General features: G+C 63.4%; 44 protein-coding genes and 2 pseudogenes (2 of these 46 running past the window's edge). 17 read left to right on the top strand and 29 right to left on the bottom strand.

The window, feature by feature from the left end:
- Together ACX80N_RS09655 and ACX80N_RS09650 are read right to left on the bottom strand one after the other, a co-directional pair.
- Positions 1-186, bottom strand: the start of a protein-coding gene (locus ACX80N_RS09655; protein ID WP_459339205.1) for a helix-turn-helix transcriptional regulator. Its footprint begins 666 nt before the window's first position; the window shows 186 of its 852 coding nt (coding positions 1-186); the start codon lies at positions 184-186; the stop codon falls past the left edge of the window.
- A gap of 150 nt (positions 187-336) precedes the next feature.
- Positions 337-1638: a GmrSD restriction endonuclease domain-containing protein gene (locus ACX80N_RS09650; RefSeq protein ID WP_459339204.1), complete on the bottom strand. Its 1302-nt coding sequence runs from the start codon at positions 1636-1638 to the stop codon at positions 337-339.
- Between the two features lie 348 nt (positions 1639-1986).
- Here ACX80N_RS09650 and ACX80N_RS09645 point away from each other — a divergent pair, with 348 nt between their 5' ends.
- Both ACX80N_RS09645 and ACX80N_RS09640 read left to right on the top strand, forming a co-directional pair.
- Positions 1987-3261 carry a thermonuclease family protein gene (locus tag ACX80N_RS09645; protein WP_459339203.1) on the top strand — a complete coding sequence of 425 codons (1275 nt, stop codon included), beginning with the start codon at positions 1987-1989 and terminating at the stop codon, positions 3259-3261.
- Positions 3262-3359: 98 nt separating this feature from the next.
- Positions 3360-4373 (top strand): EcsC family protein, encoded by a 1014-nt coding sequence (locus ACX80N_RS09640; RefSeq protein WP_459339202.1) that lies wholly within the window; start codon positions 3360-3362, stop codon positions 4371-4373.
- A gap of 251 nt (positions 4374-4624) precedes the next feature.
- Here ACX80N_RS09640 and ACX80N_RS09635 read toward each other — a convergent pair whose 3' ends face one another.
- Positions 4625-5050: a hypothetical protein gene (locus ACX80N_RS09635; RefSeq protein WP_459339201.1), complete on the bottom strand. Its 426-nt coding sequence runs from the start codon at positions 5048-5050 to the stop codon at positions 4625-4627.
- Positions 5051-5237: 187 nt separating this feature from the next.
- Here ACX80N_RS09635 and ACX80N_RS09630 point away from each other — a divergent pair, with 187 nt between their 5' ends.
- Both ACX80N_RS09630 and ACX80N_RS09625 read left to right on the top strand, forming a co-directional pair.
- The gene (locus ACX80N_RS09630) at positions 5238-5963 is read left to right on the top strand and encodes a hemerythrin domain-containing protein (RefSeq protein ID WP_459339200.1); all 726 of its coding nucleotides are present in this window, start codon (positions 5238-5240) and stop codon (positions 5961-5963) included.
- A gap of 164 nt (positions 5964-6127) precedes the next feature.
- Positions 6128-6859: a phosphoribosyltransferase gene (locus tag ACX80N_RS09625; RefSeq protein ID WP_459339199.1), complete on the top strand. Its 732-nt coding sequence runs from the start codon at positions 6128-6130 to the stop codon at positions 6857-6859.
- 104 nt (positions 6860-6963) lie between these two features.
- Here ACX80N_RS09625 and ACX80N_RS09620 read toward each other — a convergent pair whose 3' ends face one another.
- The 5 genes from ACX80N_RS09620 to ACX80N_RS09600 all read right to left on the bottom strand — a co-directional run bounded on the left by ACX80N_RS09620 (position 6964) and on the right by ACX80N_RS09600 (position 11058).
- Positions 6964-7545, bottom strand: a complete 582-nt coding sequence (locus ACX80N_RS09620) for a hypothetical protein (protein ID WP_459339198.1) — start codon at positions 7543-7545, stop codon at positions 6964-6966.
- Positions 7546-7714: 169 nt separating this feature from the next.
- The gene (dhaK, locus tag ACX80N_RS09615; RefSeq protein WP_459339197.1) at positions 7715-8710 is read right to left on the bottom strand and encodes a dihydroxyacetone kinase subunit DhaK; all 996 of its coding nucleotides are present in this window, start codon (positions 8708-8710) and stop codon (positions 7715-7717) included.
- A gap of 49 nt (positions 8711-8759) precedes the next feature.
- The gene (dhaL, locus tag ACX80N_RS09610; RefSeq protein ID WP_459339196.1) at positions 8760-9392 is read right to left on the bottom strand and encodes a dihydroxyacetone kinase subunit DhaL; all 633 of its coding nucleotides are present in this window, start codon (positions 9390-9392) and stop codon (positions 8760-8762) included.
- The gene (locus tag ACX80N_RS09605; protein WP_459339195.1) at positions 9389-10192 is read right to left on the bottom strand and encodes an HAD-IA family hydrolase; all 804 of its coding nucleotides are present in this window, start codon (positions 10190-10192) and stop codon (positions 9389-9391) included. The genes dhaL and ACX80N_RS09605 overlap by 4 nt, the downstream gene beginning before the upstream one ends.
- A gap of 2 nt (positions 10193-10194) precedes the next feature.
- The gene (locus ACX80N_RS09600; protein ID WP_459339194.1) at positions 10195-11058 is read right to left on the bottom strand and encodes a class II fructose-bisphosphate aldolase; all 864 of its coding nucleotides are present in this window, start codon (positions 11056-11058) and stop codon (positions 10195-10197) included.
- A gap of 173 nt (positions 11059-11231) precedes the next feature.
- Here ACX80N_RS09600 and ACX80N_RS09595 point away from each other — a divergent pair, with 173 nt between their 5' ends.
- Positions 11232-11651, top strand: a complete 420-nt coding sequence (locus ACX80N_RS09595) for a GlcG/HbpS family heme-binding protein (protein WP_459339193.1) — start codon at positions 11232-11234, stop codon at positions 11649-11651.
- A gap of 34 nt (positions 11652-11685) precedes the next feature.
- On the opposite strand, the gene ACX80N_RS09590 is transcribed toward ACX80N_RS09595, so the two are convergent.
- Entirely contained in the window at positions 11686-12165 is a 480-nt protein-coding gene (locus tag ACX80N_RS09590) for an SRPBCC family protein (RefSeq protein WP_459339192.1), read from the bottom strand.
- A gap of 103 nt (positions 12166-12268) precedes the next feature.
- Between ACX80N_RS09590 and ACX80N_RS09585 the strand changes: the two genes are divergently transcribed.
- Entirely contained in the window at positions 12269-13060 is a 792-nt protein-coding gene (locus ACX80N_RS09585; RefSeq protein WP_459339191.1) for an alpha/beta fold hydrolase, read from the top strand.
- A 75-nt stretch (positions 13061-13135) separates the two neighbouring features.
- Here ACX80N_RS09585 and ACX80N_RS09580 read toward each other — a convergent pair whose 3' ends face one another.
- Positions 13136-14965, bottom strand: coding sequence for a GAF domain-containing protein (locus tag ACX80N_RS09580; protein WP_459339190.1), 1830 nt, complete (start codon positions 14963-14965; stop codon positions 13136-13138).
- A 372-nt stretch (positions 14966-15337) separates the two neighbouring features.
- Between ACX80N_RS09580 and ACX80N_RS09575 the strand changes: the two genes are divergently transcribed.
- The gene (locus ACX80N_RS09575) at positions 15338-16246 is read left to right on the top strand and encodes a hypothetical protein (protein WP_459339189.1); all 909 of its coding nucleotides are present in this window, start codon (positions 15338-15340) and stop codon (positions 16244-16246) included.
- A 97-nt stretch (positions 16247-16343) separates the two neighbouring features.
- Here ACX80N_RS09575 and ACX80N_RS09570 read toward each other — a convergent pair whose 3' ends face one another.
- From ACX80N_RS09570 to ACX80N_RS09550, 5 genes are all read right to left on the bottom strand, one after another.
- Positions 16344-19460, bottom strand: a complete 3117-nt coding sequence (locus ACX80N_RS09570) for a DUF3427 domain-containing protein (RefSeq protein WP_459339277.1) — start codon at positions 19458-19460, stop codon at positions 16344-16346.
- 1099 nt (positions 19461-20559) lie between these two features.
- Entirely contained in the window at positions 20560-21717 is a 1158-nt protein-coding gene (locus ACX80N_RS09565) for a hypothetical protein (RefSeq protein ID WP_459339188.1), read from the bottom strand.
- A 28-nt stretch (positions 21718-21745) separates the two neighbouring features.
- Complete coding sequence (locus ACX80N_RS09560; protein WP_459339187.1) at positions 21746-24385, bottom strand: NACHT domain-containing protein; 2640 nt, start codon at positions 24383-24385, stop codon at positions 21746-21748.
- A gap of 83 nt (positions 24386-24468) precedes the next feature.
- Positions 24469-25047, bottom strand: coding sequence for a hypothetical protein (locus tag ACX80N_RS09555; protein ID WP_459339186.1), 579 nt, complete (start codon positions 25045-25047; stop codon positions 24469-24471).
- On the bottom strand, positions 25017-26126 hold the full coding sequence (locus tag ACX80N_RS09550; protein ID WP_459339185.1) for a hypothetical protein: 1110 nt from the start codon (positions 26124-26126) through the stop codon (positions 25017-25019). Before ACX80N_RS09550 ends, ACX80N_RS09555 begins: the two co-directional genes overlap by 31 nt.
- Before the next feature lie 616 nt (positions 26127-26742).
- Here ACX80N_RS09550 and ACX80N_RS09545 point away from each other — a divergent pair.
- Both ACX80N_RS09545 and ACX80N_RS09540 read left to right on the top strand, forming a co-directional pair.
- Positions 26743-28608, top strand: a complete 1866-nt coding sequence (locus ACX80N_RS09545) for a hypothetical protein (protein WP_459339184.1) — start codon at positions 26743-26745, stop codon at positions 28606-28608.
- 602 nt (positions 28609-29210) lie between these two features.
- On the top strand, positions 29211-29846 hold the full coding sequence (locus ACX80N_RS09540) for an SHOCT domain-containing protein (RefSeq protein ID WP_459339183.1): 636 nt from the start codon (positions 29211-29213) through the stop codon (positions 29844-29846).
- 59 nt (positions 29847-29905) lie between these two features.
- On the opposite strand, the gene ACX80N_RS09535 is transcribed toward ACX80N_RS09540, so the two are convergent.
- Together ACX80N_RS09535 and ACX80N_RS09530 are read right to left on the bottom strand one after the other, a co-directional pair.
- Positions 29906-30019 carry a helix-turn-helix domain-containing protein gene (locus ACX80N_RS09535; RefSeq protein ID WP_459339182.1) on the bottom strand — a complete coding sequence of 38 codons (114 nt, stop codon included), beginning with the start codon at positions 30017-30019 and terminating at the stop codon, positions 29906-29908.
- Positions 30016-30437: pseudogene (locus ACX80N_RS09530) on the bottom strand (recombinase family protein). The gene ACX80N_RS09535 and the pseudogene ACX80N_RS09530 overlap by 4 nt, the downstream one beginning before the upstream one ends.
- A gap of 190 nt (positions 30438-30627) precedes the next feature.
- Here ACX80N_RS09530 and ACX80N_RS09525 point away from each other — a divergent pair.
- Both ACX80N_RS09525 and ACX80N_RS09520 read left to right on the top strand, forming a co-directional pair.
- Positions 30628-36072 carry a DUF4011 domain-containing protein gene (locus ACX80N_RS09525; protein WP_459339181.1) on the top strand — a complete coding sequence of 1815 codons (5445 nt, stop codon included), beginning with the start codon at positions 30628-30630 and terminating at the stop codon, positions 36070-36072.
- A 28-nt stretch (positions 36073-36100) separates the two neighbouring features.
- Positions 36101-36280: a transposase gene (locus ACX80N_RS09520; RefSeq protein WP_459339180.1), complete on the top strand. Its 180-nt coding sequence runs from the start codon at positions 36101-36103 to the stop codon at positions 36278-36280.
- 546 nt (positions 36281-36826) lie between these two features.
- On the opposite strand, the gene ACX80N_RS09515 is transcribed toward ACX80N_RS09520, so the two are convergent.
- From ACX80N_RS09515 to ACX80N_RS09505, 3 genes are all read right to left on the bottom strand, one after another.
- Positions 36827-37405 (bottom strand): hypothetical protein, encoded by a 579-nt coding sequence (locus tag ACX80N_RS09515; protein WP_459339179.1) that lies wholly within the window; start codon positions 37403-37405, stop codon positions 36827-36829.
- Positions 37406-37607: 202 nt separating this feature from the next.
- Positions 37608-37841, bottom strand: coding sequence for a helix-turn-helix domain-containing protein (locus ACX80N_RS09510; RefSeq protein ID WP_459339178.1), 234 nt, complete (start codon positions 37839-37841; stop codon positions 37608-37610).
- 433 nt (positions 37842-38274) lie between these two features.
- A complete protein-coding gene (locus tag ACX80N_RS09505; RefSeq protein ID WP_459339177.1) occupies positions 38275-38829 on the bottom strand; it encodes an amino acid synthesis family protein in 555 nt (184 codons plus the stop codon).
- A 245-nt stretch (positions 38830-39074) separates the two neighbouring features.
- Here ACX80N_RS09505 and ACX80N_RS09500 point away from each other — a divergent pair.
- From ACX80N_RS09500 to ACX80N_RS09485, 4 genes and pseudogenes are all read left to right on the top strand, one after another.
- A pseudogene (locus tag ACX80N_RS09500) lies at positions 39075-39401 on the top strand (recombinase family protein); the annotation flags it as partial.
- Positions 39402-39736: 335 nt separating this feature from the next.
- Positions 39737-42424, top strand: a complete 2688-nt coding sequence (locus ACX80N_RS09495; protein ID WP_459339176.1) for a DNA methyltransferase — start codon at positions 39737-39739, stop codon at positions 42422-42424.
- Positions 42421-44397, top strand: coding sequence for a DEAD/DEAH box helicase (locus ACX80N_RS09490; protein WP_459339175.1), 1977 nt, complete (start codon positions 42421-42423; stop codon positions 44395-44397). The genes ACX80N_RS09495 and ACX80N_RS09490 overlap by 4 nt, the downstream gene beginning before the upstream one ends.
- Positions 44394-45587 (top strand): GIY-YIG nuclease family protein, encoded by a 1194-nt coding sequence (locus ACX80N_RS09485; protein WP_459339174.1) that lies wholly within the window; start codon positions 44394-44396, stop codon positions 45585-45587. The genes ACX80N_RS09490 and ACX80N_RS09485 overlap by 4 nt, the downstream gene beginning before the upstream one ends.
- Before the next feature lie 164 nt (positions 45588-45751).
- On the opposite strand, the gene ACX80N_RS09480 is transcribed toward ACX80N_RS09485, so the two are convergent.
- The 3 genes from ACX80N_RS09480 to ACX80N_RS09470 form a co-directional block, all read right to left on the bottom strand.
- Positions 45752-47443 (bottom strand): DUF262 domain-containing protein, encoded by a 1692-nt coding sequence (locus ACX80N_RS09480; RefSeq protein ID WP_459339173.1) that lies wholly within the window; start codon positions 47441-47443, stop codon positions 45752-45754.
- 1000 nt (positions 47444-48443) lie between these two features.
- The gene (locus ACX80N_RS09475; protein ID WP_459339172.1) at positions 48444-49274 is read right to left on the bottom strand and encodes a glycosyltransferase family 8 protein; all 831 of its coding nucleotides are present in this window, start codon (positions 49272-49274) and stop codon (positions 48444-48446) included.
- A gap of 45 nt (positions 49275-49319) precedes the next feature.
- Entirely contained in the window at positions 49320-50702 is a 1383-nt protein-coding gene (locus ACX80N_RS09470; RefSeq protein ID WP_459339171.1) for a D-arabinono-1,4-lactone oxidase, read from the bottom strand.
- Between the two features lie 168 nt (positions 50703-50870).
- On the opposite strand from ACX80N_RS09470, the gene ACX80N_RS09465 reads away from it, so the two are divergent.
- Positions 50871-51785, top strand: a complete 915-nt coding sequence (locus ACX80N_RS09465; RefSeq protein ID WP_459339170.1) for a 2-hydroxyacid dehydrogenase — start codon at positions 50871-50873, stop codon at positions 51783-51785.
- Between the two features lie 4 nt (positions 51786-51789).
- On the opposite strand, the gene ACX80N_RS09460 is transcribed toward ACX80N_RS09465, so the two are convergent.
- The 3 genes from ACX80N_RS09460 to ACX80N_RS09450 form a co-directional block, all read right to left on the bottom strand.
- Positions 51790-52815, bottom strand: coding sequence for a glycosyltransferase (locus ACX80N_RS09460; protein ID WP_459339169.1), 1026 nt, complete (start codon positions 52813-52815; stop codon positions 51790-51792).
- Positions 52809-53621, bottom strand: coding sequence for a glycosyltransferase family protein (locus ACX80N_RS09455; RefSeq protein WP_459339168.1), 813 nt, complete (start codon positions 53619-53621; stop codon positions 52809-52811). Before ACX80N_RS09455 ends, ACX80N_RS09460 begins: the two co-directional genes overlap by 7 nt.
- 465 nt (positions 53622-54086) lie before the next feature.
- Positions 54087-54284 (bottom strand): hypothetical protein, encoded by a 198-nt coding sequence (locus tag ACX80N_RS09450; RefSeq protein WP_459339167.1) that lies wholly within the window; start codon positions 54282-54284, stop codon positions 54087-54089.
- Between the two features lie 243 nt (positions 54285-54527).
- Here ACX80N_RS09450 and ACX80N_RS09445 point away from each other — a divergent pair, with 243 nt between their 5' ends.
- A complete protein-coding gene (locus ACX80N_RS09445; protein WP_459339166.1) occupies positions 54528-54662 on the top strand; it encodes a hypothetical protein in 135 nt (44 codons plus the stop codon).
- A gap of 128 nt (positions 54663-54790) precedes the next feature.
- Here the strand turns inward: ACX80N_RS09445 and ACX80N_RS09440 are convergent, their stop codons facing one another.
- From ACX80N_RS09440 to ACX80N_RS09430, 3 genes are all read right to left on the bottom strand, one after another.
- Positions 54791-55423 carry a TetR/AcrR family transcriptional regulator gene (locus tag ACX80N_RS09440; protein WP_459339165.1) on the bottom strand — a complete coding sequence of 211 codons (633 nt, stop codon included), beginning with the start codon at positions 55421-55423 and terminating at the stop codon, positions 54791-54793.
- 61 nt (positions 55424-55484) lie between these two features.
- Positions 55485-56585 carry an alcohol dehydrogenase catalytic domain-containing protein gene (locus ACX80N_RS09435; protein WP_459339164.1) on the bottom strand — a complete coding sequence of 367 codons (1101 nt, stop codon included), beginning with the start codon at positions 56583-56585 and terminating at the stop codon, positions 55485-55487.
- Positions 56582-57671, bottom strand: the 3' portion of a protein-coding gene (locus tag ACX80N_RS09430) for a purine-cytosine permease family protein (protein ID WP_459339163.1). 368 nt of this gene lie beyond the right edge of the window; the window shows 1090 of its 1458 coding nt (coding positions 369-1458); the start codon falls outside the window, past its right edge; the stop codon is at positions 56582-56584. Before ACX80N_RS09430 ends, ACX80N_RS09435 begins: the two co-directional genes overlap by 4 nt.

Here is a 57671-nt window from a genome sequence, read left to right as displayed (position 1 = left end):
GCCGCCGCGGCCCTGCTCGATGCGCATGTAGTAGTCGGGGCTCATGCCCGCGAGCCGCGCCACCTCCTCCCGGCGGAGACCGGGCACGCGGCGCACCCTACCGTCGAACGGCGCACCGAGGTCGGCGGGTGAAAGCCGTGCGCGTCGCGAGCGCAGGAATGCTGAGATCTCTGCCGCCCGGTCCATGGTTCCCATTCTGCCGTACCTGATCGCGCTCTACGGGGCGGCCCTCGGGTGGACGCCGGCGGGATCAAGTTCAGCCACTGCTGGCGTTCAGGAGTGGTCGACGTCCTTCACCCGCTTCGCGCACAGCACCTCCGTGTCGTGTGCGCTCCGTCAGCCTTCGCAGCCCACTCCGTCGCCGTCGCCGTCGAACTTCGCCTGGAAGCCGGGTGTGCCCGCGTAGATCGGTGCTGCTCCTGCAGCACGTACTGCTGCGCAGTTCGCGTAGGACGCCGCAGGAGCTACTGGCGCCACAGGAGCCGGTGCGACCGGAGCTGGTGCTGGTGCTGGTGCAACTGGAGCGGGAGCAACGACGGGCGGTGCGACCGGTTCCGGCACGACAGGAGCCGGAGCAGGCGGGGCAGGAGACGGCGGGGCAGGAGCGACAGGCACGACCGGCGCCGCCTCCTCGACTGGTTCAGCCGGCGCCGCGACGGAGGGTGCCATCTGGTTGGTCGGGGCGAGGATGCCGTCGCAGTCGGACAGGATGGTCGCCATGGCGTCGTGCTCGGCCTGCGTGACCCACAGCGCGTAGGTGGCCTTGACCGAGACCTGCCGCGCAACGTACTCACAGCGGTAACCCTTGTTCGGCGGCAACCAGGTTGCGGCGTCGCCGTCACCCTTCTGCTGGTTGGTCGGCCCGTCGGTGGACTGCAGGTTCAACGGATCATTGGCGAATGCGATGCGCTGATCGCGGGTCAACTGCTGGGCGCCCTTCTGCCACGCGTCGGACAGCGCGACGACATGATCGATCTGCACATCACTGCTCGTGGCCTGACCGCGCAGGAACGGGATGACCGTGCCGGTGTACGGGTCGTCGAGCACGCCCGACTGCACCTTGCAGGGCACAGAGTTGGCGTGGACGATCTCCGTCAGGTCGCGGTTCAGCATGTCGTTGCGGGTATCGCACCCGTTGCTGTCGACGTCCGCCCAGGCCTGCCCGAACTGCTCGCGGTCATACCCGGTCTTCGGCGCACGTCCCTTGATGGGCAGCGTCTCCAGCACGGCGAGCGCCGTGGTGTCGAAGGCCGGCTGGTCCGACGGCACGCGGGGCGTGCCCTCCACCTCGGTGGGGGTCTCGGAGTCGAGCGGCGCGACGTCCGACGGCGTGGGACTCGGGGTCGGCGTCAGCGTCGGTGTCGGTATCGGCGTCGGCTTGGCCGACTCCGTGGTCTGCTCGGTGGTCTGCTCGGCGACCGCTGTCGGCACCGTGTCCGATGCCGGTGCGATCGCGCATCCGGCAAGCATGGCGACGACGGCGGCACCTACGGTGATCGCGCCGGCCCTGCGGCCTCCAAAGCGTGCCCATGACGGTCTGTTGGTCAGGACCGTGTAGAGACCCGTTAAGAGCGCGAACGTGGCGGCCATAATGAGCCCACCGCCGATACCGCTGGTGATGAGGCCGATAACGACCAAGAACAGGGCAAATCCGGCGACGATGGCCGTCGAGGTGCGTACGTTCGGTTTGATCGGCGATGACGTGTTTCGGCCAGGCGGGCCAAATGTTGAATTGATGAAGAGTTCCCAGTGTCGATGCAGTGTCATTGGCAGCGTACTCGCGCAGACCACCGGTCACCCAACCGGATGGGAATGCCACCAACTGTCCACCCTCGACACTATGCAAGCTCAGCGTTCGATCAGGTTTCGCGGAGCCGAATAAGCGCGTGAAGCTATTCGTGCTAAACCTGTGATGTCACGCGCGATGCTCATTCTTGGTCTCATGAAAGCCGCATCCGGTGACCCTCCGAGCTGGCGTGCAGATGAGTGGATCTCGTCGTCCTGGCCTGTTGGATCGCCCTCACACATATCTGCAGAAGAAGATCGATGAATCATGCTCGTCTCCGCCGGTCCGCACCGGCGACTCTCCTGACCGTCGCGGTTCTCACCTCGACACTCACCGCTTGCACCGGCTCCAATGCTTCTGGTGAGACGGCGGTCGACTTCCAGCCCGGCACTGTAGTGCGAGTGATCGACGGCGACACCCTTGTCATCAACTTCGATGGCGACGACCAGACCGTACGCTTGCTGAACGTGGACACACCGGAGACGAAGCATCCGGACAAGCCCGTCGAGTGTCTTGGCCCTGAGGCCACGCAAAAGCTCGAGTCGCTGACCCCGCCCGGAACGAAGGTCGCCTTGGACTTCGACGTCGAGCGGACCGACAGGTACGACCGCGTGCTGGCCGCCGTATTCATCGAGGACCAGACCCTGGTCAATGCCGAGCTGGCACGCGTGGGTCTCGGTGTTCCTGTGCTGATCGAGCCGAACAGGAAGTACTACGACGAGGTGCAGGCGGCATACAACGAGGCGACCGAACAGGCCGTCGGCCTGCTGGACGTCGCTGCAGGCTGCACCCTCCCGGCGGAAGTGACCGACGCCGTGAACGCCCTTACCGAGGTAACTGAGGCTCCAGTCGGCGAGACAGGAGCAGCTGTTGCTGCAACCGCCGCAGGTATCCTCGCCGCCCTCACGACGGCGAAGGCTGTCCGGGAAACGTTGAACGCGGGCAAGGACACTGTTCGCGTGCTCGCTGTCGGAACTGACCGTGCTGCGGCGATCACGCGCGACCTCGACGCTCGAATCAGCAAAGGTGAGCAGTCTTTGGCCGCAGCTGACACCAGGGCCGCCGCTCTCAAGCAAGCAGAGGAAGCAGCCCGAGTCGCCGCCGCTGAAGCAGAAGCAGCCAGGGTGGCAGAAGCTGCGCGGGTCGAGGCGGAACGGGTCCAGGCAGAAGCCGCTGAGGCCGCACGCGTCGAAGCCGAACGAATTCAAGCGGAAGCCGCGGAGGCAGCTCGCGTCGAGGCCGAACGACTTCAGGCAGAAGCCAATGCTCGGGCTGAAGCTAACAGACTGGCTGCCGAAGCGGCAGCCGCCGCGGAGCGGGAGCGAATCCGGAACCTCCCGCCTGCACCTGCGCCGTACGTTCCACCCGCTCAGCAAAATGTCCCTCCCGCTCCCCCTGCGGCCGGGAATCCCTACCCGGGCTACAACGGGCCCCGTTGCTATGCGCCGGGTGGGAGGACCTGGCGTCCCTGCTGAGTAGGGACAGTCATACCCACCGCCACGCCGCGCCCTTTTCGGAGTCCGAGCGCTAGCATCGTCGCGCAATCCGCAGTCCCAGCAAATAAGGAGTCTCAATGAGCAATGGCACCAACCCACTTCTTGACGATGCAACTTCGATGAGTGCGTATGAAAGGCAAGTGTGGGACACACTGAACGGGCATTGGCAGCGCCGCGATAACCGCCGTGGCCTGCCAAACTGGGCGAGCTCTGCGCTTAATCGCACCGGTGAGGAGGCAGGAAACGCGGTTAGCTTGGTTGCGGGCGCCCTACCGGAGGCTGTCACGCGGCAAGCTCAGCGCGCGGGTGAAGTTGTAGCCAGCAAGGCAGGGCGACCGGCGCTTGAAGCTGCAACAGCACTTCTCGAGTTGGTGAACGACTGGGCGACCGAGCTTAACGACCCGAGAACCGTAGAAAACCTTGCGCGTAAGCGCGGCGTTGATCTCGACACGTTCACTGCGTTGAGGCAGCAGGACCTAAAGGTCTGTGATCGGCTACTAACCCTCAATACGCTTCGATGGCGAACCGCAGGCGCGGTGGAGGGCGGCGCCATGGGCCTGCTAGCTCTTGTCCCGGTTGCTGGCATTCCCATTGCGATGACAGCGGACATGCTCGTCATCCAAGTTCTAAGCGTCTCCATCGCAACGCGTATTGCGTACTCCTACGGCTACGACGCCAAGGACCCGGAGGAGCAAGTTTTTATCCAGCGCCTCGTTCGACGATCTTTCATGACGCAGGCCGCGAAAGTCGAGCCGCTGCGTGACGTGGCACAGGCCGCAGCGGCCGTCAAGGGACGCGTCAATTGGTCGCCCAAGCTTCGGGCCGACCACCGCCTCCTGACAGCTCTTGAAAAGTTGATGCAGCAGTTGGGCCCGGCCGGTGCAAGAGTCCCACTGAAGAACGTTGCCAAGGTCGTTCCGTTCGTGGGTGTACTGATCGGTGCGGGTATGAATTCTGCAATTCTGGGCAATGTGGCCGCTGATGCTCAGCGGTACTGCCAAACGCGATTCCTCTGCGATAAGTACGGGCTGCCGCTGCCGGTTGCGCTGACGACTGATCCCGACCCCGATTACGAGACAGAAGCCGTGTAAGCAACTGCCGCAACGCTTGCATCGTAGAGAAGCGCTTTGGCAAAGCGGAATCAGCCGACGGCCCTCGCTCCTTCTATAGATGCCCGCATGCCGATCATGTCGAGGGACGTGCAATACACCCTCCCATAGCTGCGGCGAACGCTGATGTTCTGGTTGGATGCGGGGATTGAGCGGCAAATGGTCAGGGCGTCTCGTCCCGCGACGGCCCAGGCGGAGCAGGAACCGCGAAACAAAGCCGCGGGCCTCGACGCTCAAACCGCCGCCGACAGTCGCCTCACCTCACGCCGACCTAGCACGGTCATCACTACCGCCAGGGTGGTGGCGGCCGCCGTCATCGGCATCATCGCGGCATCCGAGGACTCCCCGCGCCATGCTTCACGGACGGACTTCTCAGCCGGATAACCGCCGCTCATGATCGCACCCAGAATGGCGAGGGTTCTGGCCGCGATGCGGCGTCTCCGACGGCTCAGCAGCCCCGCCGTCGCGATGCCCTGGAGAATCAGCATCACGCCAGGTGCGGACAGGTTGGTCCCCATACTCCACTGGTCGCGCTCGAGGTTCGCGGGGTCACCCTTGAGCCTCCACACGTCATAGCTTGTCCGGTCCCGCATCGCCTTCCGGAGACCGGCGACACCGAGTGCGAGCTGTACAGCCGAAGCGGCCAACAACGTCTTCATCAGTAGATCCCTTCCGTCTCCAGCGCTGAGACACCACCACGGCGACATGATAGAACTGCCCATTCCGCTCCTCAAGACCGTCGGAGTCGGACATCGCCGTGGCCATTGTGTGGAGTGGGGCCAGTTCCTATAATTTCTGTGCCGGAGGCGGATCCTGGTCTCGATCGATCACATCGGGGGCGATCCCATGACTGACTTCTTCACTATGAAGGCTGGCGAAAGCGCACCGCCCGTGCCCGCGGGGCCCATCCTCTGCACCGGGACGGCGAGCATGCGGCGCGTCCACCGCTTCTTCCTATGGGCGTACGAGGAGGCGCCCGGCCTGGTGCGGTCCGTCGAGCCGGGCGATACCGCCCGCGCCGCTTACATAGGAGAAGTGCTGGGCAACTTCGACAATGTGCTCCATGTCCATCACGAGGGCGAGGATCTCCTCATGTATCCGCGCCTGGCGGAAAGGGCACCCGTATGTGCGCTGCATGTCGAGCAGATGCTCGCACACCATCGGCAGGTAACGCAGCGGCTTGAAAGCATCGAGCCGGTTCGCCTGCGCTGGATGGAGACGGCGGACGCAGACATCGGAAAGGACCTCGCTGAACGTTATGAGGACCTCTCGATCCTCCTGCAGGTGCACCTGCGCCGGGAGGTCACGGAGGTGATGCCCGTCGTCGACAGGGTGATGACCGAGAAGGAGATGGACGCCGTCGGCCAGCACGGAATCGACCAGTTCGACAAGAAGTTCCTGGTCGGCTACCTCGGGATGGTGCTCGCAACGAATCCTCCGGGCGACAGGGAGGAACTCTTCAAGGAAATTCCCCTGCCGGTCCGCCTCGCCTACCGTCTGATCGGACGCAATCTGTACCGGAAGCAGTACGCGACGCTCTTCCCAGGACGCGCCATTCCCGACACGCTCTGAGTCGCTGTGGAAGGGGACGGCAGCGCCGGCGAGACGAGGGACGAAAGCCTCTGAACAGCAGCCTTGGACTCGGGTGAAGATCGAACCCCTACGCGGGCGCGCTGGCGCCGCCTTCGCATAGGACGAAGTCCTGGCGCCACCGCTTTCACCTCGAGGAGAGGATCGTGCGGAGGAAACAGTCCACGATCTTCCTGCACAGGACCGACGCCGGCCGGCAGTTGGGGCAGAGGCTCGCTGGGTTACGGGGTCTGGACGTGGTAGTGCTGGGGCTGCCCCGGGGCGGTGTTCCCGTTGCCTTCGAGGTGGCGAAAGCCCTTGACGCGCCCTTGGACGTGATCGTGGTGCGGAAGCTGGGGGTTCCATCCCAGCCGGAACTTGCCATGGGCGCCATCGGGGAGGACGGCGCCCGGGTCCTCGATGCGCATATCGTCTCGCTGGCCGAGGTCACGGAGGAGGACCTGCGAACGGTCGAGGAGAAGGAAGGCCAGCTCCTGGAGGGGCGCCGGACGCGGTACCGGCAGGGAAGGAGCCGGGCGGATATCCACGGGCGCATCGTCGTCATCGTGGACGACGGCATGGCCACCGGCGCCACCGCGCGGGTGGCATGTCAGGTGGCCAGGCAGCTCGGCGCGGCACGGGTGATCGTAGCCGTGCCTGTCGCGCCGGCCAGCGCTATGGCCTCGTTCAAGGAAGCGGACGAGATCGTGAGCCTGATCTCACCGCTGAAGTTCCAGGCCGTGGGCTGCTACTACCAGGATTTTTCATCCACCGAGGACGACGAGGTCGTGAAGCTGCTCGACGCCGCCCGCTCGCTGCATCGTTCCGACGACATGATTGTCCCTGCTCCCAGCAGTGGCAGCAGCAGACCGAACCCACCGGCTTCCAAGCCGGCCTGATGACAGGAGCAGACCCAGTGCTCCGGGGCTTGAGACTCTGCCGACAATGCCTATGGGCTCGGGCTCTAGAACGCCGGCAAAAATCGCAGTGGGCTACCACCGATTCAGCCTCCGGGCGTCAACCGCGGCCCCACACCGGTGACCGCATGCGCCCCGGACGGTGCCGTAATGGGATACCCGGCGGCGATCTGACGCTTGATCTGCTCGAGCTCGTCCTTGAGCGAATCGACAGTGGCAAAGTACTTCCTGAACTCAGCCTTCCGGCGTCGAGCATTGATGAAGCTGACAACCGCGGCGACGATGGCCACCGGGACCGCCACCAGCAAGGCCCACCCGGACGTAGCGAGGAAGTCCAGCGTGACAGGGAGGGCCTGCTGGAATGCCCGGAAATCGTTCACCCCGCCCACGACCCCTTCCATCGCGGAGTCGAGGGGCACCAAAAATTCCCCCACCAAGGGCGTATCGGAGAGCGACGGGGCGCTCAGCTGCTTCATTCCCTCGGGGGACCATCGCGTATCACTGAAGTGGTTCAGGACGTACATCCCGGCAGCGGCGTTCAGGGCTGCGAAGAGGAGAACGGCACCCAGCGCGATCCAGTGAAGACTGCGCCGAAACAGGACGCCGGCCACCAGCGCGACGACGGCGGGTACAACCCACGTGAAGATGCGAAGTACGTCAAGGCTCACGCCGCCCAGTAGATCCAAGGAATGCCCCCAAAGGAGATGAAATCGATGCTTGCTCCGGCACTCAGGCTATCTGTCCTCGCCAACCGGGGCGGGCAGCAGCACCGTGGACGCCAAGAAAAGGCGGGCCGGCCACCAAAAGGTGACCGGCCCGCCGTCGTACGCGGTGGTGTTAGAACACGCGGATAGGGATCTCCGCCGGGTCCATGAGCAGCGACTCGATCTCGTCATCGAGCTTCACCAGCGTGATGGATGCGCCCGCCATGTCCAGGGACGTGCAGTACTCCCCCACATAGCTGCGGCCCACGCTGATGCCCTGCTCCGCGAGACGCTTGTGCGCCTGCCCGTACAGCAGGTACAGCTCGCTGATCGGGGTGCCGCCGAGGCCGTTGACCATGAGGGCCACGCGGTCGCCGTCGCCGAACGGCAGGTCCTTCACCACCGGGCCGAGGAGCTCCTCGACGATCTCGTTGGCCGGCATCATCTTCGCCCGACGGCGTCCCGGCTCACCGTGGATGCCGACGCCCATCTCGATCTCGTCCTCACCGAGCTCGAACAGCGGGCTGCCTTTCGCCGGCGGAGTACACGCGGTCAGAGCGACGCCCATCGTCCGGGTCACCGAATTGACCTTCTCGCCGATGCGGATGACCTCGTCGAGGTCGGCCCCGCGCTCGGCGGCAGCGGCCACGGCCTTGATGACGAAGAAGTTGCCCGCCACACCGCGCCGGCCGATCGTGTAGGTCGAGTCCTCCACCGAGACGTCGTCATTGATGAAGAGCGTCTTCACCTCGATGCCCTCGGCGGAGGACATCTCCTGGGCCATCTCGAACACCATCTTGTCGCCCGTGTAATTGTTGACCAGCAGCAGCACGCCCTTGGGCGAGGCCATGAGCTTGGTCGTCTCGTACACGTAGTCGAAGGGAGGCGCGGCGAAGACGTCGCCCGGGCAGGCGGCGTCGAGCATGCCCTTGCCGACAATCATCACGTGCGCCGGCTCGTGTCCCGATCCGGAGCCCTGGACGATCGACACCTTGTTCTGGTCCGGGCCGTCGGCGCGCATGATCAGGTTGTACTCGGGCACGTACTTCAGGGTGTCCGGGTTGGCGAGCGCCAGGCCCTCGAGCATCTCCGGGACGAACTGCTGCGGGTCGTTGACGAACTTCTTCATGAGGGCTCCACGTCGTTGTGAGTAGGGATGAGTTGAAGGAGGAGAAGGGTCAGGGCCAGTCGGCCACGATGCGCTCGACGATGATCGCGACCGCCACCGCCCCGGCGTCGGGCGAACCGATGCTGCGTTCCCCGCTGTAGCTGGCGCGGCCGCGCTTGGCCTCGAGGGCCGACGTCGCATCGGCGCACTCGCGGATCTTCGCCGCGAAAGCAGTACGGCACTCCTCGGGCGATGCACCGGCCGCGAGCTGCCGCTCGAGCTCGTCGGTCGCCGGGATCAGCGCGTCCAGGAGGGTCTTGTCCCCGAGGTCGGCATTGCCGCGCTTCTTGATGCCGTCGGTGGCCCCGCGCAGCATGGCGACGACGGCGGCACCGTCGATCGTATCCACCGCCTTCGCTGCGGCTGAGGCCCGCAGGAACGCTGTCCCCCACAGCGGACCGGAGGTCCCGCCGATCCTGCTGGAGATGGCGAGCGCGATCTGTTGCAGGAAGGTGGCGACGTCATCGCGCTTGAAGGAGTCCCAGTCCGCGAGGACCTTCTCGAAGCCGCGGGCGAGGGAGTAGCCGAGGTCGCCGTCGCCGACCACAGCGTCGAGGTCGCCGAACTCCTTCTCCTTGTCGACGGCGGTCTGCGCCAGGGAGTGGACTGCGTATTCGACGTCGGCGAGGTCGGTGGCGCTCATGGGGTCTCCGTTTCACGGGTCGCGGTAGGGGCGGGTGCGGACAGCAGCGTCTGCAGGGTCGCGAGGGTGACGACGCCGGGAACGTCCGTCCCGTGCGGGTTCTCGAGGACCTCCGCCTGTTCGCCGTCGGGGTCTCCGAGGGAACTGACCACGAGGGACGCGCCGGTGAAGTCCTCCTCGCAGGTGAAGCCGCTGACGGTCACCACGGTCCGGAGCCCGGCTCCGACGGCGGCGCGCAGCCCGTTGCCGCTGTCCTCGACGACGATCGCGTCATCGGCGGACAGTCCGAGTTCCGACAGGGCCAGCAGGTAGATGTCCGGGGCGGGTTTCTTCGCGGGCACCACGTCCCCGGCGAACACGGAGAAGTCCGCCGCGAGCGACTCCCCGACGGCGTGCGTCAGGACGGCGCGCACTGCGGGTTCCGCGGAGGTGGACGCGACGGCGAGTGTCCAACCGGCGTCGTGCGCTTCCTGCACGATGCGTGCGATGCCCGGACGTGCCGGCATGACCCCGCTTTCCACGAGCCCTTTGTAGACCTCGGTCTTCCGCTTGTGCCAGGAGAGGATCGCGGCGTTGACGGCGTCGTCGTCCTGCAGGCCGAGCGAGGCGGTTAGCGAGGGCGTGAGGATGCTCCGCATGCGCTCCTTGCCGCCGCCTATCTTGACCTTCTCGGCGTACTCCTCGACGCTCCACTGCACGGGCACGTCGAAGTCGGTGAAGGTCTGGTTGAACGCGGGGAGGTGGCCGTACTGTTCGGTGTCGGCGAGCACGCCGTCACAGTCGAAGATCAGGGCCGGCATGGTCAGCGGCCGCCCTTGCCCGCGCTGCCGAACTGGCCGCAGAGGTCCGTGACCATCGCGACGATGTCGGCCCGCGTGTGCTTGAACAGCGACGGCGGATCCCACTTGCTGTTCTGTTCGGCCTGCTTGAGGAACGCCAGGCTGGACTGCATGTACGTCTCCTTGAGGGCCGTGGAGATATTGACCTTCGCGCAGCCGCGGGCGATGAGGTCGGCGAACTGCTCGGCGCTGAGGCCGCTGCCGCCGTGCAGTGCGATGGGGACGTTCCGTGCCTCGACGATCTGCGTGACGCGTTCGACGTCGAGCACCGGTGCGGCCTTGTAGCTGCCGTGGGCGTTGCCGATCGAGGGGGCGAACACGTCGATCCCGGTGGCGTCGATGAACGCGAGCGCCACCTCGAGGCTCTGCTGCTTGGACACCTCGTCGGACCCGTGGTCGTCCTCGACGCCGGTGATGGCCTCGATCTCGCCCTCCACCTGGGCGCCGTAGCTGCGGGCCTCTTTGACGACGTCGACGGTCTGGCGCTGGTTCTCCTCGACCGGGAGGTTGGAGGCGTCGAAGAGCACCGAGTTCCAGCCGGCCTTCAGGCACTCGGTGACCACGTCGCGGTTCGGGCAGTGGTCCAGGTGCAGGGTGACGGGCACCTCGATACCGCGCGTCATCGACTGCCACATGTCGAACAGCACGCGGGAGCCGATACTGCGCACGGTCTTCACGGAGGTCTGCAGGATCACCGGGGAGTTGGCCTCCACGGCGCCGGCGAGCACGCCCTCCATGGTCAGGTCGTTGAAGATGTTTATGGCGGGCACCCCGTAGCGTGCCTCAAATGCCGGGTCGACGATGTCCTTCAGCGGTACAACGGCCATGGTGATTCCTCCTGGTCAGGCTGACCCCCACGCTAGGTGGGTGAGGCCGCGCTGGGTATGGGGGTTCTCCCGCCCTCCCTCTGGGGGTAATCACCACCTCGTCAGCGGCAGATGCGCGTGGTTGAGTGGGTCGCGGCCAGCCGGCCAGCCACTTCGACGACGAAGGACACCCCATGCCCCAGGGATCAGTGCTCGAGACCATCACCGCCGAGGAAGCCCGCCGTGTCATCGACGCCGCCGCGGCGAAGGCCACGGAGATCGGCCAGCCGATGGACATCGCCGTCGTGGACGCCGGCGGAAATCTGAAGGCGCATGTGCGGATGGATGGTGCGAACATCGGCAGCATCACCATCTCGATCAACAAGGCCTACACGTCCATCGCGTTCCAGTGCGAGACCGGCGACCTGCAGGGTGTCACCCGGCAGGATGGCCCCATCTACGGGCTGAGCGACGCCCACGGCGGCCGCCTGGCGGTGTTCCCGGGCGGCATCCCGTTGGTGCGCGACGGCAGCATCATAGGAGCCATCGGCGTCTCCACCGGCACCATCGAGGAGGACCAGGAGGTCGCCACAGCGGGCGCCGCCGCCTACTGATACGCCTACCGGGAAGGCACGACGACGACGGCGGCTACGTGCCGGACTCGGCGATCCGCTTGATGGCGGCGAGCGTCTTCGGGATGCCGTCGAGCGCCTGCCGGGTCCGATCGAGAATCTGCGCGGGCGCATCATCGCCGAACTTTTCTTCGAACAGGGCGATGCCACCCGGCAGGAAATCCCACGATTCGGTCAGAGTGGTTCCGGTGCCGGCCGGCGTCAGCGTATAGCCCCAACGCACCCTGTCGCCGCCGACCACCCAGGCAAACTTAGCGCCTCGCTCCGCGGCCATGACCTGCGACCGGGTCTCCCAGGTGCGGTGCGGAAGCTCATTGCGCCCTGTGAACCAGGAACCTACCTGACCGGCAGCGGCGTTGTCGTCCCACCAGCACCGCGTGCACACCGGACTCCACGCGCCGGTGCGGGTGATGTCTGAGACGAGCTCATAAACGGTCTCGGCTGACGCCTGGACGATGACGGACTCCTGATGGTGGCGAATCTCTGTCTCACTCATGCGCCCATTCTCACAGAAGAATCCCCTCGTCCTGCAGGGATCGGCTGCAGCAATGTGTGCCCGCATAGACTGGATTCCCGCGCCGGCTACGAAAGGCCCCTCCATGTTGAACACCGAACGAACCGGCACCGGAAAGCCACTCGTGCTCGTACATGGGCTGGGCTCGAGCGTCCGCACCTGGGACCCCGTTCTCCCTCTGCTGCAGGAACAGCGCGAGGTCATCGCTATCGACCTCCCCGGGTTCGGCAGCAGCAAGCCGCTCGCGGGCGAGGTGACCGTCGCGACCCTCACGGACGCCGTCGAGCAGTTCCTCGAGCAGGAGAACCTGCGCAACGCGGATATCGTCGGAAGCTCGATGGGTGCGCGGATCGTGGTCGAGCTGGCGCGGCGGGGTCACGCCGGCAACGTCGTCGCCCTCGATCCCGGAGGATTTTGGAACGACACCCAGGTGCGCATCTTCAACGGCAGCATCACCGCGTCCATCGCGCTGGTACGGCGCCTCCAGCCCATCCTGCCGTCACTCGTCCAGCAGGCCGCAGGCCGGACGGCGCTGCTCGCACAGTTCTCCGCGGCCCCCTGGAAGCTCGACCCGGACCTCGTCCTGACGGAGCTCCGCGGATTCGCCACCTCGCCCAGTCTCGACGAAGCGCGTAAGTCCCTCGCCCACGGGCCGCGCCAGGCAGGCGCGCCGAAGGGGACGATCAAGGGCACGCTGGCGTTCGGCTGGGGCCAATCGGACAGGGTCACCCCCCTCAGTGAGGCCGCCGTCGCCATGTCTCTCTATCCGGACGCCACCCTGCACGTCTTCGAGGACTGCGGGCACTTCCCGCACTGGGACCAGCCGCAGGAGACAGCCCGGTTCATCCTCGACGCCACTGCCGGTGGGTCGTCGTAACCATCCTCCGAGCCGCACACCTGGTAAGCGTGCTGGTAGCGCCTCAGTACGAAGGCTGAGGACGGGCGCGGGTGCCTACCTGGAGTTCGCGATCGCCTGACCCTGGTGCTGCAGGCCCACCAGCATGGTGCGGTTGCGTGCCCCGGTCTTCCGAAGCATGGCGCTCACGTGCTTCTCGACGGTCTTCACCGAAATGGCGAGCCGCGTGGCGATCTGCTTGTCCGCCAGCCCCTTGGCCAGGAGGTCTCGCACCTCGAGTTCGCGGGCCGTCAGCGATATCGCCTCGCCGGCGTCCGTCCCGCGATTCTCCGTGAGGCGCGTAAACATGGCCCCGTCCAGCAAGGCATCGCCGCGGGCGGCGGCGACGATGACGCGCGCTACCTCCGCGGGCGTCGACGACAACGAGAGGAAGCCCCGCACGCCCGACGACGCCGCGGCCGCGAGCAGTTCGTCCGCGAAATGGTCGACGACGGCGACCACCGGCCGCTCGACGGTGTCCGTTTCCGTCGCCCGGGCTTCGGCATACCGAGAAAGCAGGTGCTCGTCGAGGACGATCATGTCCGGCTGCAGGAGAGACACCGACTCCGTGAGGTCATCGAGCGTCCCGAATTCGCCGAGGACCTGCACTGACGGCTCGGACGTCTCGAGCAGCCGGACGAGTCCGGCGCGGAGCAGGGGCTGGGTGCAGGCGACGAGGACCTTCCACCGCTCCCGAGAGCTGTCCCCGTTCGAGGAGTACGGCACCTGCGCCCGGATGCTCGTCCCCCAGCCCAGCGTCGACTCCACGTGGAGTTCGCCCCGCAGGTAGTGGGCCCGGGCTGCCATGCCGTGCAGACCGAGCCTGCTGCCCTTCAGATCCGTGCTCTCCCGGCCCTCGAACCCACGGCCGTTGTCCTCGACGACGGCCGTGATGCCGGCGGTGTCGTAGAAGATGCCCACCCGGCACGCGCTGGCGCAGGCATGCACCACCGCGTTGGCCACGGCCTCCTGGATGATCATGAAGAGCTGGTGGGCGACGACGGGCGCCAGTTCGTGGAGATCGCCGGTCACGAGGAGCGTCACGTCCATCGGGTCGTCCGCGGTGACCCGGTCGAGTTCCTGGCGGACCGCTTCCTCGAGCGAGCGGTCGGCCAGGCTGGAGGGACCGAGTCCCAGCACTGTGCGGCGGGTCTCGAAGAGCGCCTCGTGGGCGAGCACCCGGGCGGAGTCGATGTGCTGGGTCGAGGGCGATCCGCCGGCGGTCGCCTTGTCCGCGCGGTCGAGGTGCAGGAGGAGCGAGCCGAGGGACCGGCCGATGGTCTCGTGGACTTCCTGCACGGCACGCTCGCGTTCGCTCGCGACGGCGGCCTCACGTTCCTTCGCTGAAGCGGCTTGGTGGAGCCGGGAGTTCATGATGGCGATGGCGGCGTGGTTGGCGAAGAGTTCCACGAGGGATGCGTCGGCAGGGCTGAAAACTCGTCCGGGACCGTCGCTGAAGATGGCGAACGTACCGATGATCGTGCCGGCCCAGGTGATGGGAACACCGATGACGGCGCTCCCCCACCGAGGGTCCGCTGAGTCGATGTGACCCTTCGACACGGACGCGTAGCGATCGAGGATGATGGTGCCTCGCGTCTTGACGATTTGCCCGGTCAGGCCCTCGGTCAACGGGAAGGTTTGGCCTTCGCGGCACCCGACGCCCTGGTCCACTTCCTTGCGGTAGTAGCCCTCGGCCTCGTGAACGATCGAGATGGAGCCGCTGTCGCAACCGAGGAGGGCGGCGGCGTGCCCGAGGACGCGTTCGAGGAGCGGCACCAGCTCGAACTGGCCGGCGAGGTCCCCGGCGAGTTCGGTGATGCGGTCGAGCTGGGAGGGCGGCGGGTTCTGCTCGTTCTGAGTGATGCTGGGCGTGGGAAGCTGCTGCATGTACGGCACCTGTCTCCTGCAACCGGGCGCGACGCTGCGCACGGGGTTTCAGGATAGCGGGCCGTGCCCCAGCTTCAGCCGCCCTACACAACGCGTGCGAGGCTCGCGGCCCGTTGTTATGCCCCAACAGGGCATGAGTTCGACATTCCGTGAATAGATGTCAGCTTCGCGAGGTGTGAGCGTTCTATTTATCGGCATGATGCCAGCTGCAGCACTGCCGCGCCTCCCCGTGCCAGCCTCACCAACTGGAAGACTGGGCGGAACAGACAGGGTCAACGAAAACGTAGCTCAGAGCCGTGAAGCTAGAGGGCACGTTAACCACTGCACGATGGTACCGACACCGAACTGTTAACAACCCAAGGGAGCAATGGATTGACTAACTACTGGTGGGCAAATCAATCCGACAACTTCGACCGAGTGAAAGGAACTTTGTGGACTAACTTTGTCAACAAAGGCGGAGCTCGGCGGCCCGGCGCCGCAGCCTTGGGCAACACAAGGCCGGGCGACGTGGTGTTCCACTGCGATAAGCAGCTCATCAAGACTGTCAGCATCATCGTCAGTGATCCCGTCATCGCATATCGTCCACCTGCCTACCAAACCAGGCAAAGCGGGAGCGACACCGACGAGGGGTGGCTCGTACAGGTCAAACCGCTTGTCACCGACTTGAGGATAGATCGGCGTGAAGACCTGTCATCCATCGAGTTGGGTGGCACGGGCCCACTCAACAAGCTTGGAGGGCTGAAGCGAGGCGTGTACTTGTCTCTGATACCAGAAGGCAGCGCTGAAAAGCTTCTCGCGCTATCTGGCGTTAAGGCCGCAAAGATCCCAGAGACTGCTTCCAGAGAGTACGCAGAGCCGTTTTCAGGTGCGGATCTATCGGAAACGGACAGGCTCGTTCTGACGAAGCGGAGAGTGGAACAGCAGTACCTACGATCCATCCTGCTCGAGAAATCAGAGCCGCGATGCTCGATGTGCCACCGCGAAATGCTGGAGCGTCTGCTGGTCGCTGGGCATATAAAGCCGCGATGGGCGTGTAGCGAAGAGGAACGCAAAGATTTTTCCTCAGTGGCGATGCTGATCTGTTCGCTGGGCTGCGACAGTCTGTATGAACGGGGACTAATCTCTATCGGTTCCAACGGCAACGTTGTCCGTTCGTCCCAGTCCGTGACACCCGACGTCGATCAATTGCTGGACGCACTTGCTGGCAATGAGTGCCTCCCTCATAACGGCTCGACAGCTAACTTCTTCCGATGGCATCGCGAAAACACCTTCGTCGGCTAAGTCCATTCTGCGACCTGCTTCGGCTAGGGAAGCTGCTGTAGCGTGAGCTTGAGCATGGTGAGCTCCACTGACGACTCCCTCTGCAAGTGCTGATCGACTACTGCGCCACCGCTGCCGCCTCCACAAAGACGTCGGCCGGCATTGGCCTCTGCAGCTTCCAGGTAATCGCGATGGGCTTCTCCCCCGAGTGCTGCACGTAGTCGACCGCGCCTAGGCACGTGTACGGCACCGTAAGTCCGGTCTCGTCCTCCGCGGTGGGCCGTGTGAAGATCAGGACGTAAGAACCGTGGCTCTTCCGATCCAAGTACCGCTGCCCAGTCGGGCTTGAGGGCGACGTCGCGTTCTGGGATTCCCAGTGGAACAACTCCGGACTGATTGCATAGTCCTTGTACATCGTCGACGCTGGATGATTCTTGTCGTCCTTGTTGAGCGTTACGAAGAAGGCGTCCGTCGAGGTTTGAGGACACCAGGCAACGCCCTCGCGGTGCTGCACGTTCTTACCTAATTCCAGCGAGCCATAACCGAGAGCTGCAAGTATCTCCTCCCGACGGTATGTCGCGTGCGACAGGAGTGGGATGTGCTGCAAACCCAAGCCAAGGCCCTTGCCCGCGTGACGCGACGTAGCCACTCCAAGCTCAATCAACTGTTGAATCTCGCTGCACACGAAGCGGTACCGGCGAAGGTGGCTAAGACCCGCGTCGTAAGTGCTGAATCCTCCGCCGTCGTTCCACAGCGTGTAGAACAGCATCCGCGCGTAGGTCTGCTCGCGCGGACCGAGTTCGGCGTAGGGCGGGCACGCCGGATCAACGAGTTTTGTATAGGCCTCTCCGCGCTCGGGATCGTCGACGTGGAGGAAGCGCACCATCCGACCGAAAAGCTTTTGCTCGTCTGGACTGGAGAGTTCGAGGATCTGCTGACCCGTGCCCGCTTCCGCGAGAGAACCGATCAAGCCGGCCTGGCGGAGGTAGCCGGTCCAGGAGTCCTTTGTGTTCCGATACAGCTGCTTAAGGTCACTGCCGGACTTCTCGAGATATGCAGCCAAATTCGTCTCGCCGTAGGAGGCGATGTCCTGAACGAGTTGCGACCGGTTGAACCGCAGCTGAGACCTGATGTTGTCGAGGACGACCTTCTGAGCGACACGATCGAGGATGATCTGCGATCCCGACGGAAGGTATGGGAACTCGTCCTCCACAGCTTTCTCAAGTTGCTTCCGCCCGTAACCGGTGAGGGCTCTGTACCGGAGGTCGAACCGGAACTCCCGGCGTTGTTGGCCGATGAAGTCCAACACTGTGAGTACGGACTTCCCTTCAGCTCTCCTGAGTCCACGGCCGAGTTGCTGGAGGAAAACGGTCGAGCTCTGGGTGGGACGCAGGAGGAGCACCGTGTCGACCTGCGGTAGATCGAGGCCTTCGTTGAAGAGATCGACGGTGAAGACGCAGTTGACAGTCAAATCTCGCAATTGCGCGAGGGCGAGCGCCCGTGCAGCGTCGTCGGTACCGCCATCGACGGCGAGCGATCGTATACCCGCACGGTTGAACACCCCCGCCATGTAGTGCGCGTGTTGAACGGACACGCAGAACCCGAGCGCGCGCATGTCATCGGTATTGGTGACCTTGTCACGCAGTTCTCGAATCACCTTCGTTGCGCGGGCGTCGTTACCCGTGTAGAGGCGATTGAGTTGTGCAACGTCGTAGTTGCCGCGCTTCCATTCCAGCTGGCTGAGGTCGACGTCGTCTGACACGCCGAAGTAATGAAACGGCACCAGGAGATCAGCATCCAAAGCATCCCAGAGGCGAAGTTCGCTTGCAGTCCGACCATTGAAGAACTGTTGGGCCACGTCCACGCCGTCACCCCGTTCAGGAGTGGCCGTCAACCCAAGCAACTGCTGAGGGCGGAGATGGTCGATGAGGCGGCGATAGCTCGGAGCCATCGCATGATGGAATTCGTCAATGACGACGACGTCGAATGATCTTGGGTCCAGCGTCTCAATTCCGCGCGAAGCGAGCGATTGCACCGATGCGAAGACGTGGTTCCACTGTGTTGGCTTGTTGTCTCCCACGTAGAGCTCGCCAAACGCGCCGTCCTGCATCACGGTGCGATATGTACTCAGCGCTTGCTTCAGAATCTCCTGTCGGTGCGCCACGAAGAGCAGCTTGAGGCGCCGGCCTGCTGCTTCGCAGAGACGCTGATAATCAAGAGCGGCGATGACGGTCTTGCCGGTGCCGGTTGCCGCGACCATGAGGTTCCGCGTGTGGCCCTTGAGTCGTTCAGACTCGAGATCCTCGAGCATCTCGACTTGGTGCAGGTACGGCTCTACCTCAAGCCCGGTTTCGGCCTTCGGCGCACCGGTGCGGCGACCACCGTTGCGTTCGAGCGCCGCATCAAGTTTGTCGCCGTCCCGCTCAGGGTCGTAGGCCTGGAAGGCGCGCTGTGCCCAGTAACTATCGAAGGTCACCTCGAACTTCTTGAGGAGGTCTGGCGTGGCGACGGAGCTGAGACGCACGTTCCATTCCAGCCCGTCGACTAGAGCTGCCTTGCTTAAATTCGAGCTGCCCACGTAAGCCGTGTCGAAACCGGTGTTGCGACGGAACAGCCACGCCTTTGCATGCAACCGTGTCGCTTGCGATTCGTAACTGATCTTCACCTCGGCGCCGTATCGATTCACCAACTCGTCAATCGCTCGGCGTTCAGTAGCGCCCATGTAGGTGGTCGTTATGACGCGAAGCTTTACCCCACGCTCGGTCAATCGCTCGAGAGCCGGGTGGAGAAGCCTGAGCCCGGTCCATCGCACGAAGGCACAGAGAAGATCAACGGTGTTGGCGGACTCAATCTCAGCGCGCAGCTCCGCCGCCAAGTTCGGTTCATCTCTACCGTTCGTCAAGAGCGCTGAGTCGGAGAGTGCCGTTGCGGGCCGCCGCAGGTCGCGCCGCTTCACTGACTCGGGCTTATGTAGCGATAGGAGTTGTGACGGTCCCTGATCTATTGCATCCTTCGCTGACAGCACCACTAGAAGCTGGTTTGCTAGGGCGAGCCGCTTCTCGGGCTCGGTCTTAGTCAACGCTACATTTATAACTCTGGCGAGGTGCCGAGAAACGGCGGCAAGAGCGTCGCTTTCGCCTAGTGGTTGAACTCTTACTTCGAGTTCGGCTACACCCGCGAGGCGCTCAGCGAGTAAGCGGGTAACAAGCGTTTCATAGAGACCCTCGGACAGCATCTGCCCAGCCACTCCCCCATCGGTTACGTTCACCGTCTCAGAGTAGGTCCGTGGCGCGACATATTCCTGCACGCCGACCCGACAAGTACTCACATGATGCTTTCCAAGGCTCAGAGAGCACCACGGGCTTCCCTAGTAGACAGCTGCTAGCGCGATACTGTGCTGATGCCGCCCAACGGGCGAGCGAGGATGGTTGCCATTGCTAATCCTCAGGATCGGTAACCTCATCGTCATCCTGGGCCGTGAGCCCAAGGTCGATTCCGTGCATCCACAGCACGATGTCCATTAATCTCAGATGCTGTCCGGCCGGCCGAGGTGATCGGGACACCGATCACGGCGCTCACTACCGCGGATTAGTTAGGTCGACGTGGCCGACGGGCACGCGAGCGTCACGATGGAGGATGACCGTACCGTGCGTTTTGACGATTTACCCCGTATGGCCTTGGGGCAGCGGGAAGGTCTAGCCCTTGCGGCAGCCGACACCTTGGTCTACTTCCCTACGGTAGTAGTCCTCGGCTTCGTGAAAAATCGAGATGAAACCGCTCTCGCATCCGAGGAGGGCGGCCGCATGCCCGACCGCGCGTTCACATACTGAAACTAGGTCGAACTGGCTGGCACTGTCCCACCCAGTTCCGTGATGAAGTGCAGCTGTGAGGGCGGGGTGCGTTGCTGGTCCTGAGTGTTGCTGGGAGTGGGAAGTTGCTGCATCTACGGCACCTGCTTTTTACGACCGGGCGCGACGCTGAGCTCCGGGTTCAGAATACCGGGCGGCCGACGAGAAACCAGTAGAGAACCTAAGTGGTTCTTGCAAAAGGGGCACTTCAGCTCCGTTTTAGTTAAAGCCATTCAAGATTGACCGATATCCTAAGAGGTTGAAGCGGAACTCCACCACGTTCCGTAGCCAAATCACCTTAGGTGGTATGTGGGTGAGATCTGATGCTACGGAGCTGCGCAGACGCTCGGATCTGCCGATCTCCGTATGCTTTGTGCCGTCACCCCTAGCGCAAGGCGAATCGCCTCAGCGGGGATGTGCAGCAACCTTTCATGACGGCGGGCGTTGAATTCCGCCAGGTGCATCCGCGCGCTCGAGCGTGTTCGGCTACTGCGGGTCGTCTTTGCTCAGTATGTGAATAGTCGGCGCGGGCCACGCCTCGCCGGTCTTGAGAAGAACACGCGCTTCAAAGTGATCCTGCATGCCTTCGACCTGGTCCATTTTCATCGTGTGCGACTCGATCCTGACCGCATCCGCAACTGCTTCAGTCGTAATCCAAATAATCTGACCGGCGGTCAGGAATGGTCCGATTGGTCTCATCTCGAATCCGACGATGGGTTCTCCGGGCGTCGGAGTCTCGACATTGAATACCGGGACCCGCCATGGTTCGCCAAACAGGACCAGCTCCCCAAATATGTCGCCAATAGTAAGGCCTAACAGCCGATCCACCTCGCCGAATGCATCGGCGTAGACACGCGCCGGGCCTGAAAGCGATTCGACGACCTCTTTGATGGTGTGTGAGCGGTACTCGGCACGCGGTAGAGCGAGATTCGGCTCGTGGTCATCCAGGGCCTCGGCTGACAGGCGCACCTTAAGCTCGCGCCGAGCCGCTCGCAACGCCTCCTTCGTGTCGTCGTCCAAGGCACACAATGCACTGTTAAAGTCGACCCACGCCTGGGACTTCGTCAGCGCCTGACTCACGTCGCGGGCAGCCTGGTCAAGTTGCGACGCACCCGTCGCGTCCGCGCCGAGCAGGTCCGGCACTGAAGGTGGCGCAACCCGCTGGTTGAGACCGGAAGCGAACTCCTCCTTGAGCCAAACGTAGCGCGGCGTCATCTCCCTGGTCGTTAATGGGGTGTTGGGCGCCAACTGCGGTGCACGAAGAAGCGGGTACCCCGCCAGTGAAGAGCGTAACCAACCTAAGGTGATTTGGTGCGCGCCCTCCAACCTCGCAGTCATCTGTAACCACTTGCCCAACTCATCCTGGTCGACCGCGGGCATCCCGAACCCAGCGACGAAATTCTGATTAAGCAGCGCCGGGATACGGCTGGCGTACATCAGAGGCTTCATCATCATCCCGGCGCGAACTTCGAGGTGCTGCACGAGCGCTGGGATGCCGACCGCTTTCTCTCCTCGTTCGTTCAACGGACGGTTCCGGGGCAGCGTTGCCGCGATCTCCTGGACCACAGGAGTTTGCGACCAGGCTTCGGCCAACTTCCAGATGGCGGACCACAGTTCAGGGGAGGTGTCTTCGCCAGAGGTCACGTGATACGCCTTCCGCGAGTCGTTTGCTTCACAGCCAGTGGTTTCGTGTCAATTTGCTAACTGCCTCACCGACAGCCTTAGCAGCGGTGGCTTCCGGTGACGTGGAGACGCGGGACACCACGTCGGTCCACGCGGAGTACTCACCGGTTCGCGGCTCCGGCGGCGGGGAGGAGTCAGACGCAGCGGCTAAATCGACGGCTTGTGTGTGCCGATACCGGACCGGCCACCTGTCTGGACCAAAGCCGCGGCCCTGACGTTCGTAGACCACGCCGGTCATGCCGAGTGGGCCGACGGTCTCCTGCAATCGGTTGATCGTGCCGGGTGGTGCGATTTCAGCTAGGACTGTTGTCAGTGCAGCGATCACCTCGCGGCAGTGTGCGCTCAGCTGGTCGCAGGCTTCCTGACGTGACCGAGGGTCTCGTGACCGCAACTGGCGATCGCGACGTAGCCGCTGCCTGAGGATAAGTCGCCACAGTCGCACCGCGACCGCGGTAGGCCCATCGCTGTCTTCGGCCACCACCGTCGGGCCCGCGAAGACGGCCGGGGCCTGCGCCGAGTCGACCCACGTTGTGGCTCTAGTTCCGGCCTGAGCCATCGTCTTCCCGTTCGCCGTTCGCCACATTGTCACGTCAACGTCGGTGTCGTCGGGAAGGACAGCATTCAGTAAAGCGGCCACAATTCCGGGCGTCTGCTCGCTGATGGGGTTGTGGTCCGACTCACTGACCCGCACCAAGGAAAAAGGCAACTGGTTGGCCACTGCCAGTACCTCTGACTCGTTGAGCATCCGCATCTGGGAGGAAAACCACAAACGGTTCTCGTCATTTTCGAGCAGGGTCTCTGGTAGGAGGACCAGCCCGTCTGCGTGTGCACGAGCGGCGAAGTAGTCGGCAAAGGAGTCGTGAACAGGCACTCGGAGCGTTGTGTACCCAATCCCGGTGATCACGGCGTTGATCAGGCCGCTTCGAGCGACCGCCTCGCGAATGGCGGTGACATCGGTCGCAACGCCGCGCTGCTCAAGGAACACTGCAGCTCCGGCGATCATGCGTTCCCACTCCAACGGGTTTGCGAACCGCCGCCCCTCATTCAGGAGCTCAGCAAACACGACGCCGAGCACAGCAACCGCCAGGCGTATGTCGCCGCCATTGGCACGGTAAGACATTCGCGAGACAGTCAACTCGTACACTGAAGCCCGGTCGGTGAACAAGACTCCACCCACCACCAGTTGCAGCGTTAGCTCGAGCAGCATCGGATTGCCGGCGGCATCGCCCAATGCATGTTCAACCTGCGCCAACGCCTCATAGCAGCGAGGAGAAAAGTCCGCTATATTGCCTCCACTGAATCCAGATAGAGCGGCTGGCTCCCCACCGTCGACGGTAACAGGCCTAGAAACGCCGCTCTCAGGTTCACCCAGCACTTTCGCGGTCAACATGAGCCTCTCCGGACGATCGAACGCGCGCGGGTATAACCGTTGAACCGTCACTGAGGCCGGGAAAACGGTAGAGCCCACCCCCTCGTCGCGCCCAACCCCGACCACCCGTGACCCGTGGGCCTCTGCAAGGTGTGTACGAAGATCTGCGGCGAGCTCGGATCTTACCCGCTGCGGAAGCTCAGAAACACCATCCAGGATCACGGTCACACTGGGATCCGCTAGTACTTGGCGGCCCACCCTGCGCGACAACGTTCGACCCACCGCGGTACCTACGGCATCGGCCACCAATCGGTCTAACCGTTGCGCCAGATACGCCTCGGCGTGACACACGACAACCTTCCCACCGGCACATGCAGCACCGCGACGCCACAAACGCGACAAAGTGGACTTGCCCGAACCGGTCCTTCCCGTCATCAGGAGTGGACCACTAACAAGATCGAGGTCCTCCAGCCGAATGGGTGGGCTCTGCCAGCTGGCGTTCAACGTCGGCACGACGAGGTTGTCGATCTGCTCCGACGCCACCGCAGTTAGGTACTCCGCGGCCAGGGAGCCAGCCCAGCGGTCGGCTTCGGCAAGTCGAGCGATGTCGCCGACAATGGCGACAATTTCGTCCCTCGAGATGAAGCGGTTGTCCAAGTCCGGCAAACCCGAGCGAGTAGAGATGACACGGAACAGCTCATTGACCCGGTCTGCAGCGTCCTTCTCGGCGTCTGGATGAGTGGGACCAGTTTCAAGCAGGGCCTTGACTTCCATCTCAGCTGAGAGGAGCAGCGCCTCGACGGAGCCCGGTTCCGAAACAATTCGCGCACGCCCCATGATTGCGCACAAGGGGTCTTCGACATCTACTCCGAGAAGCTCTGCGACAACGTCGTACTTGCCGTCGCGAGCTTCGTCCAACGCAGCAGCAACCGCATACCCGGAAGGCCCAAGAGCGCCGTCTGTGAGCAAAGAAAAATTTGAGCCCGCACTCAACGGCAGTTCAGCCCACCGGTGAACGATGGCGAGCAACTCGGCTCGCGCCCACGTGTGGGGCTGCAGACGAGACTTCATCTGCAATCCGCGAACCACGAACGGTCCGGCCCCGCCAGGTGCATCCGCGATGACTTCCAGATCCAGGGCGTCTACGGCTCCCTCGACGCGGATTCCGAGCACCGAGTCGTCAGCGGCTACGTCTAGAGCGATGAGAATCGCCTGGCAATGCTGGTAGTTGATGCCGCGAACGGTATCGACGCCGCTCATTGGCAATACCCCCCCTGGCAGTCGATAGTTGCGTTTTCCTGATCGGGGCGGGAGCCCGCCCCGATCCTAGACGTAAATCGCACTTAACATGAGTCATTCGGCGGGTACTGTGATGAATTCTGTTCAGCTATGTCCTGTTCTTCGCGTTCGAAGGCGTCCCAAAGGAGGTTCGCGACGATGATCAGCGAGAGCGCGACATAGGCAAAGCATGCCGCGCTGGTGGCACTCAGGATCCAAGCAATTAGGTGTACATACAGGGAGACGCAGGTCAAGTTCAGGTTGGCGAGCACGAATACCGCCGCTGTCACCACTACGGACATGACCAGTGAGACAAGCACGTGTGCTCCCGCCTCATTCAGCGCGCGAACCTTTACACGCTCAACCTCCCGATTCCTCCTCAGAATCCGTTCCCGCCAGGTCACGATCTGAGCAAATGCTCCGATCAGCGCAGCTGAGAGTAGGGCAGCACCGGCCAAGAGCTGGTCAGCATGTGTCAATTCGACGCGAAAGGCGACCATCAGTACGAGGATCAGCGCTGGGATTCCGAAGAGGACGATCCGCGACCACACATCGGGGACTTCCATTTCAGCATCCGCACGTCGATTCCGCAGCCCGTCGCTCAGCCCTCGAATCAGTGGCCGGAGGTCGAAGCGCTCAGACATTCCTGCACCTCAGAAGGATCAATCTTGCTGAGATGGAGCCCGTCCTGCATCGCAATCGTGTGCAGTCTCGACGAGACGTGCTCGTAGTAGAAGTAAGCACTTGGAGAGCCGTCAGAGACGGAGTATGTGAAGACATCACGAAGAGTATCGACCGCGATTGTCGTAGTCTCGTTGGAGGCACCGCGGATGCTAAGCGACACTTCGTCATACCGCTCTCCCTCATGCTCGTCCAACAGATGTTCTGACTCAAGCAAAGCAGAGACCTCCGACACTCCCTCGCGCTGAGTGGTCGATGCTCCGTCACGGCGACGCCCCACCCACCTTCGACCGACCCGCGGGGCGATCTGCCTTTGTTGATCGTCGATGAGGCTGATCTTGAGGGTCCTGGCTACTCGGTCCGCGTTCCCACCCCGGTTGGAACTGATGCGGCTCGTAAACGTGGCCGCTGCCGACTTGGCCCCCTGAAGGATCTCGTCGAGATATGCGTTATCGGCCGCCTGCTTCGCTTCGAAGAGAAGCCGCGCTTCTGGGCGCATCGTAGGTAAGGAAGCGCCAGCTTCTCTCGCCGCGGCCCGCGTCGTTTCCTGGGCGGAAATGCGCTCCTTTTTCCAAGCGATACCCTCCCGAGTGAGCATCGACAGAAATCTACTGACGGCGTCACGCCGGTATGCGGTCTGGGCGACGATGATGAAGCGGGTAGCGGTCTGCGGTGAGAATACGAGCGTGATCATGTGCGGCCGCTCAGCTGAACGGTTCGCGATGTTCATAGCGGCCTCGACTGGATGAGTCGCGAAACCGTGGCTGCCCGTCTCGCCGGTGGCAATCTCCAAATGAATCACTTCTTGGTTGATTACGGTTGGCGCTGATAAGGTCGCCGTCAGCGTCGGGCGCTCAGGTTCACCATCGACCGAAGGCTTCGGCGCAAACCGCCAAGTCCCTTGAGCGTGGATTCTCTCCAAGAGCATGAGGATCTGATCGCGGACACTGGAGGTTGACGAGCTGTCTAAAGGTGTCTGACCTTTCTTGCGGTTCATGAAGGCTTCAACCGTGTAGACACGAAAACCGTAGGCGCGAGGCATACTCCCACTGTATCGACAACAATGAAGAAGCAGTTCACCGACTGACGGTGCGGTCACGAACTATAAAGCCGATACGCCTTGCGGTGCACCCAAGAAAACGGTGAAGATGCCAGCGCGCGGGCGCCCGCAACGGGAAGTAATGAGCTTGTCAATTTGACGGCCGATTCCCAAGTGCGCGAAGAAAATTTGGTGGAGGTTTGCCTTGCTCCCGCGGTCGCCGGCGTGCGGGTGCGGACCGGCCTCCTATCCCTTGTTCCTTCCCAGGTTGATGCTGACCGCCCCGTGGTGTGCCTGTTTCACTCTGCCGACGGTCCATCATGGCAAGGAGAACCAGCGAGAAGTAGTTCACCAGGGCAACTCCCACCCTCTCTTGGAGAGAGCATCCCGCTTACGACCAAACTTATTCCAATTTTGAGTGTGTGCAGCACGCATCGGTCGGCCAACCCTAGGACGGTGAGCGATCGAAGTTAGATTCAAAGTGTGACAACGAACTGGTCGGGTGCTCGGCGAAAAATCCCAGCTAAGCTGTCGTCCCAATCATCACTAAGCCAGCCTTGTGGAGGTGGCCTCCGTCGTCCGCACATGGTGGCTGGAATCCCACCGTTGGAGGACCCCTTTGATCACCGCGTCTCAATCAGTCACCGAGTACCAAACCGTCGATACCGGCAAGGGCGCTATCGAGCTCGCGGCCCTCCTGTGCCATCCCGAGCGTGACTACCCAGTGGTAGTGATTTCCTCTCTCAGAGAGGGAACCCGGATCGATGCTGCCGCTGTCGCCCGACGGCTCGGCACGAGCGCCTCGGTTTACGTTCTGGCCGCCCACGTTGCGAACACGTTCGAGGACGCCATGCCCCCTGAGACGGCGGTATATGGCGGTCCTTCCCGTACCTACCCCACCGGGAATGCATGGCATGCCAGCCAGCGCTTATCAGTCATACGCCTGGCGTTCTCCGACGCCGAGGCGCGCGACGCCGTGGACCTCATCGCCAAGGACGTTGAAGCCTTGGACCCGTACTCGCCGCCAAAGACCACCTCGAGCAGCCCGGTGCGCGCAAAGGAACCCGAGACAGTAGAGTGCGTGGTCTCTTGGGTGCTGCCACCTGACAGTGTGATGGTGCAACTCGCCGAGGGAGTAGCCCGCATCGACGTTTCCGCCCTAGCACCGGGGGTTGAGCCGGACCGATTGTTCACGCCGGGCCAGAAGCTTGTTGGCACCGTGCGTGACGGGCTGCTGACCGTCACCTCCGGCATCCACACCGTAGCCGAGGCCGTCGCCCACGCCCGCGTCGGCAGCATCCTCCCGGCCCTGGTCCTGAACGAGAAGCGCGTGGCCCTGTTTCCTGGCCTGGTCGTCCGCCATGCCTCCCAAATGGAGCCTGGTAGCGTCATCGTGATCCGCATTGAGCTTTCCGGCCGAGCCGACGGTAAGGCCTGGAAGTTCTCTGCTGAGGACAACCCCAACCCTGAGTCGATTACTCCGGCCCTGCCGTTCTGCGTCGGCGCCGAGCCATGGATTGTCTGGACCCCGGGAACCGCACCGCCGCCCCTGGATCTTGCTGAGCCCATCAAGCCTGCGGAGCCGCAACCAGATTCAGGAGAGGAAAGACCCGCCCCAACTGAAGACGACACGCGGGCCGCGGTCGATGAGGATGGTGCCCCGCCAGCTCCTGTGGCACACGGTGCCGTACACACCGACATTGGCTCCGCGCTGGAGCTGATCCGGACGACGCTGCACAATCTCGACGAAACGAACCGCCGACTCGAAGCCGAGACCACAGAGCTGCGTCGTGCAGCGTCGAACCAGAAGCCGGTCTACCCCCTACCCTCCCCAGGCGCAGGTGGGGCTGCTCTAGATCAGGCCCAGCGGCAAGTTGCCCTGTTGACGCGGGAGCGGATCGAACTCGTCGGTGACCTGACCCGGGCGCTCAGTGATGCTGACACGTTGGCCGTAGAGAATACCGCGTTAGTCCACGAGAACGAACGCCTGCGCGAGAGCGTCCGCACCGAACAGGCCCGCGCTGCCCGTGCCCGCCAACTCTCCCGAGAGATCACCGCAGCCACAGACATCGGCCTAATGTTCACCGACCCCGCCGAGCAGTTCCGCCATGAGATCTACGTGGAGTGGGCTACCCGCATCCCGGCCCCTTCGAAGACTGAGATGTCGCTGGCGGAGTACGGCTTCACCGACAACTTTCTGCCCAGTGTCGAGACGATCCAGGGTGTTGACCGATCCAAGATCGTCGCGGTCGCCGTGGAGGTGCTCACCGGCATCGCCGATACCTCCCCTGGGCGGGACATGCACCGGCTCCGCAGCGGACACAGGGGTGACGCTGGCTTCATCGAACACGTCGAGTACGGCACTGCCTGGCGGGTGGCGCTGCAGAGCGGTGTGGCCGCGGCACGCAGAATGCATTTCTGGCGGGGGACAGAAGGCAGAGTCATGTTCGCCTCGGTGGGGGTCCATGACGACATGGGCATTTGACCGAAAGGGCGTTTCAACGCCAGTTCACGGCAACTAAATGCAGCGTCTAAAGAAACCGCTCCTCTCGCACCTCGCCAGAGCATGCAACAGAACCGCTTTCCGATGGTCGCGGCGATTTTGCTCCTGCCCGGCTGCGTTTAGGAGTCCGGTCGGCCACCTACGCTCGCCCAGTACGGACACTCGTCATCGTGGTTCCCCCAGTCGCACGCGTGGGGGCCTCGGTGATGATGCCACCCGCCGAAGCGACCAAGCTCTTCAGACCAGTGCTCGCATCGGATTACCTGAGGAGAGCTGTCCCTGCTGTCCGTGGCCACAGGCTCATTATCCCACCTAGGGCATGCGCTGTTTAGGGAGGTAGCTCTCTGCCGACGAAAGAAAGTAGATAGTGCCTGAGCTGCTCTCAAGCGCGGCGGTATCGGGAGTGGCTCACATACAGCTAGCCGCGTTCCACGATTGCCTACCACCGGCTAGCGTCATCGGCCATAGACCTCCGGCCGGCGGCTAGGTGTATAACTCGTGCGAAGCGAATAAATCAAACCACTCACTCCTCCACCAAGTTCACACTTAGCATCCACATCGTCTGGCGCGGATATGGTTCTCGTATGTTGACTTATGGGCGCGTTGTCGGAGGCCACTACCTAAACGCCGCAGTTCAGCCGGCGACCATTGGAAGTGACCTGGTCGTTCAGGCCGGCCTCAAACGGCGGAAGCTCAACGAGACGCAAGTTGCCGAGTGGGAAGAAGTCCATTCGGATCAAAAAAGCGGGGCAGCCAGCGCAGTCGGCCAAGCCATCACCGGCGCCCTCCTGCCTCGCCTTATCAGTAAAAACGCGTCCACCGCAGTTGGGGCCGCCATTGACTCCGCAGTGCGTCCGCCTCGGACCGTCCGCGTCACATGGGTGGATGGAAAGCAGTCACTCATCAAACTGCCTGACAAGCTCTTCACCCATCTGGCCCTCGTTCTCGCTGACCGCCAGGTGGAGACACCTGCCCTGGACTTAGAGCCGGTGCCTGGAACCCCGGGCGTCACCGAGCAAGCGCTCACGCTTCTCTCCGGTTTTGTCAAAGACCGCTCATCCCCGCGAAACACTGATGGAAACGAAACAGCGGCGCCAACGGCGACGCCCGAACCCGACATTGCGGATCATTTGGTGAAACTTGCGAGCCTGAGGGATGCCGGAATTCTTACCGAGGAGGAGTTCACGTCGAAAAAGACCGAGCTGCTCAATCGTCTCTGACACCACGCCGTTCCAACGAGCGGAATCCGCGGCTGACGCGGAACTGCTCTCACGACCACCTAGGTACTCGTGATCGCCAGGTAGCGGTACACCGTGGCCCGGCTGACCCCGATGATCTTCCCGATATCAGCAGGAGCCAAACCCTGCGCCTTCGAGTCCCGTGCACGCTTCACCTTCGCATGTCGGCGGTGACTTCCCGCCGGCCCGCCTTCCGCCCGTGCTCGGCGGCCGCGGCCACGCCGGCCTTAGTCCGCTCCGCTAGCTGGTCGCTCTCGAGCTGAGCCAAAGCAGACAGAACGGTGAGCATCGCCCGACCCCTGGACCGGTCGTGCTGATGCCCTCGGTGACGTTGAGGAAGTGCACGCCCCGGTGTTCGAGGACATCAATGAGCGCGAGCAGGTTGTGAGTGTTCCGCCCCAGCTGGTCCAGCTTCCCGACCACCATCTCATCCCCCGCCCGGAGATGATTCAGGAGCTTGTCCAACTCAGGCCGACTCGCCCTCGTCCCGCACACCCCGTGATCGATGAAGATCCGATTGCAGACGGCCGCGGTGAGCGCTGCGTGCCGCAGATCCGCGCTTTGCTCCAGCATGCTGACTCTGGCGTACCCGATTCGTCCCACCCCGAGACTCCTTGAAATCTTCCGCGCCAAAACTGGCCAGTTCCTTGCTTAGTTTAGGATCGGGTCCGCTAGCGTGGACACGCGGTATGTGTTTGACCACTTTCCTCCCATTTCGTGCTCGGCAGGCGCGGCCGATGAGGAAGATTCGAGAAGAGGGACAATGACCCAGATTCAGCGGGGCGAGCATCGGGCAGCGCTCAAGGCATGGCGTGACGGGCTGGTCGGGCTGACTGGGCAAAGCGCGCTTATCAAGTTCCGTGCCCCCAAGGGTTCCTCGCTTCCCATCGACGCACCATCCCCGGACGAGGTCCTGACCCGCCTCCAATCGGGCAAACCGCAGGCATTCCGCGGCGAGACCAGCCCGGAGGACCCAGAAGTGCCGAAGCCGCTCGCGCCGGACACCTTCTTCCACTCGCCCCGGCCCGATCGCGAGGTCGGCCCGGTCGTCCGCAACCTCATGCGCAAGGCATCGGCAGAGTTCCTCGACCGGGGCCTGGCGGTGCTGTACGTGGCATTCGGCCTACTCGACTGGCGCGACGTCGACGACACCCCAATGACCTCGCCGATCCTGCTGGTGCCCGTCCAGCTGCTGCCCGAGGGCCCGAAGGGCACACCCCGGATCACGGTGGGGGAAGACGACCCGGTGCTCAATCCCGCACTCGCCCTCCGACTGAAGGAATTCGGCATCGAGCTGCCGGTTGCCGAGGACATCGAAGGGCTCACGGTCTCCGAAACGCTCTCAGCGATCCGGGGAGCGCTCGACAAGAATAAGGCCTTCACCGGCTGGACCCTGCGCGCGACCGCCTACCTGGCAACTTTCTCGTTCGCCAAGGAAGCCATGTTCAAGGACCTTCTCGACAACGAATCGAGAATCCTCGAGCACCCCATCGTGCGCGCGATTGCCACGTCGGACCCGACACAACAGTCACCGGAGTTCCAGTTCGACCCGGTCGACCCCTCCGACGTCGACACGGTCGCCCCGCCGGAGATCACCCCGCTGGTGCTCGACGCGGATTCCTCGCAGCGGGCAGCGGTCGCCGCCGCCCTGGCAGGGAAGACATTCGTCATGGACGGCCCTCCCGGCACCGGCAAGTCGCAGACCATTGCGAACATGATCGGTGCGCTGCTCCACGCCGGCAGGACAGTCCTGTTCGTATCAGAGAAGATCGCGGCACTCGACGTCGTGCGCAACCGTCTCGCTGCCGCCGGACTCGGCTCGTACGTCCTCGAACTCCACTCGCACAAGGCGAGCCGGAAGGAAGTCGCGGCCGAGCTGCTCAAGACGCTGGACAATGTCGTCAAGCCCCCGACAGCGATGCCGACGATGGCGCGGCAGAGCGTGAAGGCGCAACGAGAGCAGCTCAACGGCTACGCAGCCGCCATGAACGAAGTGCGCGAGCCGCTGAACGTGTCCCTGCATCAGGTCCTGGGTATGTACGCGAACCTCTCGACGGCACCGATCGCGCCTGTCCCCGAGAAGGCTCCGAACGCCATGACCGAGGCCGACTACCTGGCAATCCAGGAGACCCTGTCGAAACTGGCCCGCGCTTGGCGGCCGGCGGCGCAGGGTAGGTCGTTCCTGTGGCGCGATGTTGTCGACAATAAGTCGCTCGAAGTCCGGCTCTACCAGGCCGAGTCCGCGCTGGAGGAGCTGCGGGGCAACGTGGCACTCAACGCCGGGCTCGCGGAGGCGTTCCGTCTCGCGAAGCCGTCCGACACCCCACGCCTGACGGCGCTCATCGAGCACCAGCACCGGCCGCATCCCACCAGCAGCGTGATGGAGCAATGGCTCACCGACGACTCCACACAACCGCTGGTGTCTGCCCGGGCGGACGTCGGCCGGCAACTGGCCCGCATCAAGGAGGCCGAGGCGAAAGCCGTGCAGGTAGCCGGCGTCCCCTGGACCGCGCTGCCACAGCCGCAGGCCGTGCCCCCTGGTCCCTCACCGGTCGAGGCATCGCCGTTCCCCGTGGACCTGCAGGCCGCGCCGGCCTCGGAGTTGTCAGCGGCTGCCGATCGCTTTGAGGCGCAGGCGCGCATGCTGGGCGAACGGAACTCCTCCCTGTCCTCGCTCGCGCTCAGCTTGGGCCTTCCACCGGTCGCGGTGTTCGCCGATGTCGACCGCCTGGCCCGGATCATCGACCTGCGCGCTCAGGGCACCAAGCCTGATCGGCGCTGGTTCGCTCCCCTGGGACTGGCCGAGGCCCGTGCTGCCGCGGCGAGGCTCCGGGAGCTCATCGCGGCCCTGGACGACGCTGAGATTAAGGCGTCCTCCGTATTCAGCCCCGAAGCATTGAAGGCGCCGCTGGCCGAGTTGCAGGACCGGTTCACGAATCTGCACAGAGGCCTGAAGAAGCTCTCCAGCAGTTACCGCACGGACAAGAAGACTGTGGCCGGGTTGCTGACCAATGCCATCGATGTTAAGCAGGGCATCGGCCACCTCGCCGAGGCCATCGTGTGGGGCGAGGCCAGCAGGGACTTCGATGCCTTCGCCGCCGCATACGGGGAGACTTTCGGGGTGCATTGGTCAGGGCGGGAAACCGACTTCAGGTCACTCAATGCCGCCTTCGACACTGTCGACGAGGTTTTCGCCCTCACCAACGGTGACGTGCCTGGGCTGCTTGTCGCGTATATGACCGGCGGTGATGCCGACACCGCCCACCAGACCGTGGCTGGCACTGCCCGCACCGACATCGAGGAGTGGAAGGGGGGACTCAAGCCTAGTCCTGCGCTGGCCGGCCGTCCCGAACTCGTCCTGGAGCCCCTCGGCCGAGCCGTCGACTGGCTCACCGCCCACATCGGACCCATGCGGCAGGCCGTGGCCCGCATCGACGCCGTGGGGAGCGTCACGGGCCGGGACCACTCTCTCGCCGAGGCGGAGGACATCCTCGAGCTCGCAGCCGGCGCCCGGCAGGCGACCGAAGAGCTGCGGGCGGCCGAACCACGCTACCGGCCCTTGCTCGGCGACTGGTTCAACTTCGGCGACACCGATCTGGAAACGCTTGACGAGGCGATAGCTTGGGCAGTCGACCTCCGATCGCTCGCCCGCGGGCCGCTGACTGCCGGCCAGGTGAAGACTCTCACCGATTCCATACCCGTAGACGCGATGGGTCCCGCCTACGACAGGTGGAGTCAGGCCCGCGACCGCGTGATCGGGGCCTTCGCCGAGAGCCGCCACGGCGAGCTCGAGGAAGAGTTCGACGGCTTCCAGGGTGCCGTGGAGCTCATAAACGACTTCCGTGCCGACACTGTGGGCCAGCAAGAGTGGTTTGACTACCGGCAGGCTTACGACGACCTCGCCGGGCTGGGTCTGGACACCGCCGTCGACTTCTGTATTGAGCAGCGCCTCAGGGAGCACGAGGTCCCCGACGTGGTGATGCGGGCCCTCCTGCGTAGCTGGTCCGATGCCATCCTCCAGGGCGATTCGCGTCTCCAGCCGCTCTTGGCGACCGACCGCGAGGCGCTGGTCGAGGAGTACCGCAGTCTCGACCGCGATCTGATCAAGGCCGCGACGGCCGATATTATCCGTGCCGCAAATGCGCGCCGCCCTGCCAACACGACGATAGGGGAGCCCGGCATCATCCGCCGCGAAGGCGCCAAGCAAAAGAAACACAGGCCAGTGCGCGAGCTAATGTCGCTCACCCACAACGTTACGCGCAGCATCAAACCGGTCTTCATGATGTCGCCGCTGGCGGTCTCGCAATACCTGCCCCCCGACATGGAGTTCGACGTCGTCATCTTCGACGAGGCCTCGCAGGTCACCCCCGGCGACGCCATCAACTGTATCTACCGGGGCAGCTCGCTCATCCTCGCCGGCGACGACAAGCAACTGCCGCCCACCTCATTCTTTGAGCGCATCACCGATGATGAGGACGAGGAGGAGACCGACGTCAAAGACTTCCAGTCCATCCTCGAACTCGCCAAGGCTTGCGGCGCGTTCAACAACCTCGGGTTGCGCTGGCACTACCGCTCTCGCCATGAAGACCTCATCGCCTTCTCCAACTACAAGTTCTACGAGGGTAAGCTCGTCACCTTCCCCTCGGCTCATGCCGAAGGGGATGACGTCGGCGTCGAGTTCTTCCACGCCCACGGCGTGTACCGCCGCGGCGGCGGAGCGAACAATCCCGCTGAAGCCGCGAAAGTCGCCGAACGCGTCGTGGAGCACTTCACGAGGCGCCCGGACCTCACGCTCGGCGTCGTGACCTTCTCCGTCGCCCAGGCCGACGCAGTCCAGAATGCCATCGACGAGGCGCGCGTGAGCCGCCGAGATCTCGACCGGTTCTTCGACACGGATGACCGCCTCAACGGCTTCTTCATTCGTGCCCTGGAACAGGTCCAGGGCGACGAGCGCGACGTGATCATATTCTCCGTCGGCTACGGCCCGGACGAGGCAGGCAAGGTTTCGGCCAACTTCGGCGCCCTGAACAAGGACAAAGGCTGGCGACGGCTCAATGTCGGGATCACCCGCGCCCGGCAGCGCGTAGAAGTCGTCGCCTCAATGCGAGCAGGGCAGATCCCGCCCTCTACGAACGAGAACGTGGAGTACTTTCGCGCTTATCTCGACTACGCCGAGAAGGGGGCGCAGATCCTGGCCGTGCCGTACTCGTCGACCGGCCTCGACCCCGACTCGCCCTTCGAGGAATCCGTCATCGCCGCCATCCGAAGCTGGGGCTACGTCGTCGAGCCGCAGGTCGGAGCGGCAGGCTTCCGCATCGACGTCGGCGTGCGCCACCCTGCCTATCCGGGCATGTTCGCCATCGGCATTGAATGCGACGGCTACCAGTACCACTCGGCTCCCGCCGCGCGTGACCGCGATCGGCTCCGCGACCAGATACTCAACGGCCTCGGCTGGCGGCTCCACCGCATCTGGGGAACGGCCTGGTACCGTGATCGCGCCACGGAGGAACGCCGCCTGCGGGGTGCCATCGAGGAGGCCATCAGTGCCCCGCTTGAGGGCCGGACCAAGAAGGCGCCTGTGATCGAGCACCCCGTCGTCGAGACGGAACAGGCCGATCTCAGCGCGTCCCCGACTTGGACGACCCCGTACGAGCCCGCACCCACGCAGACGCTGCCCTACTGGGTCGAGCCCGGCGAGCCCGGCAGCCACCTCCACATGGTTGACGCCATCGAGACGCTCACCGAGCACGAAGCACCGGTCCACCTTGAGGTCGCCTACGAGCGCCTCCGGGATTGGTGGAACGTCGGCCGGATCGGGGTCAACATCCGCGCGAACATCGGCCTGGCCATTTCACGGGCACAGGTCGCCCGTGACGGCGACTTCCTCTTGATCCCCGGACGCAATGTCCCATCAGTCCGCACCCCCACCAGACAGGTCGCCCGCAAGGTCGAACAAGTGCATCTCGACGAGCTGGCCACCGCCGCGGTCCTGACCATCCGGGACGTCGGAGCAGTCAGCAGGCCACAGGTCGTCCAAGGCGTGGCCCGCCTGTTCGGCTGGACCCGCACAGGGCCCACCGTCGATCGGCGCATCAACGAGGCACTCAACGAGCTCATCAATGATGGCCAGGTCGTATGCTCAGGCGACGACACTTTGACGCTGGTTCGGCCGGTGCTTGGGACTGATGAAGGTTTCGTTTCCATCTAGCCTGTGAGGATTTTGTCCTCCTGGACGGATGGCCATCATGGCAAAGCCGTATCCGGAAGAGTTCCGCCGCGACCTGGTCGCCGTGGCACCGAAGCACGAAGCGCCGCTGGCCCAGATTACGACGGACTTCGGGATCAGCGAGGGCACCCTGAACAATTGGTTGAAACACGCCGAAGTTGAGGACGGTGTCTGGCCGGGAGTGACGTAGGCCGACGCGGCCGAGATCCGCGAGCTCAGGAAACGCAACCGGTTGCTGGAGCAGGAGAACGAGATCCTGCGTCGGGAGGCGGCGTTCTTCGCCCGTGAGCTACCTTCAAAATGACGTACCCGCTGGTCCGCGATTCTACCGCTGACGTCGTGCTGGCGGCGTTGCGCTTCGATCCACCGGTACAGCTCCCGCGCCCGCGGGCTGTCGTTCTGCGCCGGCAATGCACCATCACGCTCTTGCATGTGGGCGGCGACGTCACTGTAATGCTCCCACCACGCCCGGTCCCTGTTCTTGGTGAACCGCCGGGCAGCGGTCCCGTCCCACGCGGGTTGATCGTGGACCAGCCAGCACCGGTCAAACCAGGCCGCGTCCCTTCCGGATCTCCCGATCCACGGCGCGCTGCACCCGCCGGACATCGACCCGGCACCACCGGGCAATGGTCGCCGGGCTCAGCCCCCGGGAGTACATGAGCAACCACTCCTACCTGTCCTCACAGGGACCCTGCACGTCCTCCCCCACTGCCCACAACCTCCGTCACTTCTAGAGCTAGTAAGCGTACTCCCACGCGCTGTCAGTCCAGAAGTCCTCATAGATGAGGGTGCCGGTGGGGTTCTCGACGTCGAGGAGCACAAGTCCCTGGGCCTTTTCCCCTGGGCCGATATTCCCCGGTAGCTGCACCGAGTCGTCGAGGCAGAAGAGCGTCGCGGCGCTGTCGGTGCCGGCGTTCGACGTGACGCCGTCCGGGCCTATCGCCTGAAAGGTGAGGGAGGACATGCTGAATTGCTGGATGAGGTCGGAGGTGAGCATGTTCGGGCTGGTTTCGACCGACACATCGAGGGCCACGAAGTGCCCGTTCTCAGGCGGGTCTGCCAACTCATCGGTGCAGGGAATATCGACAATGATGTCGTTGACGGTAAAGGCGGCCAGGTACTCGCCATTGGCGTCCCTGATGCCTGCCAGTTCGCCTACCTGCTTGACAAGGTTGCCACGGGGTGAGGTCAGCGAGTTTCCGGGAGGCGCCTGTGCTGGAGGTGCCTGGGTGGGTGCGGGAGCCGGCGGGAGAGCTGTGGGGGCAGCCGTCGGGCTAAGTGTTTCCGCCGGGACCGGTGCGGGTGTCATTGCCACTGGCGTAGGCGAGGTCGCGGGCGGCGATGCATGTTGCGACGGAGTCTGAGCCGAGGTTTCTGCGGGTGCAGCCTGATTCCCGCCTGAGCAAGCTGTGAGGACCAGTGCCATCCCGAGCAACGGTGCAAGGTGCTTCTTCATCATTTCCCCATGTTTGTTGTGCAGTCCTCGAAGGCTACTTTCGCGCTCCCCCTCGGTTGGCTCATTCCTCGCCGACGTCCTCAGGGCTGATCTTGCTGCGGGCTGCCGATGCCTGCTCATACATCCTGGTGATGTACTCCTCGAGCTTCACCCGCTCGACGCGCCACTGACCACGGCCGCCAACCTGAATGGCAGGCAAATCACCGGACTTCACCAGTGCGTACATCTGTGACTGGCTCACTGCAAGTTCGGCGGCGGCGTCGGGCAGGGTCATGAAACGAGGTTGATCGGCCATGAATTGATCCTAAGGGCATGGAACAGGCTTATCCGTCGCGGTGCGGCAGACGATCCTCAAGCTTTCGCCTGCGGACGACGCCGGCTTCGATCCTGCGTCCCATTACCAACGCCGACAAGGACTTCTACTACCGCCCGCCCCGCACTCTGACCCTCTAACTGGGTAGGGCAGCACATTTCGCAGCAAGCAATTCATGCTTGAAGTTAAGGGTTTGATTTTCAGGACTTGCTACAAAACGGTGGTTATCGGCCGTTTGTTGTGAGCGGGAAGGAAGCTCCGTGGAGCGCCAGCGGTCGCCTTTTCGAACATCGGCTCTGACCTTTCGCGATGCTGCATTAGTGGATTGCCGGCAAGTGACCAGGCCACAGTTAGGGGTCCACGGGAAGCTTCTGCAGAGAAAGCCAACGCGCGTATGCCGCTATCTCAAGGAAGTTCAACTCACTTCGGTGCTGAACGCCGCTAGGCGTTGGTGGGGGCGTCCCTGGGTGGCGGCGGCGAGGGTGATCACTATTTCGTCGGGGTGTGGGGCGTCGTTGATTCTTACCTCGATGCTTTGGTGGTGGGAGCGGATGGTGGCATCGGTGATGTGTTTGAGTGGGATGTCGAAGACGACTCCTGCGGGGCCGCGCTTCTCTACCGCCGGTAGCAGCGTGGTGGCTTTGGCGGCGTCTCGGAAGTGATTTCCGAAGGCGAGGGTGTGGATGAGTCCTGAGGCGTGCTCAATTTCGCCGTTGAGCCGAACGATCGCGGCATTACCGTAGGCCTCGGCGGGTGCGCCGAGGGCCGCCAGGACGCGTGGGGCGAGCATGGCTCCGATATCAGAGGCGTTGGCGTCGATGCCGGCGGAGAGATCTTCGACAAAACCCTTTCCGGCCCACGGATTTTTGATGACAGCCGCAACTACTGTGATGCGTGCGGTGGGGGTGACCTCGCGGCCGCCCTCGGTCAGGACGTCTTCGGTCAGTGTGACGATTTTTCGGAGGGTCATCAGAGGTAGTTCTCCTGAGGTGTCTGCTGAGGGGACTGGGGTGGTGGGTGAGTTTTTGAGGCGGGAGTGTGCGCGGTTGACTGCAAGTGCCCTCAGTGTGACGGCCGTACCTACCGCTGAAGCCTGCCGTGTTTCGTCGAGGCACCACACTTTCGGCCTGACAGATTGCCGGTGACGGACGAAACGTGACCCTCCCCCGCGATCTCGTTGCAGAGTCTGCAGTGCGGATGGATTCATCCGACTATGACCGAGGAGTCGAGGTGAGATCGCTGTCAGATGGTATCGACCCGTCAACCCGTGAGGGCCGTCTGATGCTCAACCTCATGGCGACCTTCGCCGAGTATGAGCGCGAACTCATCCAGGAGCGTGTCCAGGCCGGCGTCAATGCAGCCAGGGCCCGGGGTGTGAAGTTTGGGCGCCCCACCCCGGACGCAGAGAAGGTCGCCCTGAACCTCCGGACGGTCAAGCACCTCATGGAGTCCGAGGGACTCGGTGTCGTCGATGCTACGAGAACGGTCGGCTGGTCGAAGGCAACCTACTACCGGCACCGTTCAGCGGCCGGAGTCTCGTAAAGCCCGACTCGAGGCCGGAACTTCTGAGACAACATAATGACATTGGCGCGACGCCGGTGAACGGGTCTCGTCTCGTTAAGGAGATGTCTACGAGACATCTTGAGACTGTGGTGACACGGCGACCCGCCGAGAGGAAGCGTCGAAGCGCGCGTGCCGTCCCGGATACGATCACGGGAGGTAGTGCGCGCCTGCGCTGCCGATGTAAGGAGTATGAACGTGCCCAAACCGCGGCCATCTGCCGACGGCACTTCGGCCTGCCTCAGATGCCAGTGCGAAATCTTCCGCGGCCCGGCGGGCGATGATGGGATCACGTTCGAGAAGGAAGCGTATTTATCGTGAAGCTCAACCTCAAAGCCGTCGAGGAACGTGTATCTCCGCTCGGAGGCCGCGAGTCCTACGATCGCGAGTTCATTTTCAGCTTGCTGCTGGCCTACGGAAAACCCCAAGGCAACGTGACAAGGTTGCGCAACGGCTCGCTCAACGTTGCCCACGACGCGTCCACTGAGGTTGCGCAGAAGGGCGTTGTCTACTTCAAGGAGACCACAAGTAATCCTCTCGCGGTTATCGACGAACTGAAGACCTCACCGCTGGTCGTCCGATACAACACTCGCTTCGTGATCGTCACCGACTACACAGAACTGGTCGCCATCGACACCAAGACCAGCGAGAACCTGATGATCCCGATCCGGGACATCGATCAGCACTTCACCTTCTTCCTGCCATGGGCGGGTATGGAAAAAGCGCAATATGTCGCCGAGGCGCACGCGGACGTTAAGGCTGCCGAGCGGATAGGTAACCTCTTCGATGAGTTGCTGGCGGCGAACCCCGGAATGTTCAACACAGCGCACGGGCGCCATGCACTGAACGTTTTCTTCACCCGGCTCCTTTTCTGCTTCTTCGCCGAGGACACCGGTATTTTCGAGGAGGGTGCGTTCACCAACGCTGTCGGCTCACATACTCAACCCGACGGTTCTGACGTCGCTGAATTCCTCACTGAGGTCTTTAGCGCGCTCGATACTGAACACCTTGAAGCAAAACCCGTGCGTCTGGCAGGTTTCCCGTACGTCAACGGCCGGCTGTTCACAATGGCTCCAGAGGACATGGTGCCACGATTCACCAAAAAAGCGCGCGGTCTTCTAATCGATTCGGGCAAGCTGATCTGGCGGGAAATAAATCCTGACATTTTTGGCTCGATGTTTCAAGCTATCGTCACTCCGGGCAAGCGTTCGAATTTGGGGCAGCACTACACATCGGTGCCAAATATTCTCAAGACCATTGAGCCGTTGTTTCTCGATAATCTCAAGACACTGTTTGATGCGGGCTACGAATCTACTAGGATGCTCGAAACGCTGCTCGAACGGATTGCTGCGATCAAGGTCTTCGATCCCGCATGCGGATCAGGAAATTTCCTCGTCATCGCCTACAAGGAGTTGCGCAAGCTCGAACACTCAATTCTGGAGCGCTTGGCGGAGCTGCACGGTGGCGCTCACCAAGGCCAGCTCTTGGGCTCCAAGATCAACATTGAGAACTTTTTTGGCATCGAAATTGATGATTTCGCCGTCGAGGTGGCAATCCTGTCGCTCTGGATCGCCAAGCACCAGATGAACATGGAGTACCGCGAAAAATTCGGCATCGACCTTCCACTCATCCCCCTCAAAGAGTCCGGGCAGATCAAGCCGGGCAACGCAATTACCGTCGACTGGTGCACTGTCTGCCCGAATGACGACGGGGAGATCTACGTGCTTGGGAACCCTCCATACCTTGGGAGCCGAAAACAAAGCAGCGAACAGAAACGCGACCTCGCTACGGTCACTTCCAAGTACAAGAGTCTCGACTATGTCTCCGCATGGCTCATCAAAGGTGCGGACTACATCCGCGGCACAGCTGCGCATCTTGCGTTTGTCACGACGAACTCGATCACTCAGGGCGAGCAGGTCGGCATTCTGTGGCCGCAGGTTTTGGGCGTCGAACTGGAAATTGGTTATGCCTACACGTCATTCAAGTGGTCCAACCACGCGAAGAACGCTGCTGGTGTCACCTGTGTCGTACTCAACCTCCGAAACGTCTCAAATAGTCCCAAATACATCTTCACTGATGGAATTCGACTCGACGTAAAACGCATCAACCCGTATTTGGCTGACGGAGCAGACATTTGGATCGGCAGACGCACTAACCCTCTTGCTTCCTTGCCCAAGCTGGGCTTCGGTTCGATGCCCAATGATGACGGAAATCTGATTCTCAGCGATTTGGAGAAGGATGAGTTGCTTGCGACAGCACCGCAGCTTGAGCCGTTCATCAGAGGTTTCAGCGGAGCTGATGAGTTCATCAAGGGTAAGACTCGCTGGTGTCTTGTAATCCCTGACGATGCGGTCGGGGAACTTGCCAAGCTTCCCGCCATTGCTCGACGGCTGAATGCTGTACGCGTGCACCGTGAGAAAAGTACTGAGAAGTCCACTAGGGCGAAAGCTTGTGTGCCAAATCAGTTCTATTTTTGGGCACATAAGGACACCGAGTCAATTATTGTTCCGTCAACCACCTCTGAAAACCGTGACTATATTCCGATCGGGTATCTCGACCAAGGAACTGTGATTTCCAATCTTGCGAATTCCGCTTACGATGCCAAACCGTGGGTATTTGCCCTTCTTACCTCAGCGATGCACATGGCGTGGGCTCGCGCAGTAGGGGGCCAACTCGATACACGGCTCCGCTACACGAACACGATTGTCTACAACAATTTCCCGGTGCCACCGCTCTCGGACACCGTTAAAGAAAACCTGACCAATGCGGCTCTCCGCATCCTCGACGTGCGCGAGTACCACTGTGAGCGGACTCTTGCGGAGTTGTACGACCCGGACCTGATGCCGGATGACCTGCGGAAGGCGCATGCAGAGGTTGATGCCTTAGTGGATTCGATCTACTTCAAAGGCGGCTACGAGACTGATGAAAAAAGATTGTCAGACCTCTTTGCTATGTACGAGGAAATGACAGCAGCCGAATCTGCGAAGGGGAACAAGAAGAAGTGAAGAAGCCGATGAACGTCGTTAATGTGACCTATGCGCGTACGAAGGCGTCGGTCAATACCGATGCCCTGGGCATGCGAGAGATGCAGCAGCGCGTCTTCGCTAAGCGTGACGCCCAGCACCTTCTGGTCAAGGCTCCGCCGGCATCAGGCAAGTCGCGTGCACTGATGTTTGTTGCGCTCGACAAGCTCTACAACCAGGGTCGGAAAAAGGTCATCGTCGTGGTCCCCGAGCGTTCCATCGGAGCGTCCTTCTCCTCGACGAAGCTCACCTCCAACGGGTTTTTCGCAGACTGGGAGATCAGAGACGAGCACAACTTGTGCGACCCTGGTTCTTCGCAGGGCAAGGTTGGAGCGTTCATCAAGTTCCTTGAAGGCCCCGACACTACTATGGTCTGCACGCATGCCACGCTGCGGTTTGCTTTCGAGAAACTCACACCGGAAGCTTTTAATGGCACAGTGCTGGCGATCGATGAGTTCCACCACGTCTCCGCTGATATCGGAGCCAACCGCCTAGGCGCTCTGCTGCGCGATGTCATGAATGGCTCCGATGTGCACATCGTCGCAATGACCGGATCGTACTTTCGCGGAGACTCGGTGCCAGTGTTGTCTGCCGAAGAGGAGGCTCGGTTCACACCGGTCACGTTCAACTATTACGACCAGCTCAACGGCTACGAGTACCTGCACTCGCTCGGCATCGGGCATCACTTCTACCAGGGACGCTACACCGACGCTATTGGGGAAGTTTTTCACCTCGACAAGAAGACGATTGTCCACATTCCGAACGTCAACTCGGGCGAGTCCACCAAGGACAAGATCGAAGAGGTGGGGTTCATCATCGATGCGATCGGCCACGTCGAAGCCACCGACCCTGTTACCGGAATCATCAGCATCCGCCACAAAGACACCGGTGAAATTCTTCGGGTCGCCGATCTCGTGGACGACACTGACCAGAAGAAGCGTGCTGACACGCTCCACTATCTCTCCCATGTCGCATCCAAAGAGCGCGACGCTGTGGACATCATCATCGCCTTGGGTATGGCGAAGGAAGGCTTCGACTGGCCTTTTGCCGAGCATGCCCTGACCGTTGGGTACCGTGCCTCGCTGACCGAGGTCATCCAGATCATCGGCCGTGTTACCCGCGACAGTCCCGGCAAGGAGCATGCCCAGTTCACGAACCTGATCGCCGAGCCCGACGCTACTCAGGGTGAGGTGAAAGTCTCGGTGAACAACCTGCTGAAAGCCATCACCGCGTCCTTGCTGATGGAGCAAGTACTCGCACAGAACTTCACCTTCAAAACAAAGAAGTTCGACGGCGACGACTCGAAAGTTCCCGGTCAGCTGAAAATCAAGGGCTTCAAGGAGCCCTCGACGGAACGCGTCCAGCAGATCGTCAAGACGGACCTAAATGACCTGAAAGCCACCATCCTGCAGGACGACACCTTCGCTCGTGCAGCAGCGGGCTCGATTGACGCCGAGACCGCCAACAAGGTCCTAATCCCGAAGATCATTCGGGAGAAGTATCCGAACCTCACCGACTCGCAGGTCGAAGAGGTCCGGCAGCAGGTTGTTGTGGACTCGGTGGTCAAGAACGGTGAGGTGCGCGAGGTCGGGGACAAACGGTTTATCAAGATGGCCGAAAAGTTCGTCAACATCGACGAGCTCACCATTAACCTCATCGACTCGGTGAATCCCTTCCAGCGCGCCTTCGAGGTCATGTCCAAGTCGGTGACTCCCTCGGTACTCCGCATCATCCAGGACCAGATCACGGCCACCCGCGTCGAGTTCACCGAAGAAGAGGCGCTATCGCTCGTTCCCCGGATCAAGAACTGGATCAAGGTCAACGGTAGGCGACCGGACTCGCGGGCAGAGGACCCGGCCGAGAAGCGGTACGCGGACGCGCTGCTGTGGCTCCAGCGGGCCAAGCAAAAGCTCGAAGCCCAAAAGCGCGCGGCAGCAATGGTGACGGACGAATGAGCGAGAACGACGAAGTCTTCGAGGCGGCACCGTCCTCCTTGCAGGAGCTTATCGACAACGACCTCGATGGGCTGTTCGACGTGCCCGAGAAGCCCAAGAAAGTCACATCGTCCGACCGGCTCGAACGTGCGTTCTTGGAGATCGTGGAGTTCCGCCGGACGCACGAGCGCATGCCGAGCTCCGTAACGCGGGAGATCGCTGAGCGGAAGCTCGGGGCACGTCTCGAGGGCATCTTGGCCAATGAAGAGAAGATTGCGGCGCTCAAACACCTCGACACGAAGTACGAGTTGCTGACTGTAGAGGCAACTCCTGAGTCGCTGGGCGATCTTCTTGAAAGCGACGACCTGGACGATCTATTGAGTGACGAGAGCGGCATCCTCGACGTGTCGGATCTGCCTGTGATCAAGCGTCCCGAGTCTCCGGACTCGGTCGCGCAGCGGGTGAAGGCCGAGGACTTCGACTTGTTCGAGCCGCTGTTTAAGGCAAAGCACGCCGAGCTGGCCGAGGGCACATACAAGCTGGTGCCCTTCACTGGTATGGACCTTATCCGCGAGGGTGGGTTCTTCGTGCTGAACGGCGTCATGTGCTTCGTGGCTGAGGTCGGCGAGGACGTGGACCTCGTCGTCGGCGGCAAGCCCAGGCAGAAGCAGCGCCTGCGCGTCGTCTTCGAGAACGGCACTGAGTCGGCGATGTACAAGCAAAGCCTTATGACCCGCATGTACGAGGCGCAGGGCCAGGTCCTGGCGCGCACGGGCCACGATGACACCGAGATCCTCGACGCCGACGTGGAGAGCGGTCACATCTACGTGCTGCAGTCGCTCAGCGAGGATCCTATTGTCGCGGGAATAAAAGACCTCCACAAAATCGGTTTCTCTACCACCAACGTCGCGACCCGCATCAGAAACGCGGCGAATTCACCGACCTACTTGATGGCACCCGTGAAGGTGCTGGCGGACTACCGGCTCTACAACGTGCGTGCCTCGTGGCTCGAGCACCTCCTGCACCGAGTGTTCGCCGAGGTGCGTGTGGACCTGACCCAGGTTGACCGGAAGGGACGCGACTACGATCCCTCGGAGTGGTTTGTGGTGCCGTTGGAGACGATCAACAAGGCCGTCGCAATGATCATGTCCGGGGAGATCACCGACTATGTCTTCGACGCGGCGCTGCAGCGACTGGTCGAGCGCGCTTGAGCAGGAGGCGCAGTGCATTGCTGCCCTGGAAGCGTTGACTTCAGCGATCGGTTTAAGATACATCCTGAGGTGCTCAAAAACTGGGGCGTGTTCGATATCTCGGGCGTTTCCGACCTCCCGGTCCTCAATGGCGCTATAGCGTCAACCGGAAGTGTTGTAGAAGTTCAGCCCAGGTCCCAGCTTTTTTGAAGGACGGCCAACAGATCCTCGTGGCGTCGCTCAACAACCTCAGGCGTCCATTCAATCTCGTTCAACACCTGAGTGGTGAGCGCGAACACCGCAACGCCCTTGCCGGAGGAAAAGTATCGGTCTTTCTTTACTATGAATTCATAGTTCTGTGCCTGACTGTTCTTTCGGCGGTTGAGCAGCAATAAGTTGCCAAGGCGGTGCGTCCAGTACTCAGCCTGCTCCTCATCAAAGTCTTTGCACCACTGACTGCCATCATCAGGGTTCCGTGGCAGGACATGTTCGACGGTGATTATGCTGTGGTCATAAGAAGCACCTGGATCATTGGCCAGGATCGAATCCAACCGCAATAGTACGTACTTGCGTACAGGTGGGGTGCGGTAGATCTCGCCATCGAGACACACTAGCGTCTCGCGCTTTTCATCCTCGGTCAGCTCGAACGCGGTGCTGTTGAGAGCTTCGCCAGCGATTAGCTGCTTGAGAAGATCCATGTAGCGCTGCGCACGGGGAGTTGCATATACGCGCCGCATCAACATACTCGCCGCCAGTCGTTCCAATCGCGCTAAGAACGAGTTTAGGAACGTCGCATCATCACCATGCTCCTTGAGTGCCCATAATGCGACTGGCCGCCAATCATCGTTGTCGAGCTGACCGAGTCGTTTCAGCCATGCGTTCACGCCAGCCCATTTCGCATCTCCCTGAAAGTCTTGTGCGAGCAGACGGCTATTCGCTAGCGCGTACGGTTGCAGGATCTCTTTTATGAAGCCCTGGCCGTTGGTGGGGAGGTACTTGTTCAGCACCTGTTCTGGGAACTCCTGGAGAAGGCTACGCACCGCACGAGTCTGAGATGCAATAGCGCGGATGTAGAGAAAAAGGTCGCCGAACTCGCTGCGGCCCAGGTCCTCCTCTAATTTTTCCCATAGGTCTGCGAAGTTGGAACGCTGATCTTCGGGCATAGCACCAATGACCTGGGACTTGAAGATGTCGGGCGGCGAGAGTGGAAGCCCTCGAGCGTTCATGACGCTGAAAATGCGGTACGCACTATTGAGGTCCGATGTGCTGACCGTCACCAGATAGGTGCGCCTCGCCATCATCTTGTACAGGCGCTGAAGTTCTTCCTGGCCCCAGGTCACGAGTTCCGTACGCAACACGCGAGCGTTGTTGCGCAGTGATTGTTGAGAGTCAGTAAATGTTAAGTTGTCGCTTATGCCAACCAGCGCTTCTGTTGCACCCTCTGCCTGAACGTACTCGCGGAAGAACTGGGCGTCGCGGGGACGCAACTCAAGACGAGGCCGTGCAGCTTTCTCGTCCCACTCGACGGCCGGTTCCTCGACGAACTTGTGGATGTCGGCGCGGAGCGCCTGATTCGTAACGAGGTCCCGCAGAACCGCGATCAGCAAAGTAAGCGTTGTCAGTCGTTGTTGGCCATCAATCACCTCGGAGCGGGATTGGGCTGCATCCTTCACCAGGACGATGGAGCCGAGAAAGTACGGCTCGTCGGTGTCTCGCTCCAATGCTCCTTGCAGATCAGAAAGAAGCTGCATGGTTTCCTCAGTGCCCCAGGCATAGGGACGCTGGTACTCAGGGATGACGAAGTCGTAGTCATCTGTAAACAATTTGCCGAGATTGATCTCTGCAGCCTTGAGCGGCTGCTGTAGCTTATCGGTCATTGCGATCCCCTTCCTAAGTGGTCAACTTGGACACTACTAACCAGGGCTCGCAGGGCTTCCTGACGATGCACAAGCCTGGGTGATCGGCTATGGGACTACTTCTACCCTGCGCCGCAGACGTTATTCATGTCGACTCCACGACATCGTCTTTCCACGATTGGCTCAACGAGCTCGAACTTCCTCGAAAAGTGTGGTCCACCGTTCGGGCGTCGCTTCTCGCTCCGCAAGCATCGTTCGCAGTAATCGCGTTGCAGAAGCCCACCGATATGACGTGTTGTCAGGATCGTGGTCTGTGGCTCGACCTCCATGCTGAACATACTCCAATGGCAGATTCCACGCTTCCTTCCCGGACATGATGCATACCTGCGGCGCTTCTCCGGTCAGGTCTAGCACGTAGGCAATCACTATCGGTGTCCTGGCGTACTTCCCCCAGACAGTTAGTCCACTGTGCGCGCCCTTCACCTGAACCGGGATGACACCGAATGGCTCAGGGCGGAACGCCAGTAAATCAATTCCGAAGTCTGTCACTGGTTGTGCCGTAATTAGGTCCGTGTGCTCGAGAATAAAACGTTCGACAGCAAGAACTGCCGCCCGCTCCACCCGAGTGTCAGTCCACCGGTCCCTACTCACTTCTTACCCTGCGCTGCAGAGGTTATTCCGTGACGGAACTCCACCGAGTTGCGATCCAACATGCAGGAGATGAGCCATACCCCACAACCACAGAAGGATAGCTCAATGAGCTGCACAAGACGATCTGGAAGATTGCGGCTGGTGGACCGGGTGGGACGGATCCGCGGCGAGGCACTGAACCGGCTCACCACGGATGGGCTCGTGGAGCTCAGCCGCAACAAGGGCGCGCAGGTAGTCAGCATCTCCCCCCCCCCCCCCCCCCGGGACATCGCCAGCGTGTGCAACGTGCGGGCCGGCTCGGACGACACGCCGTCCTGCTCGATCCCGTACCCCACAGAAGGGTCGGGACCGAGCACCTTCGTCTACGGGGTCAGGAGCCGACGGGGGCGCCCAGGGTGTCGGCCATCTCCCACCACAGCCGGTTCACCTCGACGTACCGGTCGGTGGGGTCGAGCGGCTTCGCCCACGGCTTGTCGATGATGTAGTGGATGTTCTTCACCGACGCCGGATCCCAGACCGACGGGTGCTGGTGCGGCAGGGTCTTCAGCGCGTTGTAGACGTAGGGCAGCGGACGCCAGCGGTCGCGGTAGAACTCGTTGAGGAAGTCCTGTTCGGCGAATGGGTAGTGCGACAGATCGTCCACGTCTGCCAGCCGCCCCACCATGTCGGCGAGGACGGCCTCGTCGGGCGACAGCACGAGGAAGCCACCGTTCAGGTAGTTGTCCGTCGCATCCGGTTCGGTGACGTGGTCCCCGCCCCGGCAGTGCGTGTAGAAGCAGGTCTCGGGTGTCCAGCTCGGCGGATAGCTCGCGATCCGGTTGGGGTTGCACCGGCAGGCGTGGCAGGCGGCGATGGCGCCGTCGGCCAGATCCAGCGAGAACAGCTCGTCCATGTTCCGGGTCACCAGCATGTCGGCGTCCAGGAAGACGACACGCTCGAACTCCGTAAGGCTCCAGACGGCCAGCTTGGTCCACACCTCCGCGAACCGGGCGTTGGCGTAGCTGTCCGCCGACCCACCGGCCGGGCGCAACGGTGCCACGTCGCGCAGGAGGCACCCGTCGTCCTGCAGGAGGCGCCGGGCCCGCTCGTCGATCCCCTCGGTCACCATGACCACGAGGGGGGCGGTGCTGCCGGAGGCCGCCAGCGAGGCACGCAGCGTCCGTACCCCGATCAGGTAGTCGGGTTGGGTCAGCAAGGTCACCCAGGCATTCATCGGTGGTGTTCCTGTCCTAGTGGGCGGGTCGGGTCAGTCGAGGAGCGCATCGGTGAAGGCATTCGCGAACCTGTGCTCCGGGTCCAGCGTCTCGCGCACCCGGCGGAAGGCCTCCCACTGGGGGTAGAGCGCGGGCCAGTCGTAGAGGGACTCGTCGAAGTACTTGCCCCAGTGGGGCCGGCCCCCCTCCTCGGCCAGGGCCCGTTCCACTGCCCGGAGGAAGCTGTTCCCCTCCTCGGACAGCGAACCGTCGGCCGCGTAGTAGACCACGAAGCCGAAGTAGCAGGTGTCCTGGCCGTTGGACGGGCTCAGCCATCCCTCGGACGCGCCGGTGCAGCGCAGGATCACCGGGTAGTGCATGCGGGGGCGGGTCTCCGCATGCCAGTCCTTGATCTTCCTGATCAACGCTCCGGCCTGCGCGAGCGGGATGCCGATCTCCACGTTGATCTGGGGGGTCGCGATCCCCTTGCAGAACACCTGGTAGATGTCACCCGTGACGTCGGTGAAGTCCCGGAAGCGCGACACCGTGCGGAGCGACTTGCCGTTGTCGGCGACGCCCTTGCTGTCGTCGCGGAGGTGCTGCAGCGTGGACTCGATCGTGCTGTTCATGGACGTATCGGTCGTCGCGTACTCCACGAGCTGGCTGCCGCCGGCCCGGTACCGCGACACCTCGTCGTCGGACGCTCCGTTGGCGGTCCACACCTGGACCTGGTTCTCCTGGGGGAACCACCACGCCTTGACCAGGATGTTCTCCCGGTTCCAGGTCTCCAGGTCTGTCTCGAGCGTGCCGGCGTCGACAGCCTTCTTCACGCAGGTGTAGATCATCGACTCCCGTGCGCGCAACGTCACGGCGGTGATCACGCCCAGTGAACCGAGGCCGAGCTGGACGGCGGGGAAATCCGGGTGGTCACGGTCGAACTCCGCGACCGTGCCGTCGGCCAGCACCATGCGGATCGCCAGCGCAGCGCCGGCGATCGAGCTCTGCTGCAGGCCTTGACCGTGGGTCCCGGTGGACAGGGCGCCGGCCAGCGTCTGCTCGGCGATCACGCCGGGTGAGGCGTCCAGCATCTGCCCTCGCGCGGTGAGGAACGCGTACACCTCGGCCAGGGAGGTCGAGCCGGCGAAGGTCGCGGTGTCATCGGTACTGGAGATCAGGCCGCTCAGCCTGCTCAGGTCCAGGAGCGTGCCGGCGCCGTCCGCGACCTCGATCATCCTGCCGGGCGACATCCGGCTCCCGATCATCCGGACCCGGCCGTCACTGGTGGATAGGAACTCGCACAGCTCCGCTTCGGTGGCCGGCGCGACGACCGAGCCGGGCAGGCCCAGTCGGGAGTTCCTGGCCCAGTTGCGGAGCCGGATGTCCTCGCCGGTGAGCTCCGGCTCCTGGTGGGGGTAGGTGAGCTGTGTGATGGCCATGACGAGTCTCCTGTAGAAGTTCGGTTCTGCCTTCGAAGCCGCACCGACGGGCGCGGCTGATCCACCGGCAGGAGGTGTTCCCGCCGCCGTGAATGAATTTCTCAGTTCTGTAGAAGTCCTGCCGACACCACAGCCCTGCCTCGTCAAGGAACTGTTTACACTGGCGAAATGACTGTCGTCTGCGTACCCGATTCGAATGCCCGCGATCTCCTCGGAGCCCTTCCCGACGGGGTCGACGTGATCGTCTGGGACGGCGAGAGCGACAAGCCCGAGCGCCTGGCCGAGACCGTCTTCTGGGTGCCGCAGGTCGAGGACTCCACCAACCTCGCCGGGAAGTTCGCCGCCATGCCGAAGCTCGAGGTCACCCAGCTGACGAGTGCCGGCGTCGAGGACATCCTCGAGCACGTCCCGGACGGCGTGACCCTGTGCAGCGCGCGGGGCGTGCACGGCCCGGCTGTCGCCGAACTGGTCCTGGCCGTCGTCCTGTCCACGCTGCGCCGGCTGCCCCACTTCGGCGAGGCACAGCGACAGGGCCGGTGGGACCCAGTGGAGGCCGACGACCTGCGCGACAAGCGCGTGCTGAGCATCGGCGCCGGTGACCTCGGAGAGCAGACCGCGCTCCGCCTGCGGAGCTTCGACGCCGTTCCCGTGCTCGTGGCGCACACGGCACGGGACGGCATCCACGCCACCTCCGAGCTGCCGGATCTGCTGCCCGAGGCCGACGTGGTGGTGCTGACCGTCCCGCTCACCGCGGATACGACCGGGCTCGTCGACGCGGAGTTCCTGTCCCGGATGCCCGACGGCGCCCTGCTGGTCAACGTGGCGCGCGGCAAGGTCGTGGACACCCCGGCGCTGCTCGCAGAACTGACGTCCGGGCGCCTGCGCGCCGCCCTGGACGTGATGGAGCCGGAGCCCCTGCCTGCTGACCACCCGCTGTGGAACGCGCCTAACCTGATCATCACCCCGCACGCCGCCGGCTCGATCGCGCAGTCCGGCCCACGGGCCTTCGCCCTGGTCAACGCGCAGGTGCGCCGCTATGTGGCCGGCGAGGACCTCGTCAACGTGATGAAGGGAGCCCACTGAGTCCTCACGCATACGCTGTGAAGTTCGGACCGAGGGTATCGAGCCAGGCGGCCGGATGCACGGCCACGGCGTCGGCGCCGGGCCGGGCCCACGCGGCCGCGACCGCCTCCTCAAGCGCCGCTCCGGTCCGGGCGAACGGGTAGCGGTCGAGCACCCAGCGGCGGTTCTCCGCGCGGACCGGTGCCAGGGCGTCGAGGTCCTGGACCAGGTCCGCCACCTGGTCGCGGATCAGCAGCGGTCGCTGGTCAGGGACCCGCCAGGCACCGGGTGCCTCGAACAGCTCGTGACCGCCGCCGCCGTCGTAGCCGACCACGAGACAGCCCGACGCCAGCGCCTCGGCGACCGGCAGACCGTAGCTCTCGGTGTGCCCGAGGGCGACGAAGACCGCCGAGCCCGCCAGGGTGGCGGCCACCTCCGCCCGCGGGGCCTGAACCAGTTCCACCAGCTCCACCCCCGAGAGCCGCGGCTCGCCTGCCAGCAGCCGCTTCAGCAGCGAGGCCTCCCGCGGCCGCTTCCTGGGGAACCAGCTCACCCGGAGCTGCGCGGTGGTGCCGGGGGCGAACAGCTCGCCGTCGACCGGGTTGGGCACCACGCTCACCGGCAGGCCGGGCAGCGCGGCCGAGAGCACGTCGCGGCTCTCCTCGGACACCACCCAGATGGCGGGTGCCTGCGACCATCCCGGGAAATCGTCGCCCGGCGCGCCGGCGGCGAAGGTGTAGAAGTGGTTCTGGTTGAAGATGACCTTGCGGGCTCCGGGTGCCGGATCGCGGCCCTGGACGGTCGGTGTCTCCGGCAGCACCAGGAGGTCGTCGGCGCCGATCGCAGTGGTGGCGCCGAACAGCATCGGCACGTCGTCGGCTATCCAGGCGGTGCGGTCATCCGCGTCGGGCAGCCACAACCAGGCCTCGTGGCCGAGCTTACGTAGCAGGCGGACGTGCTGGGTCATCACGTGCACGCCGCCGCTGTGGTGGCGCGTGGCGAAACCCGCGTAGACGATCCGCCCCGGGGCCCGTCCGGGAGTGCTCACCATGCCGGAGCCGTCAGGTACCACGATGCGCCGCTCCCGGTGTTGTGGGCGGGGAACGAGTCCGGGCCGAGCCCGACGTCGGCCCGCCACCCGTCGCCCCACTTGGCGTCCAGTCCGTGGAGGATCTCCGCCCGGTTGCCCTCGGAGCTCTGACCGGTCCGGTTCATCGTCTGCCGCCGCAGGTGCGAGACGTAGGCGCCCTCCGTGACCACGCACCGCAGGCCGGCCGCCCGCACGCGGATCGCCAGGTCGATGTCCGCGCCGTAGCCGTGCCGCGGGAAGGTGACCTCGTCCAGGCCCCCCAGTTCGACGACGGAGGGCACCGCGAACGCTATGGCGGTGCCGTCGCAGAAGTCGACGTCGCGCAGCACGTCGCGCGGGACGTACTCCGCGGCGGTACTCGGGATCGCAGAGGCCCGCTGGTGGAGCCAGAAATCGTCGTAGCAGGCCGCCGCGAGCGCGATGTCGTCCGCAGTCGAGAAGGGCGCGAGCAATCCGTCGAGGAAGCCGGGCGACAGCCGGATGTCGTTGTTCAGCACCACGCAGACCGCATGGCCCTCGCGCGACGCCGTCTGCAGCGCCCAGTTCGCGGCGCCGATCCACCGCAGGTTGCGCCCCGGGCGGTGGACCTCGATGTTCCCCTCGGGCAGCACGTAGTCACCGGCGTTGTCGACCACCACGATGCGCAGGGCCGGGTCGAGGTCGCTCCCGTCGCGGACCAGGTCACGCACCACCGCATCGGTCAGCTCCGGCGAACCGAAGGCGGGGATGACCACCAGTGCCGAGGCGGCGGGCGTCGAGGGGGTCACTGCTCGGCGCGGGCGGCGCGGCCCCAGCGGTCGCCGTTCAAGGTGATGATCAACATCGGTTCCCGTCGGGTCAGGTGGACGTGTTCCACGGCAGCGAAGACTACGAAGTAGTTCTGCCAGACCTGGCGAACGGATGGCTCTTTCTTGTGTGACCTGCCCCACGCGACTCGAGGTAGTTGCTCGGCCGACCGGACCGGCTCGCGCGATGGGCCACGGAGGAACTCGAGTTCCCGGAATCCCTGCCGGGGGTAGTCGTCATCATCTGCCCGGAGGCCGTCGGCGGCCCTGAGATCCTCGGCGGTGACGCCATCGTAGGTTGTCTCCCGTCGGTGTCCCCAACGGGTTCGACCGTACTGGCGAATAGAGGGGCGGGCGCCAACCGGGAAGCGACAGATACCTACCCTTTTGCCTTAGTAAAAGGGTAGGTATCTGCAAGGCTGCGCCCACTCAGCTTGCCGCGAGCTCCTAGGCCGCCTCTCTGTCGATGACCGGCGGCAGTGCCGGCAGCGTCAGGACCGGGGCGGCACAGCGCTCACGCAGGGCTACCTGGATCGGCAGGGGCGGCATCAGCCGGCCCCACTCGATGATCTCAAGGGTCCGCCGGCACTGCGGGACAGGCGTCTTCGAGTTTGCGTCGTGGTATTCGCCGGGGTGAGTGATCATGGCTGGCTTCTCTTGCTGGTGATGAGTCCGTCCACAGGCTATTCGTTGCCGGTGACACTTGAGCGACATGCCGCCGCGGGGAAAATGGTCATCACGGCGGCGATCATCGGATGCCGGCTGGCCCGACGGTTGTCACAGGAGTCGCAGCGGTACCGAGAAGATCGGGTAGGCGCCGAGGGCGCGACCTATGAGGTGGTACAGCAGACTCTGCCCGCGCACCCGTCCGCCTCTAGGACCGGAACCATGACAAGCGACGAAGACCTCGATCCTCCCGTGCCCAGCTACCTTGAGGGCATCACACTGAAACGGGTCCACGACGGGCAGGTCACCGAAGAGGACGACGACGCGCCGCGGTCCTCGGACGGCGCCTACACGTAAGTTCTCGACCGCGTCCCTCCTATAGGTCGCTGCACGGTCGGGCGCCGTTGATCTCGTTCTCGCGTCGGACGGGACGCACACGTCCGCGCGTCAATGCGTCCGGCTGACAAGAGGCCGCAGGAGGTTCGTCAGCACCGTCTTCGAACCTGCGCCACCAGCGCCTCGAGGTGCGTGATAATCGCGGCCACTCCCACCTCGAAGCTCAGGTCAGACCGCGGCCCGCCCAGGGACGACGCTTCGAACGCCCCGTGCAGCGCGGGCTGGGCCTCGGCGCTCGCGAGCCAGGCCGATTCAGGCGACGCCATGTCGAGCGCGGACCCGAGCATAAAGCTGTCGAGGACCGTCACGGCCACCACCACGTCATTCGCCGCGAAGCCCTGCTCCACGAAGACTGAAGCGAGGTGCTCGTAGATCTCGAGCGTCGCCGTGTCCGTCACCGCCTCCCCCACGAGCAGCGGGATGGCTTTCGCATGCTGGCCGAGGGCGCTGCGGTAGCTCCGTGCCCATGCCGCCGCCCGGTCCTGCCAGGCCGGGCCGGCGGTGAAGAAGTCGCCCGCCGCCAGGGCGTCGGACCCGATGACCGACCGGATGCCGTTGATGATCTCCGGTCGGCCCTGCACATGGTGGTAGATGGACGACGGGCTGACCGAGAGCCGCTTCGCGAGTCCCGGCAGCGTGAAGTCGCCGAACTCGTCGACCAGCTCGAGGGCTGCCCGGTAGATCTTCTCCTGCGACAGAATCGCCTGGCGCGGCCTGCCCATGTCCCCCCTGATGAAAGCGGCCGAGCCGCGCTGTCGATCCTGATGCTAGCCGCCGTCGTCGTTACTGGAACACGATGACGCTCCGGGCGCGCTCGCCCCGTCGCATCGCGTCGAACGCCTCGTTCACCTCGTCGAGACCGATGCGGTGCGAGATGAGCCGGTCCACGGGCAGCCTCCCCGCGAGGTACAGCGCCGCGAGGCGCGGGAAGTCCCGCCCCGGCACGGTGGAGCCGTAGTTGGAGCCGATGAGCGACTTGCCGCTCTCCGCGAGCGCCAGTGCGTCGATGGATACGGGACTGTCCTCCGGCGGCAGTCCCACGATGACAGCCTTGCCGCCGGCCGCGATGAGCGATGGGAGGGACTCGATGGTCTGGACCCGCCCGATGGCCTCGAAGGCGTACGTTGCTCCCCCGCCCGTCAGGGCCCGGATCTCCTCGGCCAGGTCTGCCGAGGGTACGAGCGTGTGGGTGGCCCCGAACCCCCGGGCGGCCGTGAGCTTATGCTCGCTCAGGTCGACGGCGATGATCGGATGGGCGCCCACGAGGCGCAACGCCATGATGATCGAGAGCCCCACTCCCCCGGCTCCGATGACGACGGCGGACGAACCCGGTTCGACGTCGGCGTCGTTCACCACGGCCCCGAAGCCGGTGGCGGCCGAGCACCCGATGAGGCTCGCGACGTCGAACGGGACGTCCTTCGGGATGCGGATGGCCCCGGCCTCCGGCACGACGGCGTACTCGCTCATCGACCCGACGGTCAGGTACGGGTACGCCCGCTCGCCGTCGACCGACACGGGCGTGCTGCCGTCCGGCAGCAGGCACTCCTCGGACCGACTGCCGGTACAGACGTAGGACTTGCCCGACAGGCACGCGGTGCAGCGCCGGCACGGGTAGAACCAGGAGAGGATCACGTGGTCGCCCACCGCGACGTCGGTGACGCCCTCGCCGATCGCCTCCACGGTGCCCGCGCCCTCGTGTCCCATGACCGTGGGGGACGGGAGGGTCCAGTCGCCGTCGAGCACGTGGCGGTCCGATCCGCAGACCCCCGACGCGCCCATGCGAACGAGGACGGTGCCCGGTCCGGGATCGGCGACCGTGACGGTCGTCAGTTCGAGGTCCTTCGAGCCGATGCGGTGCACGGCGGCCCGTGAAGTGCGGCTCATGCGCGCCCCTCGACCTTCTCAACAGGAGCGTAACCGCCGACGCCGCGGCGGACGTAGAGGACGCGGGCGAGGACGTAGTAGACGACGGCGCCTATGATCGCCGCCGGGAAGGACGCCGTGATGTAGCCGAAGATGGGCTGCGCGGTGAGGGTGACCGGGTTGTAGATCACGAGGTAGAAAATGGCCCCGGCGGCGACGGCGGCCATACCGGCCCAGTTGACGCCTCCGGAGAAGTGGTAGGCGCTCTCCCCGCGGTGGCGGTAGAGGTCCTCGAGGACGACGCGCTGGCGGCGCAGCAGGAAGTAGTCGGCGATGATCGCCCCGCACATCGGGGCCAGGAACGCGCCGCTGAGGGTCACGAACGTCATGAACCGCAGGTACATGAACCCCGGGAAGAACGCGAGGATGGCCGGCAGGACGAAGAATGCCGCGCACAGCCAGGCCCACTTGACCTGAGACAGCAGATTGCCGCTCGCCTGCCGGATGGCCAGCACCGTCGAGTAGACGATGGAGGAGGTGCTGGTGATGTTGGCGAAGGCGATGAACAGCAGGATGAAGGCCCCGAGGATCGGACCGCCGAAGGGCAGCATCCAGACCGTCGGGTCGGAGTCGCCGAGTGTCAGCGCCGCTGCCATGCCGACGATCTGCGCGATCAGGGTGGCTCCGAGCAGTCCGCCGTAGGAGGGCCAGAGGGCGGCCTTCGGAGTCTTCGTCAGCCGTGCGAGGGACCCCATGACCGGGTACCAGGACACGCCGACGCCGACGTTGAACTCGACCGCGAGGGCGAAGTTGAGGCGGTCGTCCTCGAACGGGGCGAGCGGCGCGGCGCTGAACAGCGTGTCCCACGAGGTGTTGAGAACGAGGAAGACCATGAGGAAGACGGTCACGACGATCAGGCCCGGGGCGATGAACTTGTTGAACCGGCCGATGGTCACGGGTCCGCGGGAGAGGATCCACCACGAGACGGCGATCGCGACGAGGGCGAAGACCGTCACCATGAGGCTCTCCGGACCGAAATCGGTGCTGAACGCGGAGTTCGAGACCTGGGTGACGGCGCGCCCGACCATGATCGCGAGCAGTGACGAC

Source organism: Arthrobacter sp. MDT2-16, from assembly GCF_054510925.1.
The sequence above is the reverse complement of the archived record's forward strand: the minus strand, read 5'-3'. Positions and strand labels throughout refer to the sequence as shown.

Coding starts and splice junctions, on each gene's coding strand:
- ACX80N_RS09640 (WP_459339202.1), top strand. CDS start 3,360: ATGAGCAATGGCACCAACCCACTTCTTGACGATGCAACTTCGATGAGT.
- ACX80N_RS09635 (WP_459339201.1), bottom strand. CDS start 5,050: ATGAAGACGTTGTTGGCCGCTTCGGCTGTACAGCTCGCACTCGGTGTC.
- ACX80N_RS09630 (WP_459339200.1), top strand. CDS start 5,238: ATGACTGACTTCTTCACTATGAAGGCTGGCGAAAGCGCACCGCCCGTG.
- dhaK (WP_459339197.1), bottom strand. CDS start 8,710: ATGAAGAAGTTCGTCAACGACCCGCAGCAGTTCGTCCCGGAGATGCTC.
- dhaL (WP_459339196.1), bottom strand. CDS start 9,392: ATGAGCGCCACCGACCTCGCCGACGTCGAATACGCAGTCCACTCCCTG.
- ACX80N_RS09605 (WP_459339195.1), bottom strand. CDS start 10,192: ATGCCGGCCCTGATCTTCGACTGTGACGGCGTGCTCGCCGACACCGAA.
- ACX80N_RS09600 (WP_459339194.1), bottom strand. CDS start 11,058: ATGGCCGTTGTACCGCTGAAGGACATCGTCGACCCGGCATTTGAGGCA.
- ACX80N_RS09595 (WP_459339193.1), top strand. CDS start 11,232: ATGCCCCAGGGATCAGTGCTCGAGACCATCACCGCCGAGGAAGCCCGC.
- ACX80N_RS09590 (WP_459339192.1), bottom strand. CDS start 12,165: ATGAGTGAGACAGAGATTCGCCACCATCAGGAGTCCGTCATCGTCCAG.
- ACX80N_RS09585 (WP_459339191.1), top strand. CDS start 12,269: ATGTTGAACACCGAACGAACCGGCACCGGAAAGCCACTCGTGCTCGTA.
- ACX80N_RS09580 (WP_459339190.1), bottom strand. CDS start 14,965: ATGCAGCAGCTTCCCACGCCCAGCATCACTCAGAACGAGCAGAACCCG.
- ACX80N_RS09570 (WP_459339277.1), bottom strand. CDS start 19,460: ATGCTGTCCGAGGGTCTCTATGAAACGCTTGTTACCCGCTTACTCGCT.
- ACX80N_RS09560 (WP_459339187.1), bottom strand. CDS start 24,385: ATGAGCGGCGTCGATACCGTTCGCGGCATCAACTACCAGCATTGCCAG.
- ACX80N_RS09555 (WP_459339186.1), bottom strand. CDS start 25,047: ATGTCTGAGCGCTTCGACCTCCGGCCACTGATTCGAGGGCTGAGCGAC.
- ACX80N_RS09550 (WP_459339185.1), bottom strand. CDS start 26,126: ATGCCTCGCGCCTACGGTTTTCGTGTCTACACGGTTGAAGCCTTCATG.
- ACX80N_RS09540 (WP_459339183.1), top strand. CDS start 29,211: ATGTTGACTTATGGGCGCGTTGTCGGAGGCCACTACCTAAACGCCGCA.
- ACX80N_RS09525 (WP_459339181.1), top strand. CDS start 30,628: ATGACCCAGATTCAGCGGGGCGAGCATCGGGCAGCGCTCAAGGCATGG.
- ACX80N_RS09520 (WP_459339180.1), top strand. CDS start 36,101: ATGGCCATCATGGCAAAGCCGTATCCGGAAGAGTTCCGCCGCGACCTG.
- ACX80N_RS09510 (WP_459339178.1), bottom strand. CDS start 37,841: ATGGCCGATCAACCTCGTTTCATGACCCTGCCCGACGCCGCCGCCGAA.
- ACX80N_RS09505 (WP_459339177.1), bottom strand. CDS start 38,829: ATGACCCTCCGAAAAATCGTCACACTGACCGAAGACGTCCTGACCGAG.
- ACX80N_RS09485 (WP_459339174.1), top strand. CDS start 44,394: ATGAGCGAGAACGACGAAGTCTTCGAGGCGGCACCGTCCTCCTTGCAG.
- ACX80N_RS09480 (WP_459339173.1), bottom strand. CDS start 47,443: ATGACCGATAAGCTACAGCAGCCGCTCAAGGCTGCAGAGATCAATCTC.
- ACX80N_RS09470 (WP_459339171.1), bottom strand. CDS start 50,702: ATGGCCATCACACAGCTCACCTACCCCCACCAGGAGCCGGAGCTCACC.
- ACX80N_RS09465 (WP_459339170.1), top strand. CDS start 50,871: ATGACTGTCGTCTGCGTACCCGATTCGAATGCCCGCGATCTCCTCGGA.
- ACX80N_RS09460 (WP_459339169.1), bottom strand. CDS start 52,815: ATGGTGAGCACTCCCGGACGGGCCCCGGGGCGGATCGTCTACGCGGGT.
- ACX80N_RS09450 (WP_459339167.1), bottom strand. CDS start 54,284: ATGATCACTCACCCCGGCGAATACCACGACGCAAACTCGAAGACGCCT.
- ACX80N_RS09445 (WP_459339166.1), top strand. CDS start 54,528: ATGACAAGCGACGAAGACCTCGATCCTCCCGTGCCCAGCTACCTTGAG.
- ACX80N_RS09440 (WP_459339165.1), bottom strand. CDS start 55,423: ATGGGCAGGCCGCGCCAGGCGATTCTGTCGCAGGAGAAGATCTACCGG.
- ACX80N_RS09435 (WP_459339164.1), bottom strand. CDS start 56,585: ATGAGCCGCACTTCACGGGCCGCCGTGCACCGCATCGGCTCGAAGGAC.